The sequence below is a fragment of the Paraburkholderia caffeinilytica genome (genome assembly GCF_046030355.1).
In the GTDB taxonomy this organism is placed as follows: domain Bacteria; phylum Pseudomonadota; class Gammaproteobacteria; order Burkholderiales; family Burkholderiaceae; genus Paraburkholderia; species Paraburkholderia caffeinilytica_B.
In genome coordinates, this window is sequence record NZ_JAQQCQ010000039.1 from 1 (window position 1) to 56,732 (window position 56,732).

The 56,732-nt window shown below is 62.4% G+C and carries 50 protein-coding genes, 1 tRNA gene and 1 pseudogene (1 of these 52 running past the window's edge); 28 read left to right on the forward strand and 24 right to left on the reverse strand.

The window, feature by feature from the left end; translation table 11 throughout:
* Nucleotides 1-3,232 (forward strand): DNA translocase FtsK (locus tag PQQ95_RS34905; protein ID WP_408446508.1); only part of this gene is annotated, 3,232 nt, incomplete at its 5' end.
* A 215-nt stretch (nucleotides 3,233-3,447) separates the two neighbouring features.
* On the opposite strand, the gene PQQ95_RS34910 is transcribed toward PQQ95_RS34905, so the two are convergent.
* Nucleotides 3,448-4,743, reverse strand: coding sequence for a lactonase family protein (locus PQQ95_RS34910; RefSeq protein WP_459251997.1), 1,296 nt, complete (start codon nucleotides 4,741-4,743; stop codon nucleotides 3,448-3,450).
* Nucleotides 4,744-5,039: 296 nt separating this feature from the next.
* Between PQQ95_RS34910 and PQQ95_RS34915 the strand changes: the two genes are divergently transcribed.
* Entirely contained in the window at nucleotides 5,040-5,192 is a 153-nt protein-coding gene (locus tag PQQ95_RS34915; protein WP_073429502.1) for a DUF3096 domain-containing protein, read from the forward strand.
* Between the two features lie 251 nt (nucleotides 5,193-5,443).
* On the opposite strand, the gene PQQ95_RS34920 is transcribed toward PQQ95_RS34915, so the two are convergent.
* The gene (locus tag PQQ95_RS34920; RefSeq protein ID WP_054035019.1) at nucleotides 5,444-5,689 is read right to left on the reverse strand and encodes a hypothetical protein; all 246 of its coding nucleotides are present in this window, start codon (nucleotides 5,687-5,689) and stop codon (nucleotides 5,444-5,446) included.
* A 246-nt stretch (nucleotides 5,690-5,935) separates the two neighbouring features.
* Between PQQ95_RS34920 and PQQ95_RS34925 the strand changes: the two genes are divergently transcribed.
* Nucleotides 5,936-7,816, forward strand: coding sequence for a glycoside hydrolase family 15 protein (locus tag PQQ95_RS34925; RefSeq protein ID WP_408446512.1), 1,881 nt, complete (start codon nucleotides 5,936-5,938; stop codon nucleotides 7,814-7,816).
* A 179-nt stretch (nucleotides 7,817-7,995) separates the two neighbouring features.
* Nucleotides 7,996-9,273, forward strand: coding sequence for a polyhydroxyalkanoate depolymerase (locus PQQ95_RS34930; protein WP_408446514.1), 1,278 nt, complete (start codon nucleotides 7,996-7,998; stop codon nucleotides 9,271-9,273).
* A gap of 143 nt (nucleotides 9,274-9,416) precedes the next feature.
* Here the strand turns inward: PQQ95_RS34930 and PQQ95_RS34935 are convergent, their stop codons facing one another.
* On the reverse strand, nucleotides 9,417-10,049 hold the full coding sequence (locus PQQ95_RS34935) for a TetR/AcrR family transcriptional regulator (RefSeq protein WP_408446516.1): 633 nt from the start codon (nucleotides 10,047-10,049) through the stop codon (nucleotides 9,417-9,419).
* A 291-nt stretch (nucleotides 10,050-10,340) separates the two neighbouring features.
* Between PQQ95_RS34935 and rsxB the strand changes: the two genes are divergently transcribed.
* The 3 genes from rsxB to PQQ95_RS34950 all read left to right on the forward strand — a co-directional run bounded on the left by rsxB (nucleotide 10,341) and on the right by PQQ95_RS34950 (nucleotide 12,528).
* Nucleotides 10,341-11,189 (forward strand): electron transport complex subunit RsxB, encoded by an 849-nt coding sequence (gene rsxB, locus PQQ95_RS34940; protein WP_408446518.1) that lies wholly within the window; start codon nucleotides 10,341-10,343, stop codon nucleotides 11,187-11,189.
* 20 nt (nucleotides 11,190-11,209) lie between these two features.
* Entirely contained in the window at nucleotides 11,210-11,854 is a 645-nt protein-coding gene (gene nth / locus PQQ95_RS34945) for an endonuclease III (protein ID WP_408446521.1), read from the forward strand.
* A gap of 239 nt (nucleotides 11,855-12,093) precedes the next feature.
* Nucleotides 12,094-12,528 carry a DUF1841 family protein gene (locus PQQ95_RS34950; RefSeq protein ID WP_054035021.1) on the forward strand — a complete coding sequence of 145 codons (435 nt, stop codon included), beginning with the start codon at nucleotides 12,094-12,096 and terminating at the stop codon, nucleotides 12,526-12,528.
* 180 nt (nucleotides 12,529-12,708) lie between these two features.
* Here PQQ95_RS34950 and PQQ95_RS34955 read toward each other — a convergent pair whose 3' ends face one another.
* Nucleotides 12,709-13,092 carry a c-type cytochrome gene (locus PQQ95_RS34955; protein ID WP_408446523.1) on the reverse strand — a complete coding sequence of 128 codons (384 nt, stop codon included), beginning with the start codon at nucleotides 13,090-13,092 and terminating at the stop codon, nucleotides 12,709-12,711.
* Between the two features lie 59 nt (nucleotides 13,093-13,151).
* Nucleotides 13,152-13,520, reverse strand: coding sequence for a c-type cytochrome (locus PQQ95_RS34960; RefSeq protein WP_007175710.1), 369 nt, complete (start codon nucleotides 13,518-13,520; stop codon nucleotides 13,152-13,154).
* A 425-nt stretch (nucleotides 13,521-13,945) separates the two neighbouring features.
* On the opposite strand from PQQ95_RS34960, the gene PQQ95_RS34965 reads away from it, so the two are divergent.
* From PQQ95_RS34965 to PQQ95_RS34985, 5 genes are all read left to right on the forward strand, one after another.
* The gene (locus tag PQQ95_RS34965) at nucleotides 13,946-14,788 is read left to right on the forward strand and encodes an AAA family ATPase (RefSeq protein WP_063495172.1); all 843 of its coding nucleotides are present in this window, start codon (nucleotides 13,946-13,948) and stop codon (nucleotides 14,786-14,788) included.
* A 72-nt stretch (nucleotides 14,789-14,860) separates the two neighbouring features.
* Nucleotides 14,861-16,036, forward strand: a complete 1,176-nt coding sequence (locus PQQ95_RS34970; protein ID WP_169486662.1) for a vWA domain-containing protein — start codon at nucleotides 14,861-14,863, stop codon at nucleotides 16,034-16,036.
* A gap of 40 nt (nucleotides 16,037-16,076) precedes the next feature.
* Nucleotides 16,077-17,297 carry a benzoate/H(+) symporter BenE family transporter gene (locus PQQ95_RS34975; protein WP_408446525.1) on the forward strand — a complete coding sequence of 407 codons (1,221 nt, stop codon included), beginning with the start codon at nucleotides 16,077-16,079 and terminating at the stop codon, nucleotides 17,295-17,297.
* 246 nt (nucleotides 17,298-17,543) lie between these two features.
* Nucleotides 17,544-18,497 carry a transaldolase gene (tal, locus tag PQQ95_RS34980; protein ID WP_408446528.1) on the forward strand — a complete coding sequence of 318 codons (954 nt, stop codon included), beginning with the start codon at nucleotides 17,544-17,546 and terminating at the stop codon, nucleotides 18,495-18,497.
* Between the two features lie 272 nt (nucleotides 18,498-18,769).
* Nucleotides 18,770-19,186: a VOC family protein gene (locus tag PQQ95_RS34985; protein WP_408446531.1), complete on the forward strand. Its 417-nt coding sequence runs from the start codon at nucleotides 18,770-18,772 to the stop codon at nucleotides 19,184-19,186.
* A 121-nt stretch (nucleotides 19,187-19,307) separates the two neighbouring features.
* Here the strand turns inward: PQQ95_RS34985 and PQQ95_RS34990 are convergent, their stop codons facing one another.
* From PQQ95_RS34990 to PQQ95_RS35010, 5 genes and pseudogenes are all read right to left on the reverse strand, one after another.
* Nucleotides 19,308-20,432, reverse strand: coding sequence for an FUSC family protein (locus PQQ95_RS34990; protein ID WP_408446534.1), 1,125 nt, complete (start codon nucleotides 20,430-20,432; stop codon nucleotides 19,308-19,310).
* Nucleotides 20,433-20,556: 124 nt separating this feature from the next.
* Nucleotides 20,557-22,107 (reverse strand): monocarboxylate uptake permease MctP, encoded by a 1,551-nt coding sequence (mctP, locus tag PQQ95_RS34995; protein ID WP_408446537.1) that lies wholly within the window; start codon nucleotides 22,105-22,107, stop codon nucleotides 20,557-20,559.
* On the reverse strand, nucleotides 22,107-22,346 hold the full coding sequence (locus tag PQQ95_RS35000) for a DUF3311 domain-containing protein (protein ID WP_175052778.1): 240 nt from the start codon (nucleotides 22,344-22,346) through the stop codon (nucleotides 22,107-22,109). The genes mctP and PQQ95_RS35000 overlap by 1 nt, the downstream gene beginning before the upstream one ends.
* 449 nt (nucleotides 22,347-22,795) lie before the next feature.
* Nucleotides 22,796-23,719, reverse strand: a complete 924-nt coding sequence (locus tag PQQ95_RS35005; RefSeq protein ID WP_408446539.1) for a class I SAM-dependent methyltransferase — start codon at nucleotides 23,717-23,719, stop codon at nucleotides 22,796-22,798.
* Nucleotides 23,716-23,901: pseudogene (locus PQQ95_RS35010) on the reverse strand (uracil-DNA glycosylase family protein); the annotation flags it as partial. The gene PQQ95_RS35005 and the pseudogene PQQ95_RS35010, both read right to left, overlap by 4 nt.
* Before the next feature lie 193 nt (nucleotides 23,902-24,094).
* On the opposite strand from PQQ95_RS35010, the gene PQQ95_RS35015 reads away from it, so the two are divergent.
* Complete coding sequence (locus tag PQQ95_RS35015) at nucleotides 24,095-24,790, forward strand: P-loop NTPase family protein (protein WP_408446542.1); 696 nt, start codon at nucleotides 24,095-24,097, stop codon at nucleotides 24,788-24,790.
* 159 nt (nucleotides 24,791-24,949) lie between these two features.
* On the opposite strand, the gene PQQ95_RS35020 is transcribed toward PQQ95_RS35015, so the two are convergent.
* Together PQQ95_RS35020 and PQQ95_RS35025 are read right to left on the reverse strand one after the other, a co-directional pair.
* Entirely contained in the window at nucleotides 24,950-25,423 is a 474-nt protein-coding gene (locus PQQ95_RS35020; protein ID WP_408446543.1) for a DNA-deoxyinosine glycosylase, read from the reverse strand.
* Entirely contained in the window at nucleotides 25,423-26,175 is a 753-nt protein-coding gene (locus PQQ95_RS35025; protein ID WP_408446546.1) for a chorismate--pyruvate lyase family protein, read from the reverse strand. Before PQQ95_RS35025 ends, PQQ95_RS35020 begins: the two co-directional genes overlap by 1 nt.
* 245 nt (nucleotides 26,176-26,420) lie before the next feature.
* Between PQQ95_RS35025 and PQQ95_RS35030 the strand changes: the two genes are divergently transcribed.
* Nucleotides 26,421-26,927 (forward strand): OmpA family protein, encoded by a 507-nt coding sequence (locus PQQ95_RS35030; RefSeq protein ID WP_408446549.1) that lies wholly within the window; start codon nucleotides 26,421-26,423, stop codon nucleotides 26,925-26,927.
* An 84-nt stretch (nucleotides 26,928-27,011) separates the two neighbouring features.
* On the opposite strand, the gene PQQ95_RS35035 is transcribed toward PQQ95_RS35030, so the two are convergent.
* A complete protein-coding gene (locus PQQ95_RS35035) occupies nucleotides 27,012-28,856 on the reverse strand; it encodes a tetratricopeptide repeat protein (protein ID WP_408446552.1) in 1,845 nt (614 codons plus the stop codon).
* A 2-nt stretch (nucleotides 28,857-28,858) separates the two neighbouring features.
* Entirely contained in the window at nucleotides 28,859-30,754 is a 1,896-nt protein-coding gene (locus tag PQQ95_RS35040) for a tetratricopeptide repeat protein (RefSeq protein WP_408446555.1), read from the reverse strand.
* Nucleotides 30,755-31,025: 271 nt separating this feature from the next.
* Here PQQ95_RS35040 and PQQ95_RS35045 point away from each other — a divergent pair, with 271 nt between their 5' ends.
* On the forward strand, nucleotides 31,026-31,295 hold the full coding sequence (locus PQQ95_RS35045) for a hypothetical protein (RefSeq protein WP_408446558.1): 270 nt from the start codon (nucleotides 31,026-31,028) through the stop codon (nucleotides 31,293-31,295).
* Between the two features lie 158 nt (nucleotides 31,296-31,453).
* Here PQQ95_RS35045 and htpG read toward each other — a convergent pair whose 3' ends face one another.
* Entirely contained in the window at nucleotides 31,454-33,352 is a 1,899-nt protein-coding gene (htpG, locus tag PQQ95_RS35050; protein WP_408446559.1) for a molecular chaperone HtpG, read from the reverse strand.
* A 176-nt stretch (nucleotides 33,353-33,528) separates the two neighbouring features.
* The gene (locus tag PQQ95_RS35055; protein ID WP_408446562.1) at nucleotides 33,529-34,983 is read right to left on the reverse strand and encodes an aminotransferase-like domain-containing protein; all 1,455 of its coding nucleotides are present in this window, start codon (nucleotides 34,981-34,983) and stop codon (nucleotides 33,529-33,531) included.
* 279 nt (nucleotides 34,984-35,262) lie between these two features.
* Between PQQ95_RS35055 and PQQ95_RS35060 the strand changes: the two genes are divergently transcribed.
* The 6 genes from PQQ95_RS35060 to PQQ95_RS35085 all read left to right on the forward strand — a co-directional run bounded on the left by PQQ95_RS35060 (nucleotide 35,263) and on the right by PQQ95_RS35085 (nucleotide 43,095).
* Entirely contained in the window at nucleotides 35,263-35,952 is a 690-nt protein-coding gene (locus tag PQQ95_RS35060; protein ID WP_408446565.1) for a VOC family protein, read from the forward strand.
* Between the two features lie 75 nt (nucleotides 35,953-36,027).
* On the forward strand, nucleotides 36,028-37,224 hold the full coding sequence (locus PQQ95_RS35065; RefSeq protein WP_408446567.1) for an aminotransferase-like domain-containing protein: 1,197 nt from the start codon (nucleotides 36,028-36,030) through the stop codon (nucleotides 37,222-37,224).
* A gap of 56 nt (nucleotides 37,225-37,280) precedes the next feature.
* Entirely contained in the window at nucleotides 37,281-37,745 is a 465-nt protein-coding gene (locus PQQ95_RS35070) for a RidA family protein (RefSeq protein WP_408446570.1), read from the forward strand.
* A gap of 179 nt (nucleotides 37,746-37,924) precedes the next feature.
* Nucleotides 37,925-38,836, forward strand: coding sequence for a PhzF family phenazine biosynthesis protein (locus PQQ95_RS35075; protein WP_408446572.1), 912 nt, complete (start codon nucleotides 37,925-37,927; stop codon nucleotides 38,834-38,836).
* A 469-nt stretch (nucleotides 38,837-39,305) separates the two neighbouring features.
* On the forward strand, nucleotides 39,306-41,672 hold the full coding sequence (locus PQQ95_RS35080; RefSeq protein WP_408446574.1) for a bifunctional diguanylate cyclase/phosphodiesterase: 2,367 nt from the start codon (nucleotides 39,306-39,308) through the stop codon (nucleotides 41,670-41,672).
* A 214-nt stretch (nucleotides 41,673-41,886) separates the two neighbouring features.
* Complete coding sequence (locus tag PQQ95_RS35085; protein WP_408446577.1) at nucleotides 41,887-43,095, forward strand: chromate transporter; 1,209 nt, start codon at nucleotides 41,887-41,889, stop codon at nucleotides 43,093-43,095.
* Nucleotides 43,096-43,102: 7 nt separating this feature from the next.
* Here PQQ95_RS35085 and PQQ95_RS35090 read toward each other — a convergent pair whose 3' ends face one another.
* The 3 genes from PQQ95_RS35090 to PQQ95_RS35100 form a co-directional block, all read right to left on the reverse strand.
* The gene (locus tag PQQ95_RS35090) at nucleotides 43,103-43,561 is read right to left on the reverse strand and encodes a CopD family protein (RefSeq protein WP_169486642.1); all 459 of its coding nucleotides are present in this window, start codon (nucleotides 43,559-43,561) and stop codon (nucleotides 43,103-43,105) included.
* Between the two features lie 301 nt (nucleotides 43,562-43,862).
* Nucleotides 43,863-46,187 carry a DNA topoisomerase IV subunit A gene (gene parC / locus PQQ95_RS35095; protein WP_408446580.1) on the reverse strand — a complete coding sequence of 775 codons (2,325 nt, stop codon included), beginning with the start codon at nucleotides 46,185-46,187 and terminating at the stop codon, nucleotides 43,863-43,865.
* A 68-nt stretch (nucleotides 46,188-46,255) separates the two neighbouring features.
* Entirely contained in the window at nucleotides 46,256-48,241 is a 1,986-nt protein-coding gene (locus PQQ95_RS35100; RefSeq protein WP_408446583.1) for a DNA topoisomerase IV subunit B, read from the reverse strand.
* Between the two features lie 54 nt (nucleotides 48,242-48,295).
* Here PQQ95_RS35100 and PQQ95_RS35105 point away from each other — a divergent pair, with 54 nt between their 5' ends.
* Nucleotides 48,296-48,544 carry a hypothetical protein gene (locus PQQ95_RS35105; protein WP_408446586.1) on the forward strand — a complete coding sequence of 83 codons (249 nt, stop codon included), beginning with the start codon at nucleotides 48,296-48,298 and terminating at the stop codon, nucleotides 48,542-48,544.
* A 143-nt stretch (nucleotides 48,545-48,687) separates the two neighbouring features.
* Here the strand turns inward: PQQ95_RS35105 and PQQ95_RS35110 are convergent, their stop codons facing one another.
* Together PQQ95_RS35110 and PQQ95_RS35115 are read right to left on the reverse strand one after the other, a co-directional pair.
* The gene (locus tag PQQ95_RS35110; RefSeq protein ID WP_408446589.1) at nucleotides 48,688-50,619 is read right to left on the reverse strand and encodes an ATP-binding cassette domain-containing protein; all 1,932 of its coding nucleotides are present in this window, start codon (nucleotides 50,617-50,619) and stop codon (nucleotides 48,688-48,690) included.
* A 235-nt stretch (nucleotides 50,620-50,854) separates the two neighbouring features.
* Complete coding sequence (locus tag PQQ95_RS35115; RefSeq protein WP_408446592.1) at nucleotides 50,855-51,256, reverse strand: DUF4399 domain-containing protein; 402 nt, start codon at nucleotides 51,254-51,256, stop codon at nucleotides 50,855-50,857.
* 326 nt (nucleotides 51,257-51,582) lie between these two features.
* On the opposite strand from PQQ95_RS35115, the gene PQQ95_RS35120 reads away from it, so the two are divergent.
* The 4 genes from PQQ95_RS35120 (at nucleotide 51,583) to PQQ95_RS35135 (ending at nucleotide 53,285) form a co-directional block, all read left to right on the forward strand.
* Nucleotides 51,583-51,774, forward strand: a complete 192-nt coding sequence (locus PQQ95_RS35120; protein WP_097391768.1) for a rubredoxin — start codon at nucleotides 51,583-51,585, stop codon at nucleotides 51,772-51,774.
* Nucleotides 51,775-52,006: 232 nt separating this feature from the next.
* Nucleotides 52,007-52,081 (forward strand) — tRNA-Arg (locus tag PQQ95_RS35125).
* A gap of 182 nt (nucleotides 52,082-52,263) precedes the next feature.
* Nucleotides 52,264-52,953, forward strand: coding sequence for a class I SAM-dependent methyltransferase (locus PQQ95_RS35130; RefSeq protein WP_408446595.1), 690 nt, complete (start codon nucleotides 52,264-52,266; stop codon nucleotides 52,951-52,953).
* 122 nt (nucleotides 52,954-53,075) lie between these two features.
* A complete protein-coding gene (locus PQQ95_RS35135; protein ID WP_408446598.1) occupies nucleotides 53,076-53,285 on the forward strand; it encodes a hypothetical protein in 210 nt (69 codons plus the stop codon).
* A gap of 49 nt (nucleotides 53,286-53,334) precedes the next feature.
* Here PQQ95_RS35135 and PQQ95_RS35140 read toward each other — a convergent pair whose 3' ends face one another.
* The 3 genes from PQQ95_RS35140 to PQQ95_RS35150 all read right to left on the reverse strand — a co-directional run bounded on the left by PQQ95_RS35140 (nucleotide 53,335) and on the right by PQQ95_RS35150 (nucleotide 54,943).
* Nucleotides 53,335-54,042, reverse strand: coding sequence for a glutathione S-transferase N-terminal domain-containing protein (locus PQQ95_RS35140; RefSeq protein ID WP_408446600.1), 708 nt, complete (start codon nucleotides 54,040-54,042; stop codon nucleotides 53,335-53,337).
* Nucleotides 54,043-54,283: 241 nt separating this feature from the next.
* A complete protein-coding gene (locus PQQ95_RS35145) occupies nucleotides 54,284-54,505 on the reverse strand; it encodes a hypothetical protein (RefSeq protein ID WP_408446603.1) in 222 nt (73 codons plus the stop codon).
* 246 nt (nucleotides 54,506-54,751) lie between these two features.
* Nucleotides 54,752-54,943: a CsbD family protein gene (locus PQQ95_RS35150; protein ID WP_408446605.1), complete on the reverse strand. Its 192-nt coding sequence runs from the start codon at nucleotides 54,941-54,943 to the stop codon at nucleotides 54,752-54,754.
* A gap of 176 nt (nucleotides 54,944-55,119) precedes the next feature.
* Here PQQ95_RS35150 and PQQ95_RS35155 point away from each other — a divergent pair, with 176 nt between their 5' ends.
* Entirely contained in the window at nucleotides 55,120-55,446 is a 327-nt protein-coding gene (locus tag PQQ95_RS35155) for a hypothetical protein (protein ID WP_408446608.1), read from the forward strand.
* Nucleotides 55,447-55,722: 276 nt separating this feature from the next.
* Nucleotides 55,723-56,732: the 5' portion of a DNA (cytosine-5-)-methyltransferase gene (dcm, locus tag PQQ95_RS35160; protein WP_408446611.1), read on the forward strand. Its footprint extends 274 nt past the window's final position; the window shows 1,010 of its 1,284 coding nt (coding positions 1-1,010); it begins with the start codon at nucleotides 55,723-55,725; its stop codon lies off the right edge, out of view.

A 56,732-nucleotide genomic window follows, 5' to 3' on the forward strand; every position in this document is an offset into this window, starting at 1 on the left:
TGTGGCGGGTGCGGTCGCCGCGCCGGCCGCTGCGGCGCGAGCGGCACAACAGGCCGTGTCGGGCGCGGCGGCACCGGTAGCACCAGCGACCTCAGCAGCCTCTGCGGCACGAGCCGCACAACCGACCGTGCCGACGCAGACAACGCGGCGGCCGGCTTCGTTCAGCACGCCGGCGCCGAGTTATACCCGGCCGATGGCCACCGCGCAGAAGGTCACGCCGCCCGCCAGCGTCCAGGAGACGCTTCGCAGCATCGCGGAAAACGCCGCGCGCTGGACCGACATCGCCGGCGTCAGCCTCGCGCGCAGCAGCAGCGGGGAAAACGCAATGATCACGACGAGTCCAGCGAGCATCGAGCCGCGGGTCGTGGCTGAGCAATCGGGCGTCGATTCATCGCGTGCGAGCGAAGTTGAAATGGCCGCGGTGCGGGACGCAAGCACGCCTTTGCAGGACGTAGCCGAGGCTGTGCCGAACCATGCGGCGATGCAGTCGCCGGTTGGAACGCCGGGAATCGAAACCGCTTCTGATGCGGCAATCGAAGAAGATATTGAGCCCGTCGTGCATTGGCCGATTGAACCGCCGGTTATCCAGGCGCCGTTGGTTGAGACGCATACGGCGACATTGGCAGAAGCACCGATGCCGATGCCAGTCTCAGCATCAGCACAAGCACAAGCAGCAGCATCAGTGCTGATGGAGGCATCAGCACAAGCAGGGGCACTCGCAGAGGTAGGGGCAGTCGTACAGGCTGGGGCTGGGGCTGGGGCTGGGGCTGGGGCTGGGGCTGGGGCTGGGGCTGGGGCTGGGGCTGGGGCTGGGGCTGAGGCTGAGGCTGAGGCTGAGGCTGAGGCTGAGGCTCCAATTAAAGCAGCGGTACCAGCACCAGTCACGCAGTATGCATCGCCGATGCCCACGCCCACGCCGTTTCAAATCTTTGCAGCCCAGTTGGAAGCGCGCAGCGCGCATGCGGACGTCTCACCGTTCGTCGAAGACGAGCCGGCGCAATCCGAGGCTGACAACGATAGCAACGCAAATACGCCAACTGAACACGAGCAGTTGATCAGTCAAGCTGCGGTGCCGTCGCAGGACGCGACAGAGCACGTTGTACAGATCCCGCCGACGCAAGCGCACACCGCGACGCTCGTGCCGATGCAGCGTTCCACGCCGCCGTGGAACGTCGCGAGCGCGAGCGAAGCAGCTGCGCCAGTCGAAGTGGAAACGATGGACGCCCCTGCCCTGCCGGGCGTATCCAGCGCATCTGACACATCCGGCGCATCGAAAGCATCGGAGGCATCCGAGGTATCCGAGGTATCCGAGGCATCTGACGATTTGAACGCTTCCGCCGCCTCGGACACTTCTTCCGTCGTCGCTGCGGTATTGCAGCAAAGTGCCGTATCGCATGCGTCGAACGTAGTTCGCTTCCCGAGTTTCGCGGTTCAGGCCACACCGGCGCCCTCTGTTGCCATCGTCGGCGAACCCGCCAACGCGCTGCCTTACGCGCCGAGCGCACCGGCAACACAGGTGGCACCTGTGGCACCAGGCACAACGATCATACCGAGCCTTCCCACCACTCAAACCGCACTATCCGCAGGTCCTCTCGCAATCGAACCCTCGACCGAGCGCGCCGAACCTGCCGCATCTGCCGAACCCGCGGAGCCCGCCGAACCGACAGAGCCGGCAGCGCCCTCAATCCAACGCACGCCCTTGCGCGGCCACAGCCCCGCCAACGGCTTCGAATTCCGCGCACCCGCGGCATCGATGGTCGAATTGCCGACACTCGATCTGCTCGCGCGCGCCGACACCGACGTCGAACCCGTTTCAGAAGAAAAGCTCATCGAAACCGGCCTGCTGATCGAGCAGCGTCTGCAGGAATTCAAGGTGCCGGTCACCGTGGTCGGCCATTCAGCCGGCCCGGTCATTACGCGTTTCGAAGTCGAACCGGCGCTCGGCGTGCGCGGCAGCCAGATTGTCGGCCTGATGAAGGATTTGTCGCGTGGCCTCGGTCTCACGTCGATTCGCGTGGTCGAGACGATTCCCGGCAAGACCTGCATGGGTCTCGAGTTGCCGAATGCCAAGCGGCAGACGATCCGCCTGTCCGAAATCCTCGAAGCAAGCGTCTACCAGAACTCGCATTCGCAGTTGACGCTGGCGATGGGCAAGGACATCACCGGCCATCCCGTGGTCGCCGATCTGGCGAAGGCGCCGCACATGCTGGTGGCGGGCACGACGGGTTCAGGCAAGTCGGTGGCGATCAACGCGATGATCTGTTCGCTGCTTTACAAAGCGACGCCCGAAGAAGTACGGCTCATCATGATCGATCCGAAGATGCTGGAATTGTCGGTGTACGAAGGCATTCCGCATCTGCTCGCGCCAGTCGTGACCGATATGAAGCTGGCCGCCAACGCGCTGAACTGGTGTGTCGGCGAAATGGAGAAGCGCTACCGCCTGATGTCCGCGGTCGGCGTGCGCAACCTGCCCGGCTTCAACCAGAAGATCCGCGATACGGAAGCCAAGGGCAAGAAGCTCGGCAACCCGTTCTCGCTGACGCCGGAAGCGCCCGAACCGCTCGCGCCGCTGCCGTTGATCGTGGTGGTGATCGACGAACTGGCCGACCTGATGATGGTCGCCGGCAAGAAGATCGAAGAGCTGATCGCGCGTCTCGCGCAGAAGGCGCGCGCCGCCGGCATTCACCTGATTCTGGCGACGCAGCGTCCGTCAGTGGACGTGATCACCGGCCTCATCAAGGCAAACATTCCGACGCGCGTCGCGTTCCAGGTGTCGTCGAAGATCGACTCCCGCACGATTCTCGATCAGATGGGCGCTGAATCGCTGCTCGGCCAGGGTGACATGCTGTTCCTGCCGCCTGGCACGGGTTATCCGCAGCGGGTGCACGGCGCGTTCGTCGCCGACGAGGAAGTGCACCGGATCGTCGAGTATCTGAAGCAGTTCGGTGAACCGCAATACGAAGAAGGCATCCTCGACGGCCCGGCTACCGAAGGCGCATCGCCCGATCTGTTCGGCGACACGCCGGATGCCGAAGCCGATCCGCTTTACGACGAAGCCGTTGCCTTCGTGGTGCGTACGCGGCGCGCGTCGATCTCGTCGGTGCAGCGGCAATTGCGTATCGGATATAACCGCGCGGCGCGCCTCGTCGAACAGATGGAGACGGCGGGCCTGGTGTCTGCGATGGGAATTAACGGCAGCCGTGAAGTGCTCGCACCGGGACCGGCGGAATAAACACGACGTGCCCATGGCAGCCAACAAAAGCCAGACGATAAAAAAACGGGCCGCTCGAAGCGACCCGTTTTTTTATGCAACGCGCGTATTCAGATCAGGCTCGGCCAACGGATGCGTAAGCGCATCCGCATCACACGCCGAGTGGATGCTCGCTCGTATTCACGTCAAGCGCTGAACGCGGCCGCACCCATGTGCATATCGCGCGCAACCCCGTCTCACGACGGCGACACCAGCTTGAAGTCCACCGGCGAGTCGATCTCGATCCGCTTCGGATTCGCTTCGAGCAAGCCACTCTGCTGATCGCGCTTGAACACATACACCGTGCCGCTGTTCTGATTGCCGACGATCAGCCAGTTGCCGGTCGGGTCGATCGCGAATTCGCGCGGCGACTTGCCGAGGCTCGGCTGGTGCCCGATCTTTTTCAGATGACCATTGATGGGATCGACCGAGAAGATCACGATATCGTTCGCGTCACCACGATTCGACGCGTAGACAAAGCGCCCATCAGGCGACAGATGGATCGCCGAGGCGCCCACCGCGCCCTTGAAGCCAGGCTCGGTCAATGAAAGCGTCTGCACCTGGGTGAGCTTGCCATCGGCGTAATTGAAAGTGCTGACCGTGCCGGCCAGTTCGCTCGTCAGATACGCATGCTTGCCGTTCGCGCCGAACACCAGATGGCGCGGGCCCGTACCGGCTTTCTCCTGGGTGTAGCGCCAGTCGGTCGGGCCGAACAGGCCGCGGCTTCCGTCCGGCGTGTAGCGGTACGAGTACAGCTTGTCGGCGCCCAGATCCTGCGCGAACAGATAATGGCCGTCCGGCGAGAACACCGTGGAGTGAACGTGCGAGTTGTCCTGACGCCCCTTCACCAGACCGCCGCCTTCATGATGAACCGTGAGCACCGACGCACCCACCTGGCCATCCGCCTGCAATGGGAACACCGCAAAGCTGCCGCCCGGATCGGCCGCCACCGAGTAGTTCGCGGTCAGCAGATATTTGCCGTCCGGCGACAGGCTCAGATAGCACGGGTCATTGCCGTCCGAGGAGACCTTGTTGAGAAAGGTCAACTGACCGCTCGCGGCGTCGAAACGAAATGCGCTGATGCCGCCGCGTTGCGTGGCCGGGCCGTTGTCGCCGGGCAATTCGTTGACTGCATAGACGAAGCGGCGGTCGCGGCTCACCACCAGATACGACGGGTTGACCGTCTGCGCGACCGAGACGCGGGTCGCTTCCCCGGTCTTCGTGTCGAAGCGATAGACGTACAGCCCCTCGCTCTTCCCACCGGTGTAAGTGCCGACCAGCATGTCATAAACGCCGTCGGCGGGAACCGGGCCGGAATCTTGCGCAAACGCATGCGAAGCAACAATCGAGACCATGAGCACGAAACCTTTTATTATCGAACGGGCGGAGCGCAGAGGAACTGGCCTCCCGCCGTACCATAAGGTGGATGGAGCAGCACAAGGTAAAGGAGCGCTTGAGACGGCACGCACTACGGCCCGGTGACTGCGAAGCATATGACCTCCTGGACATCGGTTATCTGGTTGATTTGGTTGTAACGGTGTCTCTGGTCTGCCGCGCAATCGGTCGTATTGTTTTATCGAGGCAAGTATAAAAGCGTTGTGTCGGATTCTGCAGTGAATCCGGTCAGGCTACTTGAGCCGGGCGGCAATCGGCCAGCCGGATGCAACCGGGCCTGATGCCGCCCGGCCAAATCCGGCTGGCCGGCATAACGACGCATGTGTAGCAATTGTCCCGCCTGGCGGGAAGTTTTTTCAATCGCGTCTCACCCATCTCACACTATGGAGTCTTCATGAACGTCACACTCAGTCTGGGCCCGCTGGTTTCGTTGATCGCCGGTATTCTGATTCTCGTCATGCCGCGCCTGTTGAACTACATCGTCGCGCTCTATCTGATCATCATCGGCATCATTGGGATTTTCGGCGTGGGAGCGTCGCACTTCTGAGCGGCGCAGGCAGTCGGCCATGAACCCTGCAAGGGACGCACGACCGGGCGCAGTGCCGGCCCGGCAACGTCTCGCGCGAAGGGAGTTCAGTGTGGGAAATGACAGCGTACCGATGGCGGCTGCGGCAGTGCATCACGTGGCACGGGGACGCGATGCGTGCGCGACGGATTCGCGTGGGATGCACCATGCCCGATGCAACGCGAGCGCGAACAGCCTCACGACGCAAACCCACGCAACGAACAGACAGGCAGTCAGCCGTTCGAAAGCTGATCCAGCCGCAAGCGCCCCTGCAGCGACAATCCGCCGACGGCATAATGGCCGTCACCTTCCTGATGACGGCGGAAGCAGGCCCGTTCGATCAGAAAAGCCGCCGCGGCCAGCATTCCGTTGCGGCTCAGGCCCAGACGGCCATGTTCGAGCGGCAACATCGAATCGTCAGCGAGTTCGCTGGCTGCGGAGAGAATTGTGATGCAATCGGATTTCGACGGGTTCAGCATTGCTTAGGTCCTCGAAAACGGCGTCTGCATGCGCCATGGGCAGGGCCGACGCGTGATCCAGCGAGCTCCGGGCATCGGCATGAAAACCGATTGTAGGCAGTGATTTGACAATTTACCAACTCGACAATTTACCCACTCGCGTTTAGCCGCATTGCATGCTGAACCAAAACGCATCGCGCGAGTCCGGTAAAGACAATGACCCTGGCGCGGCGGCCTTCGCCTCACCTAAAACTGACACGCTCCTCCATGCCCGCACTCATCGAAGACTATGCGCTCATCGGCGACGGCCACACGGCCGCGCTCGTCTCCCGCGAGGGTTCCGTCGACTGGCTTTGCTGGCCGCGCTTCGACTCCGGCGCCTGCTTCGCCGCCCTGCTCGGCACGCCTGACAACGGCCGCTGGCTGATTTCGCCGGTCTCGGATACGCCGCCCACGATCACGCGCCGTTATCGCGGCGAGACACTGGTGCTGGAAACCGATTTCGAAACGCCGGAAGGCGCGGTCACCCTGATCGACTTCATGCCGCCGGGCAACGGCTGGTCGGAGATGGTGCGGATCGTGGTCGGCAAACGCGGCACGGTGCGCATGCGGATGGAGCTGGTGTTGCGCTTCGACTACGGTTTTTCGATTCCGTGGGTCGATCGCCTGCAGCACGACAGCGGCATCAAGGCGATCGTCGGCCCGGACACTGCGGTGCTGCGTACGCCGGTCGAGCTGCGCGGCGAGGACATGAAGACCGTCGCGACGTTCACGGTGAGCGAAGGCGAGCGCGTGCCGTTTTCGCTGGCCTATGCGGCCTCGCATCTGCGCATTCCGCCGAGCCGCGATCCGCACACCTCACTCGCCCGCACCGAGAACCACTGGCTCGAATGGTCGGCGCGCAGCACGGTCGAAGGGAAATGGGCCGCGCCGATCCGCCGTTCGCTGATTACGCTGAAGGCGCTCGCGTACGAGCCGACCGGCGGCATCGTCGCCGCCCCGACCACGTCGCTGCCGGAACAGTTGGGCGGCACGCGCAACTGGGATTACCGCTACTGCTGGCTGCGCGACGCCACCATCACGCTGCTCGCGATGATGCGCGGCGGCTACTACGACGAAGCACGCGCGTGGCGCAGCTGGCTCGGCCGCGTGATGGCCGGCGCGCCGGATCAGTTGCAGATCATGTACGGGATCGCCGGCGAGCGGCGCCTGCCCGAGTTCGAAATCGACTGGCTGCCGGGCTATCAGGATGCCAGGCCCGTGCGGATCGGCAACAACGCGGTCGGACAGCGCCAGCTCGACGTCTACGGCGAAGTGATGAACGCGCTGCATCTCGCGCGCGTCGGCGGCCTGCAGGCGGACGACACCGCATGGAACGTGCAGCGCGCGTTGCTGAGCCATCTCGACACGATCTGGGAAGAGCCCGACGAAGGTATCTGGGAAACTCGTGGCGGCCGTCAGCACTTCACCTTCTCCAAGGTGATGGCGTGGGTCGCCTACGACCGCGCCATCCGGTCGGCCGAGATGTTCAAGCTGGAAGGTCCAGTCGACGCATGGCGGGCAACCCGCGCGACGATCCACGCGGAAGTCTGCGCGAAGGCATGGAATCCGGCGCTCAACGCGTTCTCCCAGAGCTACGGCAGCGATCAGCTCGATGCGAGCGTGCTGCTGATGCCGCTGGTGGGCTTTCTCCCACCGACGGATCCGCGCATCAAGGGCACGGTGGCAGCCATCGAAAAGGACTTGATGCATGGCGGCTTCGTGATGCGCTACCGCACCACCGAATTCGACGACGGCCTGCCGCCCGGTGAAGGCACGTTCCTCGCGTGTTCATTCTGGATGGTGGACAACCTGGCGTTGCAGGGCCGCATCGACGAAGCCGTCGCGATGTACGAACGCCTGCTTGGCCTCTGCAATGACGTCGGTCTGCTCGCGGAAGAGTACGATCCGGCCGCGCAGCGCCTGGTGGGTAATTTCCCGCAAGCGTTTTCGCATGTGGCGCTGGTGCACACCGGCCTCAACCTGATGAAGCACGAACAGGCCATGGCTCAGGCAACCGGGCAGCCGCCGCATATCGGCAGCATGGCGGAAGAACTTGAGGCTGCGGCAACCCCCGATAGCGGCGCGGCAGCATCGCCAGTACCATGATTCAATGACAGTTTGTGCGCAGCCCGCGCGCAAATTGCTGCATTGCACAAGTACGCTTTGTTCAGTATGATCGAGCAGACTGTTGGCCGAAAATCAATGTGCCTACAACCAATACGGCCTGCCGCAACGCCACACGCGTGTTTGCCAAGCCCCATGCGAACCGCTTAAACGGAGCACCTATGCTCTACCAACTGCACGAATTCCAGCGGGCGATGTTGAGCCCCCTCACCGCCTGGGCCCAGGCCGCGTCGAAATCGTTCGCGAATCCTGCCAGTCCATTGGCCTATGTGCCCGGTGCCACACGCTTGTCAGCCGGCTACGAACTGCTCTACCGGCTCGGCAAAGATTACGAAAAGCCTGAGTTCAACCTTCATCAGATTGTCAAAGACGGTCACAACATTCCGATCATCGAACAAACGATCATCGAAAAACCGTTTTGCCGCCTGCTGCGCTTCAAGCGTTTCGCGGACGACAGCGACGCTGTTACCCAATTGAAAGATGAGCCGGTCGTACTGGTGTGCGCACCGTTGTCGGGTCACCACGCCACACTGCTGCGCGATACCGTGCGCACGTTGCTGCAAGACCACAAGGTTTACCTGACCGACTGGATCGACGCACGCATGGTGCCGCTCGAAGAAGGCGAGTTTCATCTCGACGATTACATCGCCTACATCCAGGAATTCATCCGCCACATCGGCGCGAAGAATCTGCATGTGATCTCGGTATGCCAGCCCACCGTCCCGGTGCTCGCCGCCATTTCGCTGATGGCGAGCCGCGGCGAAGACACGCCGCGCACCATGACCATGATGGGCGGCCCGATCGACGCGCGTAAAAGCCCGACCTCGGTCAACTCGCTCGCCACGCAGCACTCGTATGAATGGTTCGAAAACAACGTGATCTTCACGGTGCCGCCGAACTATCCGGGCGTCGGCCGTAAGGTTTACCCGGGCTTCCTGCAACACACCGGTTTCGTCGCGATGAACCCGGAACGGCACGCGGCGTCGCATTGGGATTTCTACCAAAGCCTCCTGCGCGGCGACGAAGACGACGCGGAAGCGCATCGCCGCTTCTACGACGAGTACAACGCCGTACTCGACATGGACGCGGACTATTACCTCGACACAATCCGCGTGGTGTTCCAGGAATTCAGTCTGGCCGAAGGCACGTGGGACGTCGCGGGCGAACGGGTGCGTCCGCAAGACATCACGAAGACGGCGCTCTTCACGATCGAAGGCGAACTGGACGATATCTCCGGCGACGGTCAGACGTTCGCCGCGCAAGAGTTGTGCAGCGGCATTCCGGAGAAGAACAAGCGTCACTTCACCGCGGAAAAATGCGGCCACTACGGCATTTTCTCGGGCCGTCGCTGGCGCACCATCATCTATCCGCAGCTGCGCGACTTCATCCTCGAGCACAACAAGGCGCCGAAGGTAGCGAAGGAAAAAATCGAAGCCTGAGCACCGCGCATGCAGAGATAAACAACGGCCTCTTTTTCAGAGGCCGTTGTCGTTTTCGACGCTTCTCATGACGCTTGTTTTGCCGCTGCTTATACGGCTGCTTTACAGCTTCTTATGCCGTAAATGCGCGGCCGCGCTGCGGCTTACTTTCGCAACAGATACGCCAGCAGCAATTCGGTGTTCATCTGGATCACCTCACTGCGTTCGCTCGCAGTGCTGAAATCGCGACCGAGTGTCGCTTCGAGCGTGAAGCGGTTCGACACGATGTAATAGCCCATGCCGGACAGCGTCACGTAAAAACGCAGTGGATCGACGTTGGTGCGAAACAGCCCCGCGCGTTGACCACGCTCCAGAATGCCGCCGAGTGTGGCCACAATCGGCGAGATCATTTCGCGGATACGCGTCGACTTCTGCATGTAGCGTGCCTCATGCAGATTCTCGTTATTGACGAGACGCAGCAACTCGGGATGATCGCGGTAGTAATCCCAAACAAAATGCGCGAGACGTGTGACGGCCTCGACCGGTGCGATACCGTTCAGTTCGAGCGTTCGCTCCGCTTCGTTGAGCGCGCTGAAGGCGTGCTCAAGTACCGCAGTGAAAAGCTGCTCCTTGCTACCAAAGTAGTAATAGAGCATGCGCTCATTCGTTTCCGCGCGGCGGGCGATCTGATCGACGCGCGCGCCGAACAACCCTCCATTTGCAAACTCTTCGGCCGCCGCAAGCAGAATGCGGCGCCGCGTGCCTTCAGGATCTCTTTTGATTTTCGGCTGATTCATGGTGGCATCGTCTTCGTGAGCCGCGTTATCCGGATCGCACCGCCGGCCTCTCCTCGGGCCTTGCACCGACAGCACTGAACGGGCTGGTTGGGGGGAACACCCTTCTGCGGTCTTTCGAAAAAGCGCTTCGATTATGGCACATGGATTGCGGATGGCAATTGGGGAAATCGGCGATAATGTGCTATTTAGTTCAAGCGCAGCGCTTTTGTGTTACCCTGGCCTGCCGCGTGTTTTCCCTGAGCCACGCTCGGCACGCTGTGCGGCCACGAGGCAAGCCCCAACGTCGTGACCGTGACCGATTCCAGAACACTCGCAGACCGCATCGAAGATCTGCTGCCCCAAACGCAATGCACGAAGTGCGGCTATCCCGCATGCCGCCCGTATGCCGAAGCCGTCGCCCATGGCGAGGCTAACTACAACCAGTGTCCACCGGGTGGCGCCGAAGGCATCGTGCGCCTCGCCGCACTGCTCGGCAAACCGGTGATTCCGCTCAATTCCGCCAACGGCGTCGAACGGCCACGTCCGTTGGCGGTTATCGACGAACAAGTTTGCATCGGCTGCACGCTATGCATGCAGGCGTGTCCGGTCGATGCAATAGTTGGCGCACCGAAACAGATGCATACGGTGATCGCCGCGCTCTGTACCGGTTGCGACCTGTGTGTGCCGCCCTGCCCGGTCGATTGCATTGCGATGCCGTCGGTCACGGGTGAAGCAACCGGTTGGGACGCATGGAGCCAGAACCTGGCCGATGCCGCGCGCGAACGCCACAACCGGCGCGAGGCCCGTCTCGCACGCGAGCGCGAAGCGGCCGAGGCGCGTGCTGCAGCGCGGCGAGCCGTCAGCAGCGCACCTGCTCAAGTGATGGAAACCAGTGTTGTGGCAACGCCCGCCGAGCCCGCAGCGGACGCCGCCGAGGCGAAGAAACGCGCGATCATCCAGGCCGCGCTCGAGCGTGCCCGCCAGAAAAAAGAAGAGTTGGCCGCCAAGGGCCTGGGGCCGCAGAACACGGAACGCGTCAGCGCCGACGTACAGGCGCAGATCGACGCCGCCGAAGCACGCCGCCGCCGTCTCGGACTTGCTGCGGACAATACCCCGGGCAACACCGGGGGCAACACTGAAATTCCGCCCACGAAGCGCTAACCCTTAACTCTACGCTGCGCATGAACGCGAACAAACGCCGCGCCATCTACGAGACGCTGCAAAGTCTCAACCCGCATCCCACAACCGAACTCGAGTACACCACACCGTTCGAACTGCTGATTGCCGTGCTGCTGTCGGCGCAAGCCACCGACGTCTCGGTGAACAAGGCCATGCGCAAGATGTTCCCGGTCGCCAACACGCCGCAGAAGGTGTTCGATCTCGGCGAAGAAGGCGTTGCCGGCTACATCAAGACGATTGGCCTCTATCGGACCAAGGCAAAGAATGTGATCGCAACCTGCCGCATTCTGCTCGACCAGTACGGTGGCGAAGTGCCGGAGGATCGTGAAGCGCTCGAGAGCTTGCCGGGCGTCGGCCGCAAAACGGCGAACGTGATCCTGAACACGGCGTTCGGTCATCCGACCATCGCGGTCGATACGCACATCTTTCGGGTTGCGAATCGAACTGGGCTCGCGCCTGGCAAAGACGTGCGCGCGGTCGAAGCGGCGCTGGAGAAATTCACGCCCGCCGAATTCAAGCAGGATGCCCACCACTGGCTGATTCTGCACGGCCGCTATGTGTGCAAAGCGCGGCGCCCTGAATGCTGGCACTGCGCGATCGAGCCGCTGTGCGAATTCCGGCCCAAGACGCCGCCGCCGGATCTTTAAGGGCGGTAGTGTCGCTCGGCGAGCCCATGAGAGGTATCCGCATCGCCGTGGCGTATTGATATGTGGCATATGCGAGCGGGGTACGCGCTCAGTGCGCCCGCAGCTTCCGCCGCGCTTCGGGCCGCTGACGTCCCATGACGTTCGCTGACGTTCGAGGACGCCCCACCAGCAAGCCGCGCCGCCTCGGCGTAAAATCACCCCCTTCCAATCCGCCTCACACCCAACGCACCGCTCCCACGATGTTCAATCCCAGCCGCGACGAAGTCCGCCAATTTTTCACCGACACCTGGCGCAAGCAGCGTCAAGGCGAGATTCTGACACCGCTCGAAGCGATCGCTGCCGACTGGATCGTCGAGCATCCGGAATATCACGCCGACCTCACCAGCACGGAAGCCGCCCAGGCTCAGGACTACTCACCCGAACGCGGCCAGACCAACCCGTTCCTGCATCTGTCGATGCATCTGGCGATCACCGAGCAGTTGTCGATCGACCAGCCGCCGGGCATTCGCGCGGCGCACGAGCGCCTTGCCGCCCGGCTCGGCTCGACCCACGAGGCGCAGCACGCCATCATGGATTGCCTTGGCGAAACCATCTGGGAAGCGCAACGCACCGGCACCCCGCCGGACACCGACGCGTATTTGCAGCGCATCGAACAGCGCGCCACGCGGGACTAAGCGACGCAACTAAATAACGCAACGAAGACATAACGCACCAGGACGGCTCAGCGGCAGTTGCCGTCCGTGTGGTCATCGAACTTACCCGCGCACCCAGCCAATCCCGGTCCCAAAAGCAAACACCCCGCCGAAGCGAGGTGTCGTTCAATCTGAAAGCAGCGCAAAAACAGTGCGACGCGATTACTTCTTCTGCACCAGCGCGCCGTCCAGCGATTCGATGTAGGCCGCGATGTCTTTCATGTCGCCTTGCGACAGGCTTTGCACCTGCGCCTGCATGATCGCGTTGTTGCGACCGAGGTGCGGATTGCCATTGCCCATCTGGTACTGGCGCAGCGCCCAGTAGACGTAGTCGGCGTGCTGACCGGCGAGCTTCGGATATTCCGGGCTCACCGGCTTGTTCAGGTTGGCGCCGTGGCAAGCCGCGCAGTTGTGGCTGTCCGCCAGCACCTTGCCGTTGCCGGCGTCCGCGGCGTGCGCGACGCTCGCTGCAACCAGACCGATGACTGCCGCCGACGCGCATGCAGCCTTGAACACCGTGTGGAGTGCCTGTTGGGGCTTATTCATGAATTCTCCTATCCCGCGAATATAAATAGCCGAGTGACCGGTTGGATGACCGCAGCCGATCACTTGTCGGGATTGCTCTTCGAAGAGGAATTTTGCGCTGCGTAGTAGGCAGCGATGTCGGCGATGTCCTGATCGGACAGCGACGCGGTGATCGCGCGCATCGTTTCGAAGTGGCGGTCGCCCTTCTTGTAGCCATGCAGGGCGTTCTCGAGGTACGCCTGATTCTGGCCGCCGAGCATGGGCACGCGGTAGACCTCAGGGTAAGCCGTGCGGTATTCAGGGATGCCGTGGCAGCCAATACACATCGCGACCTTGCCTTGGCCCGCCTTCGCGTTGCCGACGACATCCGCTGCCTGCGCACTGGCCGCATAGCCCGCGAGCACCGACAGCGCTGCGATCACGACGTGTTTGCCGACGAATTTATTCATAGCATGTAACCTGGCTTGAGGGGAAACGGGCGCCCAAAAAGGCAACGGCCCGCGCCGTTCTTCTTATAGGGTAGCCACGCAGGCCAAAAAAATCGGGCTAATTGTACCGCGACGCCGCGCCGAACGTCCACCGCGCGGGGCCAGCAGCGTATCCGGCCGCCGCAAAGCCACGGCTAGCGCCATTTTGCTGCGCCGCGCCTGCTCCACATGACTTCGTTCCGCGCGCCGAACGCCGCGCGCCCGGCCCACACCGCCCGGCGCGCCCGCCCACCGGACACGCCAGACGGGTACGGGCTGCTCGCGAGCGCCGCATACGCACTCGAACCGGCGTCCGACACCGCGGGTGACACCTTACGCCAGGCCGTTTCAGCGCAACAGGCCTTCTGACTTATACTGGGTTTTTTCCCAAAAAAGAGCATCTCGCCATGCGTTTCGAAGGCTCATCGCAGTACGTCGCCACCGACGACCTCAAGCTCGCGGTCAACGCCGCGATGACGCTGAAGCGCCCTTTGCTGATCAAGGGCGAACCCGGCACCGGCAAAACCATGCTCGCCGAAGAAGTCGCCGCCGCGCTCGGCATGCCGCTGCTGCAGTGGCACATCAAGTCCACCACCAAGGCCCAGCAAGGCTTGTACGAGTACGACGCGGTCTCGCGCCTGCGCGATTCGCAACTCGGCGACGAACGCGTCAAGGATATCCGCAACTACATCGTGAAGGGCGTGTTGTGGCAGGCGTTCGAGTCGGACGAGCAGACGGTGCTCCTGATCGACGAGATCGACAAGGCCGACATCGAATTCCCGAACGACCTGCTGCGCGAACTCGACCGCATGGAGTTCTACGTGTACGAGACCCACGAGCTGATCCGCGCCAAAAAGCGCCCGCTCGTGATCATCACGTCGAACAACGAAAAGGAACTCCCCGACGCGTTCCTGCGCCGCTGCTTTTTCCACTACATCAAATTCCCCGACCCGGTGACCATGCAGCAGATCGTCGAGGTGCACTACCCCGGCATCAAGAAGGAACTGCTCGCCGCGGCCATGCAGAGCTTTTTCGAGTTGCGCAACGTCGCCGGTCTGAAGAAGAAACCGTCCACCTCGGAACTGCTCGACTGGCTAAAGCTGCTGCTCGCCGAAGACATTCCGCCCGAAGCGCTGCGCTCGTCCGACCAGAAACAGATCATCCCGCCGCTGCACGGCGCGCTCCTGAAGAACGAGCAGGACGTGAGCCTGTTCGAGCGGTTGATCTTCATGAACCGCAACAACCGCTGATGAACCGTTGATTGACCGCGAATACCCGTTGATGAAGGCGCCGCGCCGCACATCCGCCGCCGAGGACACAGCATGCTGATCGACTTCTTCTACTCACTGCGCGCCGCCAAACTGCCGGTGTCGGTGAAGGAATACCTGACGCTGCTCGAAGCGCTCAAAGCCAACGTCATCGCACCGTCGCTCGACGAGTTCTACTATCTCGCGCGCATCACGCTGGTCAAGGACGAGCAGTACTTCGACAAGTTCGACCAGGCGTTCGGCGCGTATTTCAACGGCGTCGCCCAGGCCTCGGAGCTCGCTTTCGACGTTCCGCTCGACTGGCTCAAGAAGAAGCTGCAACGCGATCTTTCGCCCGAAGAAAAAGCGCAGATCGAAGCAATGGGCGGCCTCGACAAGCTGATGGAGCGCCTGAAGGAACTGTTCGACGAACAGAAAGAGCGCCACGAAGGCGGCAACAAATGGATCGGCACGGGCGGCACCTCGCCGTTCGGCAACGGCGGCTATAACCCTGAGGGCGTGCGCATCGGCGGCGACGCGGCGGGTAATCGCACCGCGGTGAAGGTGTGGGAAGCGCGCGCCTATCGCGATTACGACGACCAGGTCGAAATCGGCACCCGCAACATCAAGGTTGCGCTGCGCCGCTTGCGCCGTTTTGCCCGCGAGGGCGCCGCAGAAGAGCTCGATCTGCCCGACACGATCCGCAGCACCGCGGCGAACGCCGGCTGGCTCGACCTGAAGATGGTGCCGGAACGGCACAACAAGGTAAAGGTGCTGATGCTGCTTGACGTGGGCGGGTCGATGGACGATCACATCAAGCGCACCGAAGAGCTGTTTTCCGCCGCGAAGGCCGAATTCAAGCATCTCGAGTTCTATTACTTCCACAACTGTGTGTACGATTTTCTGTGGAAAAACAATCGCCGCCGTCACGCCGAGCGCATGCCGACGTGGGACCTGCTGCACAAGTTTACGCCCGACTACAAGCTGATCTTCGTCGGCGACGCGACCATGAGTCCGTACGAAGTGCTGCAGCCGGGCGGCTCGGTCGAGTACAACAACGCCGAAGCGGGCGCCGTGTGGCTGCGCCGCCTCGCCGATCATTTTCCGCATTACGCGTGGCTCAATCCGGAGCCGGAAGGTCTGTGGGCGTACCGGCAATCGGTCAGCGCGATCCGGGAAGTGCTCGGCCATCGCATGTATCCGCTCACGCTCGCCGGACTCGAAACGGCGATGCGCATGTTGAGCAAATAATCCGCTCACGTTTTCACGCCAACTATAAGAAAGCTTCAGCATGAACCCGTCTTCATCGCCCGATCTGTCTCCTGCCAGCGCACACGCCGGGCGGCTCAGACCGTTTGCCGATACCTCGCTGTCCGCCGTCGTCGCCGGTTTCGTCGCCATGATGACGGGCTATACCAGTTCGCTCGTGCTGATGTTCCAGGCGGGCCAGGCCGCGCATCTCACCGATGCGCAGATTTCGTCATGGATCTGGGCACTGTCGATCGGCATGGCGCTCTGCACCATCGGCCTCTCGCTGCGCTTTCGCGCGCCGATCGTGATTGCCTGGTCGACGCCGGGCGCGGCGCTGCTGGTGTCGTCGCTGCCGCATGTGGCCTACCCTGAGGCGATCGGCGCGTTTATCGTCTGCGCGGTGTTGCTGACGGTGGTCGGCCTGACCGGCTGGTTCGACACGCTGATGAAGAAAATCCCGGCCGGCATCGCCTCGGCTTTGCTGGCGGGCATTCTGTTCGAGATCGGCATCGAGATTTTCCGCGCGGCGCAGTTCCAGACCGCGCTCGTGCTGACCATGTTCTTCACCTACCTGATCGTCAAACGCCTCGCGCCGCGCTATGCGATCGTGACGACGCTGATCGTCGGCACGGCGGTTGCTGGCGGGCTCGGGCTGCTCGACTTCAGCCGCTTTCACGTCGCGCTCGCCCATCCGGTGTTCACGATGCCGGCGTTTTCGGCCGCGGCGAGCATCAGTATCGGCATTCCGTTGTTTGTCGTCGCGATGGCGTCGCAGAACGTGCCGGGCATCGCCGTGCTGCGCGCGGACGGCTACACCACGCCCTCCGCGCCGCTGATTTCGACGACCGGCATCGCCTCGCTGCTGCTCGCGCCATTCGGCTCGCACGGCATCAATCTTGCGGCGATCACGGCGGCGATCTGCACCGGCCCCGAAGCGCACGAAAACCGCGACAAGCGTTACACCGCGGCGGTCTGGTGCGGCATTTTTTATCTGATCGCGGGGATTTTCGGCGCGACCATCGCCGCGCTGTTCGCCGCTTTGCCGAAGGCGCTGGTCGTCTCCGTCGCCGCGCTGGCGCTGTTTGGGTCGATCATGAGCGGCCTCGCCAATGCGATGCAGGACCTGAAACAGCGCGAAGCGGCGCTGGTGACATTCATGGTGACGGCCTCGGGCCTCACGCTATTGTCGATCGGTTCGGCGTTCTGGGGGCTGGTGGCGGGCGTGCTGACGCAACTGGTGCTGAACGCCCGGCGCGCCTGAATCGCCGGTGGAAATCGACACCCCAAATCCCTGTGAACGGATCGCCGGGGGCAAGTGTCAATACTGCATCAGGCGATCCGCCATAGAATAGAAGCATCCGGCAGCGCTTTCCGTCAAAATTCCCCGGCAACATGGCGGGCAGACGCTGCAGCGTGACCCGCGGCCGCCGGAACCGTTTGCCTTTCCGTCCGGTGGCGATCTCATTTCTCCTGAACCACGGCGCACGCGCGCCTTGAAGGCTCGAACATGACAACCGCACTCGATCAACTCAAGCAATACACCACCGTCGTGGCCGATACCGGCGACTTCCAGCAGCTTGCCCAGTACAAGCCGCAGGACGCGACCACCAATCCGTCGCTGATTCTGAAGGCCGTCCAGAAAGACGACTACAAACCGCTGCTCGAAAAGACCGTGAAGGCGCATGCGTCGAAGCCGGTCGGCGCGATCATCGACCAGTTGCTGATCGCGTTCGGCACCGAAATTCTCAAGATCATTCCGGGTCGCGTGTCGACCGAAGTGGACGCACGCCTCTCGTTCGACACTGAAGCGTCGATCGCCAAGGGCCGTGAGCTGATCGCCCTGTACAAAGACCACGGCATCGGCCGCGAACGCGTGCTGATCAAGCTGGCCTCCACGTGGGAAGGCGTGCGCGCGGCCGAAGTGCTGCAGAAGGAAGGCATCCACTGCAACATGACGCTGCTGTTCTCGCTCGCCCAGGCCGCTGCCTGTGCCGAAGCAGGCGCGCAACTGATCTCGCCGTTCGTCGGCCGCATCTACGACTGGTACAAGAAGAACGCCGGCAGCGCGTGGGACGAAGCGAAAGACGGCGGCGCCAACGATCCGGGCGTCAAATCGGTGCGCCGCATTTACGCGTACTACAAGAAGTTCGGCTACAAGACCGAGGTGATGGGCGCGAGCTTCCGCACTCCGGGCCAGATTCTGGAACTGGCCGGCTGCGATCTGCTGACCATCAGCCCGGATCTGTTGCAAAAGCTGCAGGAGAGCACCGAGAAGGTCGAGCGCAAGCTGTCGCCTGACCTCGCCTCGGGTACGGACATCGAACGCGTGCCGGTGGATGAGGCGTCGTTCCGTTTCCTCGTCAACGACGAAGCCATGGCGACCGAAAAGCTCGCCGAAGGCATCCGCGCCTTCGCCGCGGACGCCGTCAAGCTGGAAAAGCTGATCGAAGCGCTGCGCTAAGCTTCGCTTTTTCAGGTGCGCGGCTTCAGTACGCGCTCATGCAGGTGCTTGCATATGCGGCCCTGAGTCTCTGGCTCAGGGCCGCATGCCGTTTACAGCCGCCTCCGACATGGGCTTGGCGCTCTGCCTCCCGCCTCCCTTACGTCTAATTCCTACGCAATAAAGTCATAATCGCAGCCCTAACGGACGACTACAATCGTCTGCACGCCCGCCCTCTCGCCGCCCTGTGCCGAAGGAATGCGGCGCCGCTGACCCTGTTCCGGGAGACGACCATGTACGTTCAGCCTTACGTTTTTTTCAACGGCCGCTGTGAAGAAGCGCTCAAGTATTACAGCGAGAAGCTCGGCGCAGAAGTCACGTTCCAGATGCGCTACAAAGAGGCGCCACCTGACGCCCAGGCCCAGATGGACCCCGGCACCGCAGACAAGATCATGCACGCATCCATCAAGCTCGGCTCGACGATCTGGATGGCGTCCGACGGCCGCTGCGACCCGAACGCAGGCTCGATGAACGGCTTCAGCCTGTCGCTGACGGCGGACGACGAGGCCTCGGCGAAAAAATACTTCAACGCGCTCGCCGACGGCGGACAGGTCATGATGCCGTTTCAGCCCACCTTCTGGAGCAAAGGCTTCGGGATGCTGGTGGACCGTTTCGGTCTCGCATGGATGGTGACGCTGCCGGATGCCTGAGCGCGTCATGCACGGCGGCTTCTTCGATGGCGGCTGCGATGCCGGTGTGCCGACGCGATCGCCATAACCATGCTGCAGCCTGTCAGGCCGCCGCACCGGCTCACCCGACCAACGTGTGAAGCTATACCTTCAGTAAAGTGCGCGAATGCCGCTCGATATTCCAGTTCGGCTCAGTCTCTAGCAGCAAAGCGCGCAACCGCTCCACCTGTTCGGCTAAACGCTGCCCGAGCCAATACGGCCCCTGCAGATCGGGCGGCAATTCAAGCGCCGCGCCACGCTCCACTTGTGCGAGCGGCGACGCGGCCGGAATGCCAAAGTGCGTCGCACGGCCAAAGCGCAGGCCGCGCGCCATCGCAAGCAGCATGCTACGCACGGCGTGCACCTCGACGCCGCACTCCTGCGCATACGCCGCGCGCGCCGCGGTATCGGCGCGCATCAGCGGGCCGGTCGCCAGCAATTCCAGCGAACTGAGCACCGAGCGATGCAGCCGCTGGATCTCGTCGAGCCTGGCCTGCGGCACATCGATCTCCTTCGCCACGGAAGGCATCAACGAGCGCAGTTGCACCAGCCGCTTGTTGATGACGAGGAAGCGTTTCACCTGCTCGTCCTCGCTGATCGTTTCGCCTTCCAGCAAACGGGTGTAGATCCGCGCACAGTCGCGCAGATTGGCGGCAATCCCATAGCGCCACGAATACGTCGCGTGGAGCGGCAACGCGAACGAAAACGCCAGCGCGATAACAATGCCGATCAGCACGTTCAGCGTGCGCCATAGACCGACGTCGATCAGATTGTCGCCATGACCCGCGACGATGCACATCGTGATCGCCGTCAGCAGCCCGATATAGCCCGACGAGCCGATCGCGAACCACGCGCAGATCGCCGCGACGATCGACATCAGCACATAAGTGAGCGGTAGCGACCCGGTCAGATTCTGCGTCAGAATGAGCAGAAGCCCGATCACCGCGCCGAGCAGCGTTCCCGCCGCCCGGTCGGCGGCCTTCTTGCGGATATTGCCGTGATGCTGCAAGCCGCCGATCACCACCAGCAGCGTCACCGACGACCAGATGCCGTGAGGAATGTCGATCCCGGTGGTCGCGAGAATCGACACCAGCATCGCGACGCCGACGCGCAGGCTATGCAGCACCTTCGCGTGCCGATAGCGGTAGTACGGCGACGTGATCGTCCGCACCATACGGCTAAGGGCCGAGCGGCGGACAATGACGCGGGGGGAATCGGCAGAAGCCATGGCTCGCGCGACGGACGCTTTGAAAGACGGTTCCGCTATCGTGCCCTGGAGTGCCCCGGAAAGACAAACGCCCGCAAACTTTTGTCTGCGGGCGTTGCTTTTACAGCGAGACGGAACGGCTGACTTAGCCTTCGACCACGTCCAGATAATCTTCCGGACGGGTGCGGTCCTCGGCGCGCTGCATGCCGAACGCGCGCACCAGCAGGCTCACCACCACCGACACCACCAGGTTGACGATCAGCGACCACACCGCCGCGTAGCCCGGAATTGCCATGCCGAACAGGTGGATCGTGAAGATCGAGCCCGCCAGCTTCAGCGAAATCGCCATCCACGTGCCGGTTGCGATACCGACCGCCCAGCCGATCAGCAGGCCGCGATAGTCGAGCACGCGCGTGTAGAGACCCAGCACGATGGCCGGCAGCGTCTGGATGATCCAGATGCCGCCCAGCAGCTGCAGCTGGATCGCATACGTCAACGGCAGGCCGAGAATGAACGCGACCGCACCGACCTTGACGATCAGCGACACCAGCTTCGCGACGTTGGTCTCCTGCTCATGCGACATGTTGCGGTTCACGAACTCCTTGTGGATGTTGCGCGTGTACAGGTTGGCTGCCGCAATCGACATGATGGCCGCCGGCACCAGCGCGCCGATACCGATCGCCGCGAACGCCACGCCGACGAACCACGACGGGAAGAAGTGCAGGAAGAGCGCCGGCACCGCGAAGTTCGGGCCGAACGCCTTGAAGTACGGCGCGAATTCCGGCATGTCCTTCACGCCCGAGGCCAGGGCCATGAAGCCGAGGAGCGCGAGCAGGCCGAGCACCAGTGAGTAAGCCGGCAGCATCGCCATGTTGCGGCGGATCGTGTTACCCGACTTCGACGACAGCACCGCGGTGATCGAGTGCGGATACAGGAACAGCGCAAGCGCCGAGCCCACCGCAAGCGTCGCGTACGCGCTGTAGCCGTTCAGGCTCGACACGTCCGGGGCCTTCAGCAGCAGCTTGGCAGGCGGCACCACGCTGAAGATATGGCCGAAGCCGCCCAGTTGCGGCGGAATCACGATGATCGCCGCGAAGATCACGATATAGATCAGCACGTCCTTGACGACCGCGATCATGGCCGGCGCGCGCAGGCCCGACGTGTACGTGTAAGCCGCCAGAATCGCGAAGGCAATAATCAACGGCAGATCGCCGACAAAGCCCTTGGTGTCGAAACCCAGGGCGCCGATCACCACTTCGATACCGACCAGTTGCAGCGCGATGTACGGCATCGTCGCGACAATGCCGGTCACGGCGATCGCCAGTGCCAGCATGCGGCTGCCGTAGCGCGCCGAGACGAAGTCGGCCGAGGTCACGTAACCTTGACGTTTGGCGATGCTCCACAGTTTCGGGAACACGACGAACGCGAACGGATAGATCAGGATCGTGTACGGCAGTGCGAAGAAACCCGTTGCGCCCGCACCGAACACCAGCGCCGGCACGGCGATGAAGGTGTAGGCGGTGTACAGGTCGCCGCCCAGCAGGAACCAGGTGACGATGGTGCCGAAACGCCGGCCGCCGAGGCCCCACTCTTCCAGGTGGGCCAGATCGCCCTTGCGCCAGTGGGCCGCGATAAAACCGAGAATGGTGACGCCGATAAAAAACAGGACGAAGACGAAAGTTGCGGTGGCGTTCATTATTGTGCGCCCCCTTGCGAGCTGCCCGTCGAGCGGGTCTTGGTCTTGAAGTACACGAGCGCGGTGATGATCGCGCTGATCAGCACCCACAGGAGCTGGTACCAGTAGAAGAACGGAAAATCGAACAGTTGCGGTTCGACCTTGTTATATGACGGCACCCAGATCATTGCGATCCAGGGCAACAGCAGCAACCAGAGCCAGTGCTTGCTGGCCTTGTTCGCGTCGGCGTCGTGAGCCATGACGTCTCCTCTTCCCTATTATTGAAATGTTGGCCCGTGTTTTGACGGGTGGTGGATCCCCCGGCGGCTGGCCGCCCCGCGAGGGGTCGCCCCGCAGATGCCCACGGGCGCCCCGAAAGCTTCGAAAGAGTATAGGAGCCGCGAACGTGCGGTCAAGCAGGGAGGACCCGAGGCGGGACGGTGCTCGCGAGGCTGGCAGGACGGGGCTTTGACGCGAGCGGGACGCTGTTTCAACGCACAGCGGGGCTGTTCGTGGCGACAGCGGGCCGGAATCTGGGTGACCTACGCCGGGCTCGTGCGTGGGATCGTGAGCGGGAAGCGGATGGCCGTACGATGCGCGCTGGGTGGTGACTTTTGCGGACCGTCGCGTAGACGCAACGGCTGTGGTTCTTTCAGCGTTCGGTCCTGCCGCAGTCGAGCCGGCTTGCCCGGCCCGACCGCATCACTCGTCAGACTGAGAACGAATTGCCGTTCTGTCCGGTCGATTCCTGCAGCCCCTTGATCCACTTGCGCGCCGGCAAACCGAGTTCCGCTTCGATCAGCTTCGCGCGCGCCTGCAGCGTCGCGAACGGCACGTCGAGCGCCGGGCCCGAGAACGCGATGGCGATGCGGTTGCCGTCGTGCACTTCCGGCAGCGCGACCACGCGGCCGTCGAAGGCTTCGTTCAAGCGCTTCATGTTGCGCACGAAACTCGGATGATCGCCGAACAGGTTGATCGTCACCACGCCCGCGTCGGTCAGGCAGGCGCGCACCGCGCGGTAAAAGCCGACGCTGTCGAGCACCGGGCCACGGGCCGTGGCATCGTAGACGTCGATCTGCAACGCGCCGATCGTGCCGTGGTTGGCGCGGTCATTGACGAAGTCCCATGCGTCCATTTCGTGCACGGTCAGACGGGCGTCGTCGTGCGGCAGTTCGAACATCGTGCGCGCGGCCACCACGACGGCCGGATTCAGTTCGACCGCCTCGACTTTGGCACGCGTCAGGAAACGGTATGCAAACTTGGTCAGTGCCGCGGCCCCGAGCCCGAGCTGAACAATACGCTTCGGTGTTTCGATGAACAGCAGCCAGGCCATCATCTGCTGCGCGTATTCGAGTTCGATGTGATCCGGCTTGCGCAGACGCATCGCGCCTTGCACCCATTCCGTGCCGAAGTGCAGGAAGCGCACACCGCCCTCTTCCGAGAACGTCACCGGCGCGAATCGCGGCTTGCGCGGCGCTTCGATTTGCGGCGCGTCGCGCAGATCGTCGTCGTGCAGTTCACGCTTTTTATTGCGCACGGCTTTCTGTTTGTTCAGCGTGGTGTCGCCGGCGTCAGTGTCTTTGTTGCGGAAAGCACGGGCTTCAGCCGAGGCGCGCTTGATCAATGTCGTCATGTAAGGATGTCGCGCCAGAGACGCAATTTTTGGTCGAACGAGAGCATAGCATTCGCCGGACTCGATGAAGGCAATACGAGGGTGGCGTAGTCCGCGGCGGTACTCACCGGCGTGAATCTTCCCGTTGTTTTGCCATTAAAGCAGACTTTCCTGAGCATCGGTGCGTGCTCGCGCAGCGACGCGTCACCGCGAACCGAACCGGGCAAACACCAGAACTGGTTGATATTTTGTTCAGTTTGACACCCCCGTCAGTCACATAGCATGCTGCTGCAGCGCACGCATTTTTTTCGACGTGACCCGTTTCGCCGTTATGTCACCGGAGCCTGCTAGTGTTGGCTTCGTTCAGGCCTGTTCCACAACAAGGGGTCCGCAAGCATGAGTTCCATCCACTTCATTGGCGGGGAAAAAGGTGGCGTCGGCAAATCGCTTGTCGCCCGCGTGTTGGCTCAGTACTTTATTGATCGGAACGTGCCGTTCGTCGGCTTCGACACTGATCGATCGCACGGCGCGCTGCTGCGCTTCTACGCCGACTTTGCCGCTGCGGCCGTGCTGGACCAGCATGACAGCCTCGATCCCGTCATGGAATCGGCGATCGAAGATCCGCAGCGACGTATTCTGGTCGACCTCGCCGCCCAGACGCAGCAGTCGCTTGCCCGATGGCTCGACGATTCGGACACGATCGCATTTGCCGAAGAGCATGGAGTTACGCTGACCTGGTGGCACGTCATGGACACCGGACGCGATTCGGTCGATCTGCTGCGACAGTGGCTCGACGAATTCGGCGGACGAATCAGGCTGGTACTGGTCCTGAATGAAGTCCGTGGCGATCATTTCGATATTCTGACAGCCTCGGGTGAACGCGAGCGCGCCGAAGCGCTGGGCGCCCATGTGATTACGTTGCGCCGCCTGCCCGATACCACCATGCAAAAAATCGATCAACAGAGCGCAAGTTTCTGGGCCGCGCTCAATCATCCGGATCGCGCCGCCACCGGGCTCGGTCTGCTGGAGCGGCAGCGCGTCAAGGTATGGCTGCATCGCGTTTATGACGAACTGGACGGGCTCGCCTTGTAGACGGGTCCACGAACTGCGCGGGGTGTCGAGGCTTTCAGCCTTGACAAGCCTGAAGTTCAGCGCATCCCATGCGTGAGACGGCGCCGCGTGGCGCATTGCTGGCGGACCCTCTACGGTGCGTTGTCTGATCTGATAAAACCTGCCTGGAAAGGAAAGATCTCACGCGAGAATCTCGCGCCAGACAATGAGCTTCTGCTCGAACGACAACATTGCATTCGCCGGACTCGACGACGGCAGCACGAGCGTCGCATACCCCGCCGCGCCGATCACCGGCGCAAAGCGGCCCGCCGTCTTGCCGTTGAAGCAGACTTTGGCAAGCTTCGAGGCATGGGCTCGCAGCGAAGCAAAATCGTTGGGGCTGGCGTTGCGGATCGCGGCGTCGAGACTGCCTTCGCGCTCGCACGCGGCGAGCACGTCCCATACGCCGATACCATGCGAAAGCAAACGCCGTAACCGTTCTTCATAGGCGAGTTCGGGAAGCGGTTCGTCGAGCACCGTGCCGAGCAAACGCCAGAACTGATTGCGCGGATGCGCGTAATACTGCGTCGCCGCGAGCGACGCCTCGCCGGGAAAGCTGCCGAGAATCAGCGTGTGCGTATCCGCCGCGACGACGGGAGGAAAGCCGCGCAACATCAGCGTTTGTCCTTCTGATCCGAAGCCGGCGCGTGCCCGGATTCACGTGCATCCCGTTCAGCAAGGTGTCCAGGTTCCGCACGCGGCGCACCGTGGGCGCGCGACGCCGTATGGTCGAGCGGCCGGCCATGTTCCCGCACATGAGTCCGCGGCGGCACGTGGGCGGACGCTGAATGCGCGAACGGCGTGCGCGCCGAAGACGACAGATGCGCCCACAGCGCCGGCAACATGCACTCAGTGACCATCAAAGGCGCACCGTGCCGCTCGAACACCGAGCGGCGCGCAACCAGCGCGTGCGGCGGCATGCCGTCGATTTCACGCGCCGCCAACCGGTACAACGGATGACGTGCCGTCAGCCTGCGGCTCACCAGCGACGATCGCGCGACGCTGCTATCGCTGTACAGCAACTCGGCGAGCGGCCGCGTGCGCAAACGGCGCGTGGCCTGCCATACGCCGACGCTCGCGGCCAGCGGCGCGACGCTATGCGCTGCCACAAACGGCACACCGTCGACCGACAACACCACCTCCCGAACCCACACCGGCGCGCGCGGCACGAGGCCGAGCGCTGCGTGCTCGTCGGCCCACGGCAGCGCGACGGCTTCGCGCGTCACGCGCACCGCTACTACGCCGAGCGTGCGCAGATGCGCGGTCAGCGAGCCGCCACGGGTCAACCAGTCTTTCTGGGCGGCGCTAAAGCCAGGTAGGGGCGCGACGCGCCAGTGGGCGTCGGCGGCATCGAAACGGATAGACATGGTGTCGGATTATAACGGCGCAGCTGTCAGAGGATCGCGGAGCCCTCACCTGCTATCCCGTCGGGAATGTCGGTGGATGGATATGCCGGGCGGAATCGCCTCAATCAGCGTATCGATTTCAGACAGTTCCGATTCTCCTCGTCCGGCCACGCGCGATACAACCTTCGTGCTTTAACAAGTCGACGGCCCGCTCGCGATCAAAGGGCGTGCCATGTGATCGGATACTGTGAAGGAGATAAAGAAACATGAAAACGTTCCTGGGCGCCACCGTATGCGCAATGTCTGTCGTGCTGGTGGCAGGCTGCACAGCACCGCTGAACCGCGATAAAGAGACCTCGTTGAACAAGGCAGTCGGCATCGAAGTCGCGCCGGTCGCTAACGGTGTCTCCGTCAAGCTGCCCGAAGCCGCGCTGTTCGAGTTCGGCAAATCCGAAGTGCGCGGCGATGCTGCGGCCGTCATCGATCGTTCGGCCATTTTGCTCAAGCGCAGCAAGAAGCCAGTATTGGTCGAGGGGTACACCGACAATGTCGGCACGCTCGACTACAACCAGCAGCTTTCCGAAACGCGCGCCACTGCGGTAGGTTATGCGCTCGTAGCGCGCGGCGTGGCGCTGGAGCGGATCCGGACGAAGGGCTACGCGTATAACAACCCCGTCGCCAGCAACGACACGGCCGAAGGGCGCGCGCTGAACCGACGCACCGAGATCGTGGTGCGCGGTGAAACGATGGATACGCTGATGGGTAAGCAGTAAAGAATCGGCGCTGACTATTACCGCAACTACTGGCGCAACTACCGCCGCAACTATCGCCGCAATTTCAGGCGACAAATCGGGCGCTCATGCGCCCGATTTCAGCGCCACGTAGTCGCGCAGCGCGATCCGCACGTCTTCAAGCACAGTGTCCCATCGACCCAACTCCCGTTGCCTGAACAAGCGCGCCGACGGATACCACGGACTGTCGTCGCGATCGGCCATCCAGCGCCAATCCGTGCAGGTGGGCAACAGAATCCAGACGGGGCGCCCTGCGGCACCGGCCAGATGCGCGACCGAGGTGTCGACGGTAATCACCAGATCGAGCGTTTGAACAATGTCCAGGGTATCGGAAAAATCGTGGATCTCCGGGCCCAGCATCTGGATGTCGATGTTCGCCGGCAATGCCATGGCCTCATCTTGTGCTTGCCCCATTTGCAGCGAGATCCACTTCACTGTAGGTTGCTCGAGGATAGGCAGCAAGTGGCTTAACGCAACCGAACGATAACGGTCGAGCCCGTAGCCCGGATTGCCTGCCCACACGAGCCCCACGCGTTTCTTTCGCAATGGAGACAGATGCGCGCCGGCGCTATCGGAAGCGTCGATCCGCCGTTGCCAGTGACACATGCCCTCCGGCTTCGCCGCCAGATAGGGCATCGCGACAGGAAGCATCGACAACTCGAGCTTCATATGCTCCGGCATCCTGAGCATTCGACACCAGAAATCGTACGGTTCGGGCGGCAACTGAGTCCATACGGCATGGACGCCGCTTGCGCGTCGCGCCAGTTCGGCCAGCGGAGCGTCGACCCACACGTCGACCCGGGCACCCTGCCGATTCAGCCACGCAGCCAGCCGGAGGAACTGGATCTGATCGCCAAGCCCCTGCTCGCCAATGAGCAGAAACCTGCGGCCTGCCACTGGCTCGCCTTGCCATTCAGGAAACCTGGGGCGAACCAGATCGTGGTTTTCCGGCAGGGCTTCATGCCAGCGATATTGTTTCCAGCCTTGTCCGAAGTCGCCGAAACGCAGCTGTGCAGCCGCCAGATTGAATTGAATGTGCGCGTTACCGGGCAAGAGCCTGGCCGCCTCAGCGGCGTGCAGCCGCATCCGGGAGAAATCGCCCAGCATGTTGCACACATACGACGCATTGTGATGCAGCCCGGCGCTTCGCGGGTCGATAACGAGCGCCTCGGCAATGACGTTGGCGGCGTCGTGGAAACGATGCGCGCTGTTCAGTGCAAAGGCCACTTGCTCAAGCGCGGCGGCATCCGCGGAAAAGCGCGCACGCAGTTGAGCCAGCACCGCGTCGATCTGCGCGTCGCGATCGGCTTTCCATAAGGCTGCGATCAGTTCGAGCCCATCCTGCAAGCGGGACGGTTCCAGCGCCCACGCACGCACCCAGTATTCCGCGGCGTCCGCGAACTGCTCGCATTCGGTGCTGATTCGGGCCAGGGCGCGCACGGCGTGCGTCAAGCCCGGATCGAGTTCGAGGGCTTTTTCATAGTGCATTCGCGCTTCAGCCAGGCGGCCGGAGCGCTTCAGACAATCGGCAAGGTTTCGATGCAGGCTGGCGGTCCCGCCGCTCAGATCGAGCGCGCGATGGTAGAACGCTTCGGCTGCCACGCGCTCGTCCTGGAGCGCCGCAAGCAATCCGCGATGCTCCCAGATGTCGGCACGGTCGGGCGCCACCGTCAGCGCGGCCTCCATGTACTGCCGCGACCGTTCAACCTGGTCCTCGCGAAAACAGGCGAGGCCCATGCGGTGAAGAGCATGCCCGTGCCAAGGTTGTTGTTCGAGTGCCCGTTCGTAGTCGAGCATCGCTTCATGCGTTCGACCCGCAGCGAAGTGTTCGTCGGCTTTTGCGATCAGGGTGTTGATCGTTTCCTCGTCACGGAGAAGATCCGACGGCCGGGTCAGGTTGCGTATCGGCATTTTTAGAGTCCGCTTCCGTCTGATAGCGTCTGTCTTCTGTCCAGACCCGGCTCGCGGGAAAGCAGCATTGCCTGCAATCGCTCAGTCACCCGCTCGACCACCGGCGCCCAATCGCCCGGTTGCGGCTGGCGGAACAGATCAACCGAGTCGTACCACGGTTGAGCCTCTTCATTGCCCCAGGCCCAATGCGACACGTGATCGAGCATCGCCAGCACCGGACGTCCCAGCGCACCGCCGAGATGCAAAGGCGCGCTGTCGATGGTGACCATTGCGTCGAGCGCGGTCACATGCGCGGCCACGTCGTCGAAACCGGCTTGGTAGAGCGCAGTCAGATCGTGAATGCGATACCCCTGCGCGCTCAACGCCGCCACGTCGGCGTGACGGCCCGGCGTCAGCGGATGAAACACCACATTCGGTAGCGCAAGCACCGGCGCCAGCGCCGCAAGCGGAATCGACCGCTTCGCGTCGCGACGATGCGTCGGGCTGCCCGACCAGACGAGGCCGACATGCAATCGCGCCGCCTCACCCGGTGCGCGGATCCGCTCGCGCCATGCCGCCACGCGGCTGGCATCGGCAGACAGATAGGCTGCGCCACGCACCTGGTCAGGCTGCAAGTCAAGCACCGACGGGATGCTCATGATCGGCAGTCCAAAGTGCGGTTTGCCGAGCGGTCCATCTTCGACGGACACGCAATCCGCATAAAAGCGTGCAAACAGCGGCTGTAACGGCCGGCGCACGGCGAGCACCAGCCTGCCGCCCTCGTCGCGTACGCGCGCTGCCAGTTCGGGCACAAAGCGCACCATCTGGATATCGTCGCCGTTGCCCTGTTCGCTGTGCACGATCAAGGTCTTGCCAGCCAACGGCTGACCCTGCCAGCGCGGACACAGCCGCTCCATCACCGTTACGACATTGTTCGATTCGCGATCGTTACGCGCCAGACGCGCCGCGAAGTGCGGCCACGCGCGCGACCAGTCGCCGCGCCGCAACTCCAGATCGGCCAGGTCGAGCGCCGCCTGCGGCGCGGACGGGTCGAGCGCGAGCGCGGCATGCAGTGCCGCTTCGCTGTCGGCAAAACGCGCCTGCTCGGCGAGATACATGCCGATCGCGGCCAGCACGTGGGCATTGCCGGGTGCTGCGGCGTCGACAGCGCGCATGGTTGCTTCCGCAGCGGCGGCGTCGTTGCACTGCCATTGCGCATGGCTCAGTTGCCAGGCGATTTCTGCATCGGCGGGATCGCGCGCCAGAATCTCGCGACAAACGCGTTCGACGGTGGGCCAATCGCGGATCGCCCGGAAAGCCAGCACAAGTTGCAACGGCAACGCGGGATGGATCGCCGGATCGAGCGCATAGGCCCGCAACAGCGCCGCGCGACGCTCGGCTCGCGCGCTCGCCTCCGGCAACGCGGCAAGCGCGATCGCCAGCCACCAGGGGGCGCGGGCATCCTGTTGCGCATGCGGCTCATAAGCACGCAACATGTGCGCCGCAGCGGAATGCGCGCCGCAGCGATCGATCAACCAGACGATCCATTCGACCGTCACAGCCGACGGTTGAGCGATTACCGCCAATTCGCTGTTGCGCTGCGCGGCGTCAGCGCGGCCTAGCGCGTCGGCGAACAGTGCGACCCGGGCGTGACGCGCGCCGTTCGCTGTCGCCTGCGTCTGCGTCTGCGTCTGCGTCTGCATCTGCGCTGTTATCAGATCTTGCGCTTGCGATGCACTGTGATACGCCGCTTCGAAACGCCCCGCACCCGCGCACAGGTCCGCATGCAATTGCGGCGTGACGCCCTCTGCAACGAGTTCGAGGGCTCGCCGCTCAGCGGCGTCGAAACCTTGCTCGCGCAAGATCGACCACAGAACAAACACGGGATCGGCAGGTTTCATCAAGACGGAATCGGACATGGGAATTCGGAGAGTTATCGCAACGCGTGAATGCACAATCGCAGAAATAAGATTCGGTGCATAAACGACTTAAAGATTGCAAATAATCCTTTATGCATCTGACTTTTTGATCCGCCAGCATAAGACAAAAGCACGCCTTTTCATCTCACAAATCAATCTCAATTTACTGTTGTTGAGTATATTTTGTTAGTTACCCATAATTATTTTCCGGCTGATTTTTTGCAGGCCGAAAGCATCGACCGGATTAACAGCAAACACCAAGGAGTAAGGCTTGAATACGACGAACTCAAAAGAAACGTCCGACCGCATTGCCCATCTGGCTGCGGTCGTTTTGCGGCGCCCGGGCGCCTTGCATCAGGAAAAGGAACTTGCCGGTTCTGCGCTCGCGCAGCATCACACGTCTAAACAGACCAGCACGGCAATCGGCAGTCTCGCAGCGAAAGTGCTGGGTGATCACCTCGCCTGCCTGGAAGCAAAGGAACTCGCCGGCTCCGTGCTCTCGCAAGTGCGGCGTTTGCATGGCCAGACGCCCGTGTCCTAAGACCTCGCCGTTGCCCACCTGAGTACCGGCGCAAAACCTGCGCCGGTCGAACGCACAAACGGGCAACGAATAAAAAAAAATGCGCTGCCAAGGCAGCGCATCTCTTAACCACAAGCGTCAAAACGACGCCAATCCAGACTCAGTTCAAACTGGCGAACTCAACCTGCACGCGCCAACAACAACGCGTTGGTGCGTTTCACGAAGCTAGCCGGATCTTCCAGCGCGCCACCTTCAGCGAGCAGCGCCTGATCGAACAACAGATGGCACCAGTCGTCGAAATTCGCGCTGTCCGCATGCAAGCCCTTCACCAGCGCATGCTCCGGATTCACTTCAAGAATCGGGTGGAACGACGGCGCATCCTGACCCGCAGCCTTCAGCATACGCTGCAGGTAGCCACTCATTTCACCGTCGTCGGCCACGAGGCAAGACGGCGAATCGGTCAGGCGGAACGTCAAACGCACGTCCTTGGCCTTGTCCTTCAGCGCTTCTTTCATCTTGTCGACGAGCGGCTTGAATTCCTCGCCGACCTTTTCCTGCGCCTGCTTTTCTTCGTCGTTCAACGCACCCAGATCGAGATCGCCGCGCGCGACGCTTTGCAGCGGCTTGCCGTCGAATTCGTTCAGGAACGACAGCATCCATTCATCGACGCGATCGGTCAGCAACAGCACTTCCACGCCCTTCTTGCGGAATACTTCGAGATGCGGGCTGTGGGTCGCGGCCTGCCAGGTATCGGCGGTCACGTAATAGATTTTGGTTTGCTCGGGCTTCATCCGCGCGACGTAGTCGGCGAGCGAAACCGTTTGCTCCGGCGATTCCGTATGCGTCGACGCGAAACGCACCAGCTTGGCAATCCGCTCGCGATTGGCGAAGTCTTCGCCAATGCCTTCCTTCAGCACCTGACCGAATTCCTTCCAGAAGCCGGCGTACTTTTCCTTATCGGCATCGTTCTCCGAATTCGCCAATTCTTCGAGCATGGACAGCGAACGCTTGGTCACGCCTTCGCGAATCGCCTTCACGTCGCGGCTTTCCTGCAGGATTTCGCGCGACACGTTCAACGGCAGATCAGCCGAATCGACCACGCCCTTCACGAACCGCAGATAGGCCGGCAGCAGTTGCTCAGCGTCGTCCATAATGAACACACGCTTCACGTACAGCTTCAGGCCACCGCGATGATCGCGGTTGAACATGTCGAACGGCGCATGCGTCGGCACATACAGCAGTTGCGTGTATTCGCTGCGGCCTTCGACGCGATTATGCGTCCACGTCAGCGGATCCTGATGATCGTGCGAGAGGTGCTGGTAGAACTGCTTGTACTGGTCTTCGGTGATGTCGTTCTTCGAACGGGTCCACAGCGCGCTCGCCTGGTTGACGGTCTCGTCCTCGTCCTTCGTGACCATCTCGCTCTTTTCGGCGTCCCACTCTTCCTTCGCCATCAGGATGGGCAGCGCGACGTGGTCCGAATACTTCTGGATGATCGACTTCAGACGATGCGACGACAGCAACTCATCTTCATCGGCACGCAGATGCAGCGTGATAGTCGTGCCGCGCGCGGCGCGTTCGATCTGCTCCACCGCGAAATCGCCCTCGCCCGCGCTTTCCCAGCGCACGCCTTCCGAGGCCGGCAAGCCGGCGCGGCGCGTTTCGACCGTGATCTTGTCCGCGACAATGAAGCCCGAATAGAAGCCCACGCCGAACTGACCAATCAGCGCAGCATCTTTCTGCTGATCGCCGGAGAGCTTGCCGAAGAATTCCTTGGTGCCCGAGCGCGCGATCGTGCCGAGATTGGCGATTGCTTCGTCACGGCTCATGCCGATGCCGTTGTCGTCGAGCGTGATGGTGCGCGCGGCCTTGTCGTACGACACGCGAATCCGCAGAGTCGAATCGTTTTCGTACAACGCGCTGTTTTCGATCGCTTCGAAGCGCAGCTTGTCGGCGGCGTCGGACGCGTTCGAGATCAGCTCGCGCAGAAAGATTTCCTTGTTGCTGTACAGCGAATGGATCATCAGGTGCAGAAGTTGTTTAACTTCTGCCTGAAAGCTCATGGTTTCTTGTGCCATGGTCGGACTTCCTCTCTGTTACGAATGGGGTTCAAATCAGGCATGGCGCCGGGCTACGCTGCGGACCCCTCTGGCCGCGGCCGGCGCTTTTTTGTGCGCCAGCGGGCTGGATCATCGGGCTGCAGGAAGCCGTGTCGCCGGATTGTCCGCCTAATTGGGGGCAAGCCGGCGCGGTTTCAAGAGGCGCGCCGCGCGACGCCGTCCAAATAGCGGCACAGGAATGTCGCCAGTTCCGGATCACCGCAGTTGGCGATATTGAAGCGCATCCACGTGGTCGGCGATTGCAGCGGAGAAAACAGACTCCCCGGCGTCAACAGAAAGCCTTCTTCGTGACCGGCGGCCGCGAGCGCGCTCGCATCGACGCCGGTGTCGGCCCACAGGAACATGCCTGCCGAGGGCGTCAGAAACAGTTTCATGCCGGTTTTCTCCAGCATCCGCACCGATTTTTCGCGCACGCCATCGAGCCGCGCCCGGACTCGCTCGACGTGCCGGCGGTAATGACCTTCAGTGAGAATCTTGTAGAGCACGCGCTCGTTCAGTTCGGGGCTCGTCATGCCAACCAGCATTTTCTGATCGGCGACGGCCGTGGCCACCTCCGGTGCGCAGGCGATAAAACCCACCCGCAGATTGGGCGCGAGCGTCTTTGAAAAGCTGCCGAGGTAAATCACGCGCTTCAACTGGTCGAGGCTTGCGAGCCGCGTGCCGGGATAGCTCGGCGGGCACAGATCGCCGTAAATATCATCTTCGACGACGATGAAGTCGTACGCCTCGGCAAGCCGCAGAATGCGGAACGCCTGCGCGGCCGTGAGCGACGTGCCGGTGGGATTCTGCAACACCGAATTGATCACCAGCATTTTCGGCCGCCAGGTCTGCACGAGCGACTCGAGCGCGTCGAGGTCCGGCCCATCCGGCGTGTACGGCATGCCAACCAGCCGCGCGCCCTGCGACGCAAAACGCCCGAACATCTGAAACCAGGCCGGATCGCCGACGATCACCGCGTCGCCCGGCTTCACGTATATCCGCGAAATCAGGTCGATTGCCTGAGTAACGCCGGAGACCATCACGATCTGATCCGGCGAAGCGCCGATTTCCAGTTCCTCCAACCGCGTCTGCAACTGCTGGCGCAACGGCAAAAAGCCCTGCGGCGTGCCAATGCCGAGCATCTGCGCGCCGCTTTGCCGACCGAGCGTGCGCAGCGCGTTGGTGATCAGATCGCCGTCCAGCCAACGGCCCGGCAAGTAGCCGAGACCCGGGCTGCGCTCGGGACGCGCGCCCGTATGCAGCATATTGCGCAGCAGCCAGACGACATCGATCGTGGCCGGCGCGGGGAGTGCTGCGGCGATCGTGCGGATTTCAGCCGTCGGCGCGCCGCCCAATCGTTCACGCACGTAAAAGCCGGAACCGCGCCGCGACTCCAGGTAACCCTGCGCCACCAGCCGTTCATACGCCTCGACCACGGTAAAGCGCGACACGCCCTTGTCCAGCGCCAGCTTGCGGATCGACGGCATGCGCATGCCGGGACGGAATACGCGCTCCTCGATACGGCGGCGCGCCCACTGGACGAGCTGTTCGACCAGCGTCAGCGACGTCGTATCGTGCGGGGTAGGAATCTGGGCAAGCGGGACGGACATGGCGGGCTCCAACTGTACCGAACGGTATCGAATCGATTGTACCGTTACTGTGCCGGTCTGCACCGCTACATTTAAGACTGTATTTAAGATAAGCAACGGATGGTAAGACGGTTCGAATGGCCTTCCCCGCGCGCGAGCGACGCCGGGCCAGACCTGCCCAAACGCCATCCGTCTGGCCCGCCGACCCGGCGAACGGTTATGCTTACGACCCCGGCAACGCTGCTGCCGCACCCGGCGCGCGTTCCGGCTTACCGCAGAAACCGTTTTTCCCGATCCGCCATGACTGCCCATTTGCTCCGTCTCGATCACCTCGTGATTTCCGCCCGTACTCTCGATGAGGGCACGCAGTACGTCGCCGACACGCTCGGCGTCGCGCCGGCCGGCGGCGGTGCACATCCGCTGATGCGTACGCACAATCGCCTGCTGAATCTGTGGGGCGGTGTCTATCTGGAGGTGATCGCGGTCGACCCGCAAGCGGCAGAACCCGTGGATGGCGCCGCGCCCCGTGCCCGCCTGTTCGCGCTCGACGACCCTGCGACGCAAGCGCGGCTCGAAAAAGGGCCGTACTTGTCGCACTGGGTTGCCCGAGTCGACCGGCCAAAGCAGCTCGCGGTATGGCAAACGCAGTATCCGCAACGCATTGCCCCGATCGTGCCGATGACGCGCGGCGATTTCACGTGGAGTCTGACAGTGCCTGACGATGGCGCCTTCCCCGCGTGGCAAGGCGCCGGCGACGGCGTGCTGCCGTCGTTGATCCAGTGGGACACGCCGCGGCATCCGTCGGCGGCCCTGCCGGAAACGGAGATCGCACTGAAAGCTTTGAAAGCGGCACATCCCCAGGCCGACACGATCGCCGCGCAATTGCACTGGCTGGGCGCGGCGCACCTGATCGCGCTCGAGCCGACGGAAGGCGCAGCGGCGCTCGTCGCCGAGTTTGAAGCGCCCGACGGTCTACGGACCCTTAAATAAGCAGCGCGCGCGGGTCGCCGACTCGCGCGATAATCGAAGTTTTGACCTATTCCAGAGATACCAGCAGAGGAGACCATGGACCAAAGCGACTTGAAAGCCCCCACGTGGCAACTGTCCGAACGCGCACGCAAGCTCACGAGCTCCGCGATCCGTGAAATCCTGAAGGTCACGGAACGGCCCGAAGTCATTTCGTTCGCGGGCGGCCTGCCCTCGCCGGCAACCTTCCCGGCCGAGCGCATGCGCGAAGCATCCGACCGCATTCTGCGCGACGCGCCCGCCGCGGCGTTGCAATACAGCGCGACCGAAGGCTATCTGCCGCTGCGCGAATGGATCGCGCAACGCTATTCGGTGAACGGCGCGCAAATTCGCCCTTCGCAGGTATTGATCACGACCGGTTCGCAGCAAGCCCTCGACCTGCTCGGCAAAGTGCTGGTGTGCCCAGAAAGCCCCGTGCTGGTCGAAACGCCGACTTACCTCGGCGCGCTGCAATCGTTCTCGATGTACGAACCGCGCTACGTGCAGGTGCCGACCGACGAGCAAGGCCTGATTCCCGAAGCGCTCACCCCCGAGCTGACGGCCGGCGCACGTCTCCTGTACGCGCAACCGAATTTCCAGAATCCAACGGGCCGCCGCCTGCCGGTCGAGCGCCGCCGCGCCCTGGCCGCGTTTGCGAAGACCGCACCGTTCCCGGTGATCGAAGACGATCCCTACGGTGCGCTCGACTACGCCGGTGAGCCGCTGCCCACCATGCTCTCGATGGCGCCCGATCACATCGTGCATCTCGGCTCGTTCTCGAAAGTGCTGGCGCCGGGTCTGCGCGTCGGCTACATCATTGCGCCCGAAGAGTTGATCTTCAAGCTCGTGCAAGCCAAGCAAGCCACCGATCTGCACACGCCGAGCTTCACGCAACGCATCGTGTACGAAGTGATCAAGGACGGCTTCCTCGACACGCACGTGCCGACCATTCGCGAACTGTATCGGGATCAATGCGCGGCGATGCTCGCCTCGCTCGAACGCTACATGCCTGAAGGCGTTAGCTGGAATCGTCCGGAAGGCGGCATGTTCGTGTGGGTGAATCTGCCCGCGCAGATCGACAGCATGAAGCTGCTCGAAGAAGCCGTCGCGCAGAATGTCGCGTTTGTGCCGGGCGGTCCGTTCTTCGCGAACGAAGCCCAGCACAACACGCTGCGCCTGTCGTTCGTCACCGTGCCGCCCGCCAGGATCGACGAAGGCGTGTCGCGTCTCGCGGCACTGATCCGCGCGAAGGTCTAAGCCGTCCCGACCGCCCCGCGCCACCGAATTCCACCACTACTGATCAAGGACACACCATGGCTCAAACAAATGTGTACGACAAGCTTAAGGAACTGGGCATCGAACTGCCGAGCGCAGGCGCGCCGGCAGCCGCTTATGTGATGAGCGCGCAAAGCGGCAACACGGTGTACCTGTCGGGTCACATCGCGAAGAAAGACGGCAAGGTGTGGGCCGGCAAGCTCGGCGCCACGCTCACCACCGAAGAAGGCAAGGCCGCCGCGCGCGCCATCGCGATCGACCTGCTCGCCACGCTGCATACGCATGTGGGCGACCTGAACCGCGTCACGCGCATCGTCAAGCTAATGAGCCTCGTCAACTCGACGCTCGAGTTCACCGAGCAGCATGTGGTGACCAACGGTGCGTCCGAACTGATCGCGGACGTGTTCGGCGAGCGCGGCAAACATGCGCGCTCGGCGTTCGGCGTGGCGCAGATTCCGTTCGGCGCATGCGTCGAGATCGAGATGATCGCCGAAGTCGAATAACAAGCGCCAACCGGTTCGGCCGCGGGTTCGCCCGGTCGGCCGTCCTGGCGCACAGAACGCGTCGCAAGGTGTCTGTCACCTGCGGCGCGTTTTGCATGGCGGCAAGGTAGATCGTTCCTTTGTCACCAGGTAGAATCCGCGAACCCGATCAATCTGCCGGATTCGCCGGACTGCACCCAATGACCGCTCACACCGTTCGTTTCAAACAAGTCGACGTGTTCACGTCGGTGCCGTTCAAAGGCAATCCGCTTGCAGTCGTGTTCGATGCCGATGCACTTGATGCGGATCAGATGCAAGCCATCGCGCACTGGACCAATCTCTCCGAAACAACCTTCCTGCTGAAGCCGACCGATCCGGCCGCCGACTATCGCGTGCGTATCTTCACGACGCATGGCGAATTGCCGTTCGCCGGCCATCCGACACTCGGCACCGCGCATGCGCTGCTCGAAAGCGGCTACCGGCCGAAACAGGCCGGCAAGCTGATGCAGCAATGCGGCGTGGGGCTCGTCGAATTGAAGGCGCTGCAGGCTCCGGTTGAATCGACCGGCGAAGCGCACGACACATGGGCATTCGCCGCACCGCCCGCGCGAATTACAGCGCTTCCCCAAGATCGGTACGCGGCACTGACTACGGCTTTGCGTAGCGACGCGATCGACTTCAGCGCACCGCCCTGCGCGGTCGACAATGGTGCGCCGTGGCTCGTGGTGCGCGTCAATTCAGCACGCGACTGCCTCGCGCTCGAACCCGATGCCGCTGCGCTTGCCGATATCGTGCATGCCATGGACACCCACGGTCTCGCCGTCTACGGCCCGCACGACGCGGACGGTCCGGCCACCTTCGAGGTGCGCTGTCTGATGGCGGGCGGCCGCTTCGGCGTCGGCGAAGATCCGGTGACCGGCAGCGCGAACGCCGCGCTCGCAGGCCTGCTGAGCGCCCAGCAGTTGCGCCCCGGCTCCCACTACACGGCACGCCAGGGCACCGTGCTGGGCCGCGCCGGCAACGTTTCGGTGCACTACGACGACGCAGCCGGCAAAACGTGGATCGGTGGGCCGTCGGTGACGGTTGTCGACGGCACGTTCAGGTTGCCGTGAGCGGCGCCGCGCCCGCTTGCAGGTTAGCGCGCGCCCGTTTGCCGCTGAACACCGACCGTGTTTCGTCAATTCCGGCCACGCTTACAAACAAAATGCCATATCGTTTGCGCGACTAATGCGCGCTGCATGACGAGAGGCTTGGCACACCTGAATTCCAGATTCCGATGAAATATTCGAAAACACGTGCCAGGCCGACGCTCCAAGGCTGGCTACGCCGGCAGCGAATTCAGCCGGCTGGGGCGGCCTGTCGCGCCCGCGTATACCCGATGCGAGGACCCTTCCTTAATCCAGTGGCATTAAGTAATATCGAAACCTATCCGATGACCTGCGGATGGTCAGGCACGACACCACGCTCCCTTCCCCTGCGCAGCAGTACCGGCACCTTGGTCACCATGCAGCCAATCATGAAATTAGCGCAGTCAATGCTCGCGCAGTTGCAACTGGCCGGCATCAGGGAACGGCCCGCCCGATGAGCCAGTTCCGCTTCTCCGACCAGCGCGAAGTCAAACCCCGCCGCGATCCCGTCGTGTCGCGCCGCCGCGCCTTGCTCGCCATTCCGGCGCTCGGCGTGCTGGTGCTGATCCTGCTTTGGACCGTGATTTTTGCGCGCCTGTCGGTTGAAAAGGAAGCCACGAATCGTGAGGCCATGGCCTCTGCCGCAATTCTCTCCGCGGCGCTGGAGCAGCATACGGTCAAGGCGATCCATCAGGTCGATCAGATCACCCGCTTCGTCAAATACGAATTCGAAAAGACGCCGAATCATTTCGATCTCGCCAGCACGGTGGAAAAAGGCGTGGTGCAAAGCGAGACGCTGGTGCAGGTGTCGCTGATCGACGAGCACGGCACGCTGATCGCCAACACGGCCGAACTCAATCCCAAACACATCGATCTGTCGGACCGCGAACACTTCAAGGTCCACGAACACGAAAACGACGACCAGTTGTATATCAGCAAGCCCGTGCTCGGCCGCGTATCCGGCCACTGGACCTTGCAGATGACGCGGCGCCTGAATCATCCCGACGGTTCGTTCGCGGGCGTCGTGGTGGTCTCCGAAGATCCGAGCTATTTCACCAGCGACTTCTACAACAACGCGGCCATCGGCCGTGAAGGCGTGATCGCGGTAATCTCGGACAACGGCACGGTGCTGGCGCGGCACACGGGCAGTGCCGAGAGCGCCAACGGCTCATTCTCGGCGAGCGGCTCGTATCCGACCTCGGAGCATGTGTCGGGCACGTATGTCGATTCGATCGACAACGTCACGCGCATCGTCTCGTACCGCCATATCGACGGCTATCCGCTCGGCGTGCTGGTGGGCCTGTCGCAAGCCGAAGAATTCGCCGACTACAACCACACGCGCAACGTCTACCTGCTGATGGCGGGTTTCATCTCGCTCGCCATGTTGAGCTTCTTCGCCGTGGCCACCGGTTTGATCGGCAAGCTGCTCGGGCGTGAGCGCGAGATGACGCATCTGGTCGAATACGATCTGCTGACCGGTCTGCGCAATCGCTATGCGACGCTGCAAACACTGCGGCACGACGTGACGCAGCCGTCCAATCTCGGGCGCCTCGCGATTCTCTTCATCGACCTCGACAACTTCAAGACCGTCAACGACACGTTAGGCCACAACGCCGGCGACATCGTCTTGCAAATGACGGCCTCGCGCCTCGCCGCCGCAGTCGGCGAGGGTGGCGCGTTGAGCCGCATCGGCGGCGACGAGTTCGTCGTGGTGATCAAGGGCGAGGACGTCGAGAAGCGCGCCGTCGCGCTCGCCGAAGCGGCCGCCGAAGCATTCGCCAGGCCTTTCGAAGTGCGCGGCAGTTCGTTCGTGCTGCACGCGAGCATCGGCATCGCACTCTACTCGGTCGCCAACGAGAGCGAGATCGACCTGCTGAAAAAAGCCGACCTCGCCATGTACAGCGCGAAAGACGCGGGCAAGAACTGCTACCAGTTTTATTCGCCGCAGCTGTCGCACCGCGCGGACCATTTGATGAAGTGGGAACAGCAACTGCGCGTGGCGCTCGCCGAAGGCCAGTTGTTCCTCGCCTATCAGCCGAAGATCGATCTGACACGCCGCTGCATCACCGGTTTCGAAGCACTGGTGCGCTGGAATCATCCGCAACACGGTTTGATTCCGGCCAACGAATTCATTCCGGTCGCCGAATCGACCGGCCTGATCGTACCGATCGGCGACTTCGTGATCGAGACCGCATGCCGCCAGTTGGCGTTGTGGCAGCAACAGGGCTACGACACGCTCTCGCTCGCGGTGAACATCTCCGCGGTGCAGTTCTGGCGCGGCGATCTGTACGAAACCATCTCGCACGCGATCGAAGAAAGCGGCATCTCCGCGCGGCGCCTCGAACTCGAAATCACCGAGACGGCGATGATGGAATATCCCGAGCTCGTGTCGGAGAAAATCTTCGCGTTGAAACGCCTCGGCGTGCGCATCGCACTCGACGACTTCGGCACGGGCTATTCGTCGCTTTCCTACCTGAACCGTTTCTCGGTCGACACGCTGAAGGTGGACCGTTCGTTCGTCCAGGCAATTCCCGGCGACCGCAGTGTCTGCGTAATGGTCACCGCGATCGTCAACCTGGCGCGCTCGCTCGGGCTCACGGTGGTGGTCGAAGGCACCGAGACCGAGGAGCAGATTGCGTGGCTCGCCGCGCTCGGTCATATCGAGGCGCAGGGTTTCCTGTTCTCGCGTCCGGTGCCGGTCGAAGCGATTCCGGCGCTGCTCGAACGTTTCGGTGTGTGCGGCATGAAGGGGCACCGCGCCGCGCATGAGGTCGACAGCACCCGCAGCGTGTCCAGTACGAGCACGAGCACTAATAGCTGATGCGATCCGGCGTGACGCACCTGTCACCCGCAGACGCGCCGCATGCAGCCTGAAGCGTATAGGTGACGCCCCCGCTTATCCCACCACAGCATCGCAAAACCGGCTACATTCACGCTGTACCGCGTCACCGCGCGATGCCGGCTACCGGCCGCGCCACCACACACAACGATGATCTCAGAGGACGGGCCGCTCGCGTGCAGAGGCCCGCGGCGCCATGCAGTCGATCACAAGCCAGAATGCCGCCAGACGAGGCAAACGGGAACCGCTATGGACGTTGTTCCGGGTCGTGTTCGGCCTGTCGGCGCTGTCGTGGGGTGGCCTCGCGCTGATGGCGCAACTTGAAAACCACTACGTGGAACGCGAGGGACGGCTCTCGCGCGTGGCCTTTTCCGATCTGATCGCGCTGGCCTGGATGGTGCCCGGACCGGTGGGCTGCAATGTCGCCGTGCAACTGGGACATGCGCTGCGCGGACGCGCCGGCGCCTGGGTGGCGGGCGTCGCGAGCGTGCTGCCCTTTTTCATGCTGATGACGCTGTTCGCGATCTTCTATCGCACGCCGCTCGTGCGCGCCGCCGCGTCCCAGACCTTGCTCAATCACTTCAGCGTCGTGCTGGCTACGCTGATCGCGATCACCTGGTACAAACAGACGCGCGCGCTGGTACGCGGCAAGCTCGAATGGATCGCGGCAGGCCTCGGTTGCGTGGCCCTCTTCTATGCGCGCAGTCCCGCGGCCTATGTGGTGATGCTCGGCGCGGCCTTCGGCACCGGCTGGCTGGTCAGCCCGGTTCGCCATTCTCGCATCGTCGTCTCGCTCGGCCGCGGCGACTGGCACATGCTGGCCGCCTTGGGCGTGTTGCTGGTGCTGTTTGCCCTGCCGTTGCCGCACCGCTATGAACTTGCGCTGCTATGGCCGCGACTGGCCGGCGCAGGCATGACCTTGTTCGGTGGCGGCTTCTCGGCGTTGCCGGTACTTAAAACACTGTTCGTCACGCCGGCGATCGGCGTATCGGACAACGACTTCACCTTGGCGTTTTCGCTATCCCCGTTGTCACCCGGACCGCTGTTGAATGTGGTGCCGTTCTTCGGCTATCTGGTGGATGGCTGGGCAGGCGCGCTGATTGCTACGCTCGCGCTTTTTGTGCCGTCGGGTTGCCTCGTGGTGCTAGCGCAGCGCCATCTGCATCAGTTGAAGGCCAATCCACGTTTCGAACACGGCATGCGGATCTTGCGAGCGGTCACCACCGCGTTTCTCGCGGTGGCCGTACTGCGCATTGCGGTGCACGTGCCGTTCAAACCCGTGTATCTGGTAACGGCGCTGTTCTCCGGCATGTGCTTCGCGAAACTCAAGGTGCCGGTGTATGTGGTGTACGGCACCGTAGCAGTGGTATGTGGGCTGTGGCTTGCCTACGGCGCCATGCAGTAGGCGGCCTTCAGAATCCGCGCGACAACACCGCCACACCGATCGTCACCACGCCCAGCACGATATTCACCAGCACCAGACGCCGGATCGTGCCGACCGCCTGCGCGCCATCGGGCCACTTCTGCGCCTGCACCGCACGGCGAATGCGCGGGAACACGGCGAAGCGAATGTGCCCGAAGATCAGCATCATCACGATGCCGAGGCCGGCCATGGCATGCAGCGGCCACGTGGCGTGCCCCCCGCCGAATTGCATGAGCAGGAAACCGCCCGTGAGGAGAATCACCAGCACGGCTGCAGCGACCCAGTTGAAGAAGCGGCCGAACACCGATTCCCACAAGGGCAAGCGAAGTTGCGGCGAAAGATCGGCAATAGCCGGGCGCAGACAGAAATGCGCGAACACCATCCCACCTACCCACACTGCGACCGCGAGCAGATGCAAAAAGAGTGCGAGTTCGATAGCCTTGTTCATTTTGTTTTCCTCTCCCGACGACGCCACGCCGCTTATGACGAATGATATTTGTAGCGGCTATTGAGCGCATTCGACCGCGCGCTATGCGTGCAGTTCCATGTGCTGGCAACGTCTTGACATTCTTTGTAGTTGTTATTGCAGCGCGCCCGATATCGCGACGATGCTGCACCCCGTTTTTTGCTGCACGCAGCGTGTGCTTCAAGGCGCGTGTTGTTGCTGTTTGCGCTTTAAAGCTCACGCCGCGTTCATGCCTGGCCCTACTCTACTTCTATCTACCCGCTACTGGCTACGATCACCAAGATTACGCCGCGAGCACCGGACGCATACCGTCGAGCTTCATCTTGCTCTCCGGCGCGCGCCCCTTGCGCGCCCGCTTGCCAATATGCGGCGTGAGCGTGGCGCCGCTGAGCTTCTCTTCGTCGACACGGCCACCGCGACGCGTGCCGATCAGCACCACGCCCGCCTTATTAATGGACAGCGCCTGCACCAGCGTTTCGTTGTCGTCGAGCGCCATCAGCGTAACGCCGCGTCCGCCGCCCGAGAGCGTCTTCATTTCGTCGAGGCCGAACACCAGCAAGCGGCCACCTGAAGACAGACACGCAATATGCGTCGCATCCGGCAGCATCGGCATCGGCGCGAGCGGCGCGGCGCCCGCATCGATCGTCATGAACGACTTACCGGCCTTCACGCGGCTCACCATGTCGCCCACCTTGGCGACAAAGCCGAAACCGTTGCTCGATGCGAGCAGCAATGCCTGATCCGCGGAAGCCGCGTAGTAATGCATCAGGTGGCTGCCCGACTCAAGTTCGATCAGCGACGTGACCGGCACGCCATCACCCCGCCCGCCCGGCAGCATCGCAACCGCCACCGAATAGACGCGGCCATTGCTGCCCCACGCGACCAGCGTGTCCGGCGTGCGGCACTGGAACGCGGCGTAGAGCCCGTCGCCGGCCTTGAACGTGAAGCCGGCCACATCCAGACCGTGGCCCTTCAGCGCGCGCACCCAGCCCTTCTGCGACACCACCACCGTCACAGGCTCGTCGACCACACGTGCTTCAAACGTAGCGCGCTTTTCCTGCTGGATCAGCGTGCGGCGCTCGTCGCCATATTGCTTCGCATCGCCTTCGATTTCCTTGATGAGCAGACGCTTCATCGCGGATTCGCTGCCGAGCAGTTCTTCGAGCTTGGCCTTCTCGTCGCGCAGTTCGGACAGTTCCTTCTCGATCTTGATCTTCTCGAGCCGCGCCAACTGACGCAGGCGGATTTCGAGAATGTCTTCGGTCTGCCGGTCCGACAAGCCGAATGCAGCCATCAGCGCGACCTTCGGTTCATCCGATTCGCGGATGATGCGAATAACTTCGTCGATATTCAAGAAGACGATCATCCGGCCTTCGAGAATATGGATCCGGTCGTCGACCTTGCTCAAACGATGACGCGTGCGGCGCGTAACCGTCGCGAAGCGGAACGCGATCCACTCGTGGATGATCTCGCTCAAGCCCTTCTGACGCGGCCGGCCATCGCCGCCCACCATCACCATATTGAGCGACGCGTTCGATTCGAGGCTCGTATGTGCGAGCAACGAATTGACGAATTCGGTTTGGTCGATGCGGCTCGATTTCGGCTCGAACACGAGACGCACCGGCGAATCCCGGCCCGACTCGTCGCGCACGGCGTCGAGCAGCGCGAGCATGGTCTGCTTGGTCTGCAACTGTTCGGGTGTGAGCGCCTTTTTGCCGAGCTTGATCTTCGGATTGGTCTGCTCTTCGATTTCTTCGAGCACCTTCTGCGCGGCCGTGTTCGGCGGCAGTTCGGTGATGACGAGCTGCCATTGGCCGCGCGCGAGCTCTTCGATCTTCCAGCGGGCGCGCACCTTCAGGCTGCCGCGGCCGGTTTCGTAGGCCGCGGAAATCTCGGCGTCGCTCGAAATGATCTGGCCGCCGCCTGGGAAGTCTGGCCCGGCGATGTGTTGCATCAACTCGGCGTGCTCGATCTTCGGATTACGGATCATCGCCACCGCAGCCGCTGCGACTTCGCGCAGATTGTGCGACGGGATTTCCGTGGCCAACCCCACCGCAATGCCGGATGCGCCGTTCAGCAATACGAACGGCAAGCGCGCGGGCAATAGCCTCGGCTCTTCGAACTCGCCGTCGTAGTTCTTCATGAAATCGACCGTGCCCTGGTCGATCTCGTCGAGCAGCAGCTTCGCGATCGGCGTCAGGCGCGCTTCGGTGTAGCGCATGGCCGCCGCGCCGTCGCCGTCGCGTGAACCGAAGTTACCCTGGCCGTCGATCAGCGGATAGCGCATCGAAAAATCTTGCGCGAGACGCACCAGCGCGTCGTACGCCGACTGGTCGCCGTGCGGGTGATACTTACCCAGCACATCGCCGACCACACGCGCCGACTTGACGGGCTTGGCGTTGTCGCCGAGACCCATGTCGTTCATCGCATACAGGATGCGGCGCTGCACCGGCTTCTGGCCGTCGCATACGTCGGGCAGCGCACGCCCCTTGACCACGCTCACCGCGTAGTCGAGGTACTGGCGTTCCGCGTAATTGCCGAGCGTCAGGAAGTCGCCCTCCGGGGGCGGCGGCTCGGTGAAAAGGTCGAGAGTGTTATCGTCGTCCATCTAGATTCCGTATCCGTGTTTGGCGTGAAGTTTCGTGCGAAAGGCAGAGCGTTGTGAAGTACGCTCGCTCAGATATCCGCTTCCACTTCGTTGCCCTTTTCTTCCAGCCAGCTGCGACGCGAAGCCGCTTCGCCCTTGCCCATCAGCATCGTCATACGCGCCACCGTGGCGTCGTAGTCGAGTTCGCCGAGCGCTACCGGTGTCAGGCGTCGCGTGTCGGGGTTCATCGTGGTGTCCCACAGCTGCTCCGCGCTCATTTCGCCGAGGCCTTTGAAACGGCTGATGGACCATTGCGTGTCGCGTACGCCGTCTTTGCGCAGCTTGTCGAGGATCGCTTCGAGTTCGCCTTCGTCGAGCGCGTAGAGCTTCTGTGCCGGCTTCTTGCCGCGCGCGGGCGCATCGACCCGGAACAGCGGCGGACGCGCCACGCACACGTGTCCACGTTCGATCAACTGCGGGAAATGCTTGAAGAACAGCGTGAGCAGCAGCACCTGGATGTGCGAACCGTCGACGTCAGCGTCCGACAAGATGCAGATCTTGCCGTAGCGCAGATTCGACAGATCGACCTTGTCGTCCGGGCTGTGCGGATCGACGCCGATCGCCACCGAAATGTCGTGCACTTCGTTGTTGGCGAACAGGCGGTCGCGCTCGGTTTCCCACGTGTTCAGCACCTTGCCGCGCAGCGGCAGGATCGCCTGGTATTCCTTGTCGCGGCCCATTTTCGCCGAACCGCCCGCCGAATCGCCCTCGACGAGGAACAGTTCGTTGCGGCCGATTTCCGTCGATTCGCAATCGGTCAGCTTGCCCGGCAGCACCGCCACGCCCGAGCTCTTGCGCTTCTCGACCTTCTGGCCGGCGCGCGTACGTGCCTGGGCCTGCTTGATGACGAGGTCCGCGAGTTTCTTGCCGAGCTCGACGTGCTGATTCAGCCACAACTCCAACGCCGGCCGCGAGAACGACGACACCAGCTTCACCGCGTCACGGCTATTCAAACGCTCCTTGATCTGCCCTTGAAATTGCGGATCGAGCACCTTCGCCGACAGCACGAACGACACGCGCGCGAACACGTCTTCCGCCAGCAGCTTCACGCCTTTCGGCTGCAGGTTATGCAACTCGACAAAGCTCTTCACCGCCTGGAACAGACCGTCGCGCAAACCGGATTCGTGCGTGCCACCGGCAGGTGTAGGAATCAGATTGACGTACGACTCGCGCATAAGCGGGCCTTCCTCGCTCCATGCGACGACCCACGTGGCGCCCTCACCTTCCGCAAACGTCTCTTCGCTGGCGCGCGAGTTTTCAACAAAGCGCTCGCCTTCGAACAGCGGGATCAGCAGATCGCTGCCGTTCATGCCTTCGAGCAGATAGCCGCGCAGACCGTCTTCGTATTTCCAGCTTTGCGTTTCGCCGGTTTTCTCATTGATCAGCGTGACTTCGACGCCCGGCAACAGCACCGCTTTCGAGCGCAGCAAACGCTGCAGCTCGCCGAGCGGCAGATTCGGCGAATCGAAGTACTTGGGGTTGGCCCAGGCCGTGACGCGCGTGCCGGACTTCTTGTCGGCTTTGGTCGCGGGGCGTACCTCGAGCTCTTTGGCGACATCGCCGTTGGCAAAGCTCAATTCGGCGATTTTGCCGTCGCGCCATACGGTGACGTCGAGCCGCGTGGACAGCGCGTTGGTAACCGACACGCCGACGCCGTGCAGGCCGCCCGAGAACGTGTAGGCGCCGCCGGCGGCTTTATCGAACTTGCCGCCCGCATGCAGCCGCGTGAAAACGATTTCGACGACCGGCACGCCTTCGTCCGGATGCAGGCCGAACGGAATGCCGCGGCCGTCGTCTTCGACCGAGACCGAATGGTCCGCGTGGAGCGTGACCGTGATTTGCCGGCCGTGGCCGCCAAGGGCCTCGTCCGACGCGTTGTCGATAACTTCCTGAATGATGTGCAGCGGATTTTCGGTGCGGGTGTACATCCCGGGCCGTTGCTTGACCGGCTCCAGGCCCTTCAACACCTTGATCGACGCTTCGCTATACGCGGCGTTTGGCTTTTTCGTAGACATGGTTGACTCGGGTGCGTCGGTTCATCGTTGTCCACAGGTCCTGTGGACAGGTCCGTGGACAATGCGTTGAGTTTTCAAAAAAAGCGAAACGAAACAACGGGGTTAGGTGGGGTGCCCGCAGGGCGGGCAAGCTGTTTTATCGCCTGGCTTCCCATGGGCGCGCTCGACAGCGGCTCGATGCGGGCTCCACAGCCCGGCAACGGCCAGCCGGTGCGAACGCCGGGGGAAGCCTGTTCGCGGGGTATTTTACTGATTTCGAACCAGGCGGCAATTCACGACCTGCAGGATTGGCCGTTTGGATAAGGGGCGGCGCGCAGCTTCGACCCATTGTGCGGCCGCGACAAGACCGCTACGGACCGTGAAAAAGCTGCGACGGCACCGCTGCAGAGCCGCGGCCCCGACCTCGCAGGCGATCGGCGCAACCTCGGATCGCGCCGCCCCGCGTATCACTTACGCTTGTTTTCCAGCTCGTCCCAGCGTTCCAGCGCGATCAGCAGTTCCTCGTCGATCGCGGCATAGCGCTCGGTCAGACGCGTGCCTTCCTGAGCATCTTTCGCGAAGACCGAACCGTCTTCGAGTTGAGCGCCAATGGTTTTCTGCTCGGCTTCGAGTGCGGCGATTTTCGCCGGCAACGCCTCGAGTTCGCGCTGGTCCTTGAACGACAGCTTGGCCGCGCGCTGCGTATTGCGGCCCGCGCCGCTTGCGCCGCCGTCTTTCGCCGCCACTTCTTTAGCGGCTTCTTTCTGTGCTTCCTGCGCCATCTGCTGCGAGCGGTCGCGCTGAATCTGCCAGTCCGTAAAGCCACCGACGTACTCGCGCCACTTCCCACCGCCTTCCGAAGCGATCACCGAGGTCGCGACGTTATCGAGAAACGCGCGATCGTGGCTGACCAGCAGCACGGTGCCGTCGTATTCGGTGAGCAGTTCTTCGAGCAGTTCGAGCGTCGGAATGTCGAGGTCGTTGGTCGGTTCGTCGAGCACCAGCACGTTGGCCGGCCGTGCGAACAGCCGCGCCAGCAGCAGGCGATTGCGCTCGCCGCCCGACAGCGACTTGACCGGCGACCGCGCGCGTTCCGGCGCGAACAGAAAGTCGCCGAGATAGCTCATCACGTGCTTCTTCTGGCCGTTGACTTCGACCCATTCGCTACCCGGGCTGATCGTATCGGCAAGGCTCTTGTCCAGATCGAGCTGTGCGCGCATCTGGTCGAAGTACGCGACCTGCAGATTGGTGCCGATACGCACCGTGCCTTCGTCCGGCGGCAATTCGCCGAGGATCATCTTCAGCAGCGTGGTCTTGCCCGCCCCATTCGGACCGACGAAGCCGATCTTGTCGCCGCGCATCACCGTTGCCGTGAAGGTGTCCACGACCGTGCGCGAACCGTAGCGCTTGGTGACGTCGGTCAGTTCGGCGACGATCTTGCCGGACTTCTCACCTTGGCCCACATCGAGCTTCACGTTGCCCTGCACGTTGCGGCGTTCGGCACGTTCGTTGCGCATTTGCACGAGCCGCGCGATCCGGCCGACGCTGCGCGTACGGCGCGCTTCCACACCCTTGCGAATCCACACTTCTTCCTGCGCGAGCAGCTTGTCGAACTTGGCCGCTTCCACTTGCTCCACTTCAAGCTGCTGCGCCTTCCTCGTCTGGTAGGCGCTGAAATTGCCCGGATACGACAACAAACGCCCGCGATCCAGTTCGACGATACGCGTGGCGACGCGGTCGAGAAACGCGCGATCGTGAGTAATGAAGAGCAGGCCCGCGCGCAGCGAGACCAGCAGTTCCTCGAGCCAGCGGATACCGTCGAAATCCAGGTGGTTGGTTGGCTCGTCGAGCAGCAGCACGTCCGGCTGCACGACCAGCGCGCGCGCCAGCGCGACGCGCTTTTGCATCCCGCCCGACAGCGAACCGACCCGCGCCTCGCCATTCAGACCGATCTGCTGCAGCGTGGTGGCCACGCGCGTGCTCCAGTTCCAGGCGTCCGAATGGTCGAGCGCCGATTGCAGCGTGTTCATGCGCGACATCAGCGCGTCGTGCTCCGGGCCTTCCGGCTCGTCGGCAAGCTGATTGGCGACCGCGTCGTATTGATCGAGCAGCTCGCGGGCGTGCGTCAGACCGGCCGCGACCGCTTCGAACACCGTGTCGTCCGTATCGAACTCCGGCTCTTGCGGCACATAGACCGAAGTCAGACCCTGTTGGCGCGTGACGAGGCCATCGTCCGGCTTGGCCAGATCGGCGACGATTTTCAGCAGCGACGACTTGCCCGCGCCGTTACGGCCGATCAGCCCAACGCGCTCGCCCGCTTCGAGAGAGAAATCCGCGTGATCGAGCAACGCGACGTGACCGAACGCCAGTTGGGCCCCGGTAATGGTGTAAAGCGACATGGAGAATTGGAGAAGACAGCGATGAGTCGGAACTGCTCATTGTACCGGGCGCGCGGGCGGGTGCCTGTATGCCGGAAGAGATAGGCCAAATGGCCGGCTTGCAAAGTGGGGATGAACCGGACGCAAGCCCGATGCAGACCGGGTTCGGCTGCGCCCGGGCCCAGCGCCAGCCACGATACAAAACGGAAAATGCGGCCGGACGGCGCTCGCACGCCCAGCCGTCTCGGCCATCACGTTATTTCACGTGCACCGTGATCGTCTTGCTCATCTCCGGCCCATACGAACGATGCGCGCCGTCGCCGAATTGCAGCGTCAGCGTATGGTCGCCCGGCGGCAGTGTCAGATCGGTTTCAGTCTGGCCTTTGCCGAAATGGAGCGATTTGTCGTTGGCAGGAATCACTTCGCCTTTGGGAAGCGGCTTGCCGTCGATCAGCAGATGATGATGGCCCGTGCCGTCGGTCATCGTCCCGGCCGGCGCGATCGTCATGCCGTCGACACCAAACACCACGTGCACCGGATTGCTGACGGTCGCGCCGTCCGCCGGTTGCACGAAAGACACGCCAGCGGCCTGCGCCGCGCCCGATACGGCGAGCAACCCGGCCAGCACCGTGCCGGCCAACCATTTGTTTTTAAACATCGTTTTTCTCCTTTTTGGGAAACGAGAGTCATGCGCGGGCCATGCAGGCGTCGATCGCGGCTCCGGTTCGCTGAGGCCGATCGTCGCAACGCATGCCAGGCGCCCGCTGCGCCTGTCCAAAAGATGAGCTGCGGATCAAAGCATACACGGTGTGTATGACGCGGTCCGTCACGCAGGCCCGGACATGTCTCAGGCGCTTTGCGGCAATGCCGCATGGGTAATTAGCAGTCCGTTTGTCAAATTCCGGTAATATTGCGGGTCGCCGCCATGCCCAAAAAAGGGGCAGACTGAGCGGATCAATGCACCGAACCAAAGAAGAGTACGTCGTGAGCGAAGTAATTGAACTGATTGAATATAAGAGCTGGGTCTGCCTGATTTGCGGCTGGATCTACAACGAAGAAGAAGGCCTTCCGGAAGAAGGTATCGCCCCGGGCACGCGCTTCGCCGCGATTCCGGACGACTGGCGCTGCCCGCTGTGCGATGTAGGCAAGGCGGAGTTTGCGGTGGTGGAATTCTGAGCGAGCCCGATTGAGCCGGGGGGGCGCTGCCTTGATGTAGTGCACCGGGCGGTTCGCGCGGCCCAGTGGGTGATGCCCGCTGGGCCGTTTGCTTTGTGGGGCGGGCTTTACAGCCCTCCTCGTGGCTGGGCGTGTTTGATATACTCTGCGCTCGCTGGCGAATTTGGACTCGCCGGATCCTGACTGGGCTTGTTCGTCCGCGGGATTGCAGCGGTTGTTTTGGTTCGGTCCTCTCCCCGTAGTTCAATGGATAGAACAAGTGCCTCCTAAGCGCTAGATACAGGTTCGATTCCTGTCGGGGGGACCAATCAAGAGTTTCACAGCGCGTCACCCCATCTCAGAAAGCCCCGTATGCCTTGCGCTGCGGGGCTTTTTGCTGCGGCCATTACTTCAGACTTACGTTTCCGCCAAATTCAAATCCCCCTCGGCAAGCAACCGATAACTCCCACTAAGTTAGACTGTGCATGCCGACACCCGGGAGACATCCCAATGGCCCAGTTCCACTTCGTCGAAGACTACGAAAAACACGTAGCCGATCTGGTTGCAAACCATCCGCTCGATAAGGCGATGGCACTCGCGGTGGGTGGCCGCTATGAAGAAACCGGTGCATTGCAACTCGCCGTACTGCGCGAGGTCGGCCTGGAAGACCGCATGAGCATCTTCGATCTGGGATGCGGCAGCGGGCGACTCGCGCACGCGCTGGGAAAGTCAGGGTTCGACCTGGACTACCGCGGTACGGACGTGGTGCAGGCTCTGCTCGACTACGCTAAATCGAAGACGCCTGCGCACTATCGCTTCGCGCGCCACACAGCCTTGTCGCTGCCTGCCGAAGATGAATCAGTCGATATCGCCTGCGCATTCAGCGTCTTCACGCATCTACTGCATCACGAAAGCTATCTTTACTTGCAGGACATGCGCCGCGCGCTGCGACCCGGCGGCAAAGTGGTTTTCTCGTTTCTGGAATTTGCGGCGCCGACGCACTGGATTGTCTTTGAGGATACCGCCAAGGCCTTACGCGCTGGGAACCCTGGCCCGCTCAATACTTTCATCGAACGCGTGGCGATCGAAAAATGGGCTTTGGAACTGGGATACCGGATCGAGCGGTTTATCGATGGACTCGCGCCGATCCGCGATCTCGGCAGCTTCGGTCAATCCATAGCAATCCTGGTCAAGGCCTAAGTGACTGCTGCCGTTTGTGCCGACCTGACCCACCTGACCCCACCCACGAAATCCATACGACCCGCCAAACCGCATCAACCGCCAATACCTAAAGTATTCCCCGCCAACGCCGAAAATCAGGCATGGAAAACGACGACCGCCTCCGCCCTGGCCACCCTCTCTACGAAGAAGCGATGGCCCTCGAACTGACCGTGCGCACCCTGCGCCACGCGCAGGGCAAGAAGAATCCAGAAGACGTCCTCTATGCCTCACCCGAATGGGATGTTGTCAGCGAGGAGTTCGTGCGCGACCTGTACCGGGCGATGGGCGGCAATCCAACCGAGCTGCCTTGATCGACCTTGGATCTCGGTTGTCATCGCAGTACAAACCGCGCTCAGCCCATCACGCAGGCCGCTTCGGAATCTCCAATCCCCTCGCCACCGCCGGCCGCGCAACGAACGCAGCCAGCACGCGCTTCACATTCGAAAAGTCGTCAATTCCGACCAGATCCCCTGCTTCGTAGAAGCCGATCAGATTACGCACCCACGGGAAAGTCGCGATATCGGCGATCGAGTACTGATCACCGAGGATCCAGTCGCGCCCTTCAAGCTGCCGGTCCAGCACCGCAAGCAACCGCTTCGACTCGCCGATATAACGATCGCGCGGGCGTTTGTCCTCGTATTCCTTGCCGGCGAACTTGTGGAAGAAACCCACCTGGCCAAACATCGGGCCGATGCCGCCCATCTGGAACATCACCCACTGGATCGCTTCATAACGGCCGGCGGCATTCTGCGGAATCAATTTGCCCGCCTTGTCCGCGAGGTAAATCAGAATCGCGCCGGATTCGAACAACGGCAGCGGCTTGCCGTCAGGTCCGTTCGGATCGATGATCGCCGGAATCTTGTTGTTCGGATTCAGCGACAAAAACGCCGCCGACATCTGATCGTTCGTATCGAAGCGCACAAGGTGCGGCTCATAGGGCAAACCAGTCTCTTCGAGCATGATCGACACCTTCACGCCGTTAGGCGTCGGCAGCGAATACAGCTGAATCCGGTCAGGATGCTCGGCAGGCCATTTCTTCGTGATCGGGAAGGCGGAGAGATCGGTCATGGTGATGATGTAACCCTTGTGCGAAAGCTGCGGCTGAAAATGGGAATCGGGAATAATCAACGATCGGCCAGAACGCCGAAAGGAGAGACCCGAACACGCGACCGCCAAATATAAACCGACTCGGCACAACGCGTGCGTGAGCGCCTCAGTGCAGGCCGCCTCGAATCACCCCAACTCGAACATTGCCACGCGACGTTTTTCCTCACCTGCTAACCGCCTAACCGCAGAAACGCACCCACGCTCACCACAAATCCTTGGTCGCCGTACCGGCGCGCAGGTTATACCCTTCACGCCAAAGGGCTGCGCCGACTGTCAGCAACAGCGTCTTCTGCTCGCCGTCGTGTTGCTCCCAGGTCGCTGCCAGCCAGGTGGCGAAACTCGCGCAGGTGGCTTCGAGGTCGACGGGTGTCTTGCCCTCGAGGTACTGCCGTTCGAACATCGCAAGCACTTTTTGGGGTGTCATAGGCGCCTCCTCCGGGTTGGATGCGCCAAGTCTAAAGGCGACGCACAGCGCGCGGAACGTCCGCGGCGCCGAACCCGGGTTACTCCCAGGCCGAACGGCGCCGCGTATTGCGCCGATTGCCAAAGCTTCGACGCCTCGGCGACCAAAGCCCGGCACCCGGAAGCCACGCGAGCCTCGAACAAGCCCCATACAAGCGAAAAAAGGCGCCGAAGCGCCTTTCCCCGTCAAGCCACACCGCAAGCCGAATTACGGCGCGTTGCGCTTTGCATTGTCCTTGGCGTCTTCCTTGGCGTCGCCGTAGGCCTTTTGCACCTTGCCGGCGCCTTGCTGAAGGTCGCCTTTAAGCTCCTTACCCGGGTCGTTGGTGACCTTACCGACGGCTTCGTTGACCTTGCCCTTGATCTGCTCGCCTACACCCTTTACCTGGTCCTTGTTCATGTTCGGCTCCGATATCTGGAATGCCGGCGCGTCATTACGCCAGTATCCCGATACAGCAACGGGTGTGCCCGCGCCCGCCGCCAGCCCGTTAGTCCGACGAAGCCCATCGTGAAAAATATTTCAAAAGATCCCTAAAGTCTCGCCGCAGTCTGCCGTAAAGGTGCCATGGAGGGGCTATGGAACGCACACTCATTACGCTGACGGGATCATCCCAGGCGGCATTCATCGATCGGGATATCGCGCATATCGGGCGCGTGATGCGGCCGTCTTTACAAGGCGATCTGGGCGGACCGATCCTGCCGGTTAGCTACTGGCGCAAGCGTCTGTACCAATTGCTCGACACCGGCCATCTATCGCACGCACAACTGTGCACAGTCGACAGCCTTCTGCTGCAGCTGGACCAGTTCGAGGCCGACCCCCCGCCAGTATGGATTGCGCCGGCCGCGGCAACCGCCGCCCCGTTCCAGCCGCTACACGCAGCGGGCGCCGGCCGTCATATTTGATCTGACGCGCTGCAAGTCTTGATGGCCGGTCTTCCGCGCCAGCCAGCCCTACTTTTCCCCGTTAAAAAAAGGCCGCGACCCCTGTCGCGGCCTGAACACGTCGCAACGCGGGGATTTCGCGTCACGCTGTAAGCCTACACGTCCAACTGTGACATTCGCATTTAGGTAAAAACGGGTTCTGTGCCGCTGGAAATTTTCTGCTCACAGTCAGTGAAAATAGGAAAAAGGGACGACCTTAGGTCATAATGTCCGCAAAAATTCCCAGCAAGGACATCCGTGACCCTCGCCGCACCGCTCGACCTGCTCAGACAGGCGCGCGCCCGCTTTACCCAACGCGAAATCGCCGCGCACGTCGGTAAGGACATCAAGACGGTACGCCGCTGGGAAAAAGGCGAAACACCGTGTCCGTCGATGCTCGAACCGGCCTTGCGCGATCTGCTGCACAGCAGCAGCCGAACGAAAGCGGGCTCGGCCACCGACGACGCCCAATTCCGTTTCATCGATCTGTTTGCCGGCATCGGCGGCATTCGCATGGGTTTCGAGGCGCACGGCGGCGACTGCGTCTTCACGAGCGAGTGGAACGATTTCTCCACCAAGACCTATCGCGAGAACTATCCTGCCGGCGGCGACCACGCGCTGATCGGCGACATCGTCTCCTTTCCCGCCGAAGAAGTGCCGAGCCATGACGTGCTGCTCGGCGGCTTCCCGTGCCAGCCCTTCTCGATTGCCGGCGTCAGCAAGAAAAACGCGCTGGGCCGCCCGCACGGTTTCGAGTGCACGACACAGGGCACGTTATTTTTCGACGTCGCGCGGATCATCGCGGCAAAGCGCCCGGCGGCGTTCCTGCTGGAGAACGTGAAGAATCTGCTCTCGCACGACAAAGGCCGCACCTTCGACGTGATCCTTCAGACGCTGCGCGACGAGCTCGGCTACGAAGTGCACTATCGCGTGGTCGACGGCCAGCATTTCACGCCGCAACACCGGGAGCGCATCATCATCGTCGGCTTTCGCGGCAAGACGTCGTTTTCCTGGGACGAGCTGCGTCTGCCGGAAAGCGGTCCGCGCCTTGGTTCGATCCTGCATCGCACGGACGGCAGCGAACCGGTGCTGCCGTGGGACCACGACCGTTTCTTCGACCACGCCGGCAAACGCGTGCAACCGAAGTACACGCTCACGCCGAATCTCTGGACCTATCTGCAAAACTACGCGGCGAAGCATCGCGCGGCGGGCAATGGCTTCGGCTTCGGCATGGCTTATCCCGACAGCGTCACGCGCACTCTCTCCGC

Excerpts from the sequence above, each read along its gene's own strand:
- PQQ95_RS34910 (WP_459251997.1), bottom strand. The coding sequence starts at position 4,743 with ATGCTTCGCAGTCACCGGGCCGTAGTGCGTGCCGTCTCAAGCGCTCCT.
- PQQ95_RS34915 (WP_073429502.1), top strand. The coding sequence starts at position 5,040 with ATGAACGTCACACTCAGTCTGGGCCCGCTGGTTTCGTTGATCGCCGGT.
- PQQ95_RS34920 (WP_054035019.1), bottom strand. The coding sequence starts at position 5,689 with ATGCTGAACCCGTCGAAATCCGATTGCATCACAATTCTCTCCGCAGCC.
- PQQ95_RS34925 (WP_408446512.1), top strand. The coding sequence starts at position 5,936 with ATGCCCGCACTCATCGAAGACTATGCGCTCATCGGCGACGGCCACACG.
- PQQ95_RS34930 (WP_408446514.1), top strand. The coding sequence starts at position 7,996 with ATGCTCTACCAACTGCACGAATTCCAGCGGGCGATGTTGAGCCCCCTC.
- PQQ95_RS34935 (WP_408446516.1), bottom strand. The coding sequence starts at position 10,049 with ATGAATCAGCCGAAAATCAAAAGAGATCCTGAAGGCACGCGGCGCCGC.
- nth (WP_408446521.1), top strand. The coding sequence starts at position 11,210 with ATGAACGCGAACAAACGCCGCGCCATCTACGAGACGCTGCAAAGTCTC.
- PQQ95_RS34950 (WP_054035021.1), top strand. The coding sequence starts at position 12,094 with ATGTTCAATCCCAGCCGCGACGAAGTCCGCCAATTTTTCACCGACACC.
- PQQ95_RS34955 (WP_408446523.1), bottom strand. The coding sequence starts at position 13,092 with ATGAATAAGCCCCAACAGGCACTCCACACGGTGTTCAAGGCTGCATGC.
- PQQ95_RS34960 (WP_007175710.1), bottom strand. The coding sequence starts at position 13,520 with ATGAATAAATTCGTCGGCAAACACGTCGTGATCGCAGCGCTGTCGGTG.
- PQQ95_RS34965 (WP_063495172.1), top strand. The coding sequence starts at position 13,946 with ATGCGTTTCGAAGGCTCATCGCAGTACGTCGCCACCGACGACCTCAAG.
- PQQ95_RS34970 (WP_169486662.1), top strand. The coding sequence starts at position 14,861 with ATGCTGATCGACTTCTTCTACTCACTGCGCGCCGCCAAACTGCCGGTG.
- PQQ95_RS34975 (WP_408446525.1), top strand. The coding sequence starts at position 16,077 with ATGAACCCGTCTTCATCGCCCGATCTGTCTCCTGCCAGCGCACACGCC.
- tal (WP_408446528.1), top strand. The coding sequence starts at position 17,544 with ATGACAACCGCACTCGATCAACTCAAGCAATACACCACCGTCGTGGCC.
- PQQ95_RS34985 (WP_408446531.1), top strand. The coding sequence starts at position 18,770 with ATGTACGTTCAGCCTTACGTTTTTTTCAACGGCCGCTGTGAAGAAGCG.
- PQQ95_RS34990 (WP_408446534.1), bottom strand. The coding sequence starts at position 20,432 with ATGGCTTCTGCCGATTCCCCCCGCGTCATTGTCCGCCGCTCGGCCCTT.
- mctP (WP_408446537.1), bottom strand. The coding sequence starts at position 22,107 with ATGAACGCCACCGCAACTTTCGTCTTCGTCCTGTTTTTTATCGGCGTC.
- PQQ95_RS35000 (WP_175052778.1), bottom strand. The coding sequence starts at position 22,346 with ATGGCTCACGACGCCGACGCGAACAAGGCCAGCAAGCACTGGCTCTGG.
- PQQ95_RS35005 (WP_408446539.1), bottom strand. The coding sequence starts at position 23,719 with ATGACGACATTGATCAAGCGCGCCTCGGCTGAAGCCCGTGCTTTCCGC.
- PQQ95_RS35015 (WP_408446542.1), top strand. The coding sequence starts at position 24,095 with ATGAGTTCCATCCACTTCATTGGCGGGGAAAAAGGTGGCGTCGGCAAA.
- PQQ95_RS35020 (WP_408446543.1), bottom strand. The coding sequence starts at position 25,423 with ATGTTGCGCGGCTTTCCTCCCGTCGTCGCGGCGGATACGCACACGCTG.
- PQQ95_RS35025 (WP_408446546.1), bottom strand. The coding sequence starts at position 26,175 with ATGTCTATCCGTTTCGATGCCGCCGACGCCCACTGGCGCGTCGCGCCC.
- PQQ95_RS35030 (WP_408446549.1), top strand. The coding sequence starts at position 26,421 with ATGAAAACGTTCCTGGGCGCCACCGTATGCGCAATGTCTGTCGTGCTG.
- PQQ95_RS35035 (WP_408446552.1), bottom strand. The coding sequence starts at position 28,856 with ATGCCGATACGCAACCTGACCCGGCCGTCGGATCTTCTCCGTGACGAG.
- PQQ95_RS35040 (WP_408446555.1), bottom strand. The coding sequence starts at position 30,754 with ATGTCCGATTCCGTCTTGATGAAACCTGCCGATCCCGTGTTTGTTCTG.
- htpG (WP_408446559.1), bottom strand. The coding sequence starts at position 33,352 with ATGGCACAAGAAACCATGAGCTTTCAGGCAGAAGTTAAACAACTTCTG.
- PQQ95_RS35055 (WP_408446562.1), bottom strand. The coding sequence starts at position 34,983 with ATGTCCGTCCCGCTTGCCCAGATTCCTACCCCGCACGATACGACGTCG.
- PQQ95_RS35060 (WP_408446565.1), top strand. The coding sequence starts at position 35,263 with ATGACTGCCCATTTGCTCCGTCTCGATCACCTCGTGATTTCCGCCCGT.
- PQQ95_RS35065 (WP_408446567.1), top strand. The coding sequence starts at position 36,028 with ATGGACCAAAGCGACTTGAAAGCCCCCACGTGGCAACTGTCCGAACGC.
- PQQ95_RS35070 (WP_408446570.1), top strand. The coding sequence starts at position 37,281 with ATGGCTCAAACAAATGTGTACGACAAGCTTAAGGAACTGGGCATCGAA.
- PQQ95_RS35075 (WP_408446572.1), top strand. The coding sequence starts at position 37,925 with ATGACCGCTCACACCGTTCGTTTCAAACAAGTCGACGTGTTCACGTCG.
- PQQ95_RS35080 (WP_408446574.1), top strand. The coding sequence starts at position 39,306 with ATGAGCCAGTTCCGCTTCTCCGACCAGCGCGAAGTCAAACCCCGCCGC.
- PQQ95_RS35085 (WP_408446577.1), top strand. The coding sequence starts at position 41,887 with ATGCAGTCGATCACAAGCCAGAATGCCGCCAGACGAGGCAAACGGGAA.
- PQQ95_RS35090 (WP_169486642.1), bottom strand. The coding sequence starts at position 43,561 with ATGAACAAGGCTATCGAACTCGCACTCTTTTTGCATCTGCTCGCGGTC.
- parC (WP_408446580.1), bottom strand. The coding sequence starts at position 46,187 with ATGGACGACGATAACACTCTCGACCTTTTCACCGAGCCGCCGCCCCCG.
- PQQ95_RS35100 (WP_408446583.1), bottom strand. The coding sequence starts at position 48,241 with ATGTCTACGAAAAAGCCAAACGCCGCGTATAGCGAAGCGTCGATCAAG.
- PQQ95_RS35110 (WP_408446589.1), bottom strand. The coding sequence starts at position 50,619 with ATGTCGCTTTACACCATTACCGGGGCCCAACTGGCGTTCGGTCACGTC.
- PQQ95_RS35115 (WP_408446592.1), bottom strand. The coding sequence starts at position 51,256 with ATGTTTAAAAACAAATGGTTGGCCGGCACGGTGCTGGCCGGGTTGCTC.
- PQQ95_RS35130 (WP_408446595.1), top strand. The coding sequence starts at position 52,264 with ATGGCCCAGTTCCACTTCGTCGAAGACTACGAAAAACACGTAGCCGAT.
- PQQ95_RS35135 (WP_408446598.1), top strand. The coding sequence starts at position 53,076 with ATGGAAAACGACGACCGCCTCCGCCCTGGCCACCCTCTCTACGAAGAA.
- PQQ95_RS35140 (WP_408446600.1), bottom strand. The coding sequence starts at position 54,042 with ATGACCGATCTCTCCGCCTTCCCGATCACGAAGAAATGGCCTGCCGAG.
- PQQ95_RS35145 (WP_408446603.1), bottom strand. The coding sequence starts at position 54,505 with ATGACACCCCAAAAAGTGCTTGCGATGTTCGAACGGCAGTACCTCGAG.
- PQQ95_RS35150 (WP_408446605.1), bottom strand. The coding sequence starts at position 54,943 with ATGAACAAGGACCAGGTAAAGGGTGTAGGCGAGCAGATCAAGGGCAAG.
- PQQ95_RS35155 (WP_408446608.1), top strand. The coding sequence starts at position 55,120 with ATGGAACGCACACTCATTACGCTGACGGGATCATCCCAGGCGGCATTC.